The organism is Candidatus Pantoea communis, from assembly GCF_011752685.1.
GTDB classification, from domain to species: Bacteria; Pseudomonadota; Gammaproteobacteria; order Enterobacterales; family Enterobacteriaceae; genus Pantoea; species Pantoea communis.
Window position 1 is genome coordinate 1 of record NZ_VWXC01000001.1, and the last position, 57,671, is coordinate 57,671.

At 53.4% G+C, this 57,671-nt stretch carries 53 protein-coding genes and 1 pseudogene (1 of these 54 running past the window's edge); 33 read left to right on the forward strand and 21 right to left on the reverse strand.

Translation table 11 applies throughout. The features are described 5' to 3' along the window. Positions 1–151: 151 nt before the first annotated feature. Both F3J37_RS00005 and F3J37_RS00010 read right to left on the reverse strand, forming a co-directional pair. Positions 152–448: a DUF1161 domain-containing protein gene (locus F3J37_RS00005; RefSeq protein WP_034823436.1), complete on the reverse strand. Its 297-nt coding sequence runs from the start codon at positions 446–448 to the stop codon at positions 152–154. 52 nt (positions 449–500) lie between these two features. Beyond that, positions 501–836 carry a DUF1283 family protein gene (locus F3J37_RS00010; protein WP_045833376.1) on the reverse strand — a complete coding sequence of 112 codons (336 nt, stop codon included), beginning with the start codon at positions 834–836 and terminating at the stop codon, positions 501–503. 130 nt (positions 837–966) lie between these two features. On the opposite strand from F3J37_RS00010, the gene F3J37_RS00015 reads away from it, so the two are divergent. Further along, positions 967–1,296 (forward strand): YnfA family protein, encoded by a 330-nt coding sequence (locus F3J37_RS00015; RefSeq protein WP_182058113.1) that lies wholly within the window; start codon positions 967–969, stop codon positions 1,294–1,296. Positions 1,297–1,330: 34 nt separating this feature from the next. Here the strand turns inward: F3J37_RS00015 and ydfG are convergent, their stop codons facing one another. The 4 genes from ydfG to F3J37_RS00035 all read right to left on the reverse strand — a co-directional run bounded on the left by ydfG (position 1,331) and on the right by F3J37_RS00035 (position 7,585). Further along, the gene (gene ydfG / locus F3J37_RS00020; RefSeq protein ID WP_166930971.1) at positions 1,331–2,077 is read right to left on the reverse strand and encodes a bifunctional NADP-dependent 3-hydroxy acid dehydrogenase/3-hydroxypropionate dehydrogenase YdfG; all 747 of its coding nucleotides are present in this window, start codon (positions 2,075–2,077) and stop codon (positions 1,331–1,333) included. A gap of 525 nt (positions 2,078–2,602) precedes the next feature. Continuing rightward, complete coding sequence (locus F3J37_RS00025) at positions 2,603–4,528, reverse strand: methyl-accepting chemotaxis protein (RefSeq protein ID WP_166930974.1); 1,926 nt, start codon at positions 4,526–4,528, stop codon at positions 2,603–2,605. Positions 4,529–4,782: 254 nt separating this feature from the next. Further along, positions 4,783–6,402, reverse strand: coding sequence for a methyl-accepting chemotaxis protein (locus F3J37_RS00030; protein ID WP_058960495.1), 1,620 nt, complete (start codon positions 6,400–6,402; stop codon positions 4,783–4,785). 118 nt (positions 6,403–6,520) lie between these two features. Further along, positions 6,521–7,585 (reverse strand): alpha/beta fold hydrolase, encoded by a 1,065-nt coding sequence (locus tag F3J37_RS00035; RefSeq protein WP_166930977.1) that lies wholly within the window; start codon positions 7,583–7,585, stop codon positions 6,521–6,523. Between the two features lie 606 nt (positions 7,586–8,191). Between F3J37_RS00035 and guaD the strand changes: the two genes are divergently transcribed. The 5 genes from guaD to dcp all read left to right on the forward strand — a co-directional run bounded on the left by guaD (position 8,192) and on the right by dcp (position 16,209). Then, positions 8,192–9,520 (forward strand): guanine deaminase, encoded by a 1,329-nt coding sequence (gene guaD / locus F3J37_RS00040; RefSeq protein ID WP_166930980.1) that lies wholly within the window; start codon positions 8,192–8,194, stop codon positions 9,518–9,520. After that, a complete protein-coding gene (xdhA, locus tag F3J37_RS00045; protein ID WP_166930982.1) occupies positions 9,517–10,959 on the forward strand; it encodes a xanthine dehydrogenase small subunit in 1,443 nt (480 codons plus the stop codon). Before guaD ends, xdhA begins: the two co-directional genes overlap by 4 nt. Continuing rightward, positions 10,949–13,315, forward strand: coding sequence for a xanthine dehydrogenase molybdopterin binding subunit (gene xdhB / locus F3J37_RS00050; RefSeq protein WP_166930985.1), 2,367 nt, complete (start codon positions 10,949–10,951; stop codon positions 13,313–13,315). Before xdhA ends, xdhB begins: the two co-directional genes overlap by 11 nt. After that, positions 13,302–14,084, forward strand: a complete 783-nt coding sequence (gene xdhC, locus F3J37_RS00055; protein WP_166930988.1) for a xanthine dehydrogenase accessory protein XdhC — start codon at positions 13,302–13,304, stop codon at positions 14,082–14,084. The genes xdhB and xdhC overlap by 14 nt, the downstream gene beginning before the upstream one ends. A 73-nt stretch (positions 14,085–14,157) precedes the next feature. Beyond that, positions 14,158–16,209: a peptidyl-dipeptidase Dcp gene (gene dcp, locus F3J37_RS00060; RefSeq protein ID WP_166930991.1), complete on the forward strand. Its 2,052-nt coding sequence runs from the start codon at positions 14,158–14,160 to the stop codon at positions 16,207–16,209. Positions 16,210–16,274: 65 nt separating this feature from the next. On the opposite strand, the gene hpxO is transcribed toward dcp, so the two are convergent. Then, positions 16,275–17,432, reverse strand: coding sequence for an FAD-dependent urate hydroxylase HpxO (gene hpxO / locus F3J37_RS00065; protein ID WP_166930993.1), 1,158 nt, complete (start codon positions 17,430–17,432; stop codon positions 16,275–16,277). 250 nt (positions 17,433–17,682) lie between these two features. Between hpxO and F3J37_RS00070 the strand changes: the two genes are divergently transcribed. Beyond that, positions 17,683–17,922, forward strand: coding sequence for a hypothetical protein (locus F3J37_RS00070; protein ID WP_166930995.1), 240 nt, complete (start codon positions 17,683–17,685; stop codon positions 17,920–17,922). A 75-nt stretch (positions 17,923–17,997) separates the two neighbouring features. Beyond that, positions 17,998–19,248 (forward strand): acid phosphatase, encoded by a 1,251-nt coding sequence (locus tag F3J37_RS00075; protein ID WP_166930998.1) that lies wholly within the window; start codon positions 17,998–18,000, stop codon positions 19,246–19,248. A 189-nt stretch (positions 19,249–19,437) separates the two neighbouring features. Here the strand turns inward: F3J37_RS00075 and F3J37_RS00080 are convergent, their stop codons facing one another. The 4 genes from F3J37_RS00080 to F3J37_RS00095 form a co-directional block, all read right to left on the reverse strand. Beyond that, on the reverse strand, positions 19,438–19,767 hold the full coding sequence (locus F3J37_RS00080; RefSeq protein WP_166931000.1) for a DHCW motif cupin fold protein: 330 nt from the start codon (positions 19,765–19,767) through the stop codon (positions 19,438–19,440). Positions 19,768–19,834: 67 nt separating this feature from the next. Further along, on the reverse strand, positions 19,835–21,322 hold the full coding sequence (locus tag F3J37_RS00085) for an FGGY-family carbohydrate kinase (protein WP_166931003.1): 1,488 nt from the start codon (positions 21,320–21,322) through the stop codon (positions 19,835–19,837). A 60-nt stretch (positions 21,323–21,382) separates the two neighbouring features. Next, positions 21,383–22,222 (reverse strand): class I fructose-bisphosphate aldolase, encoded by an 840-nt coding sequence (locus F3J37_RS00090; RefSeq protein WP_097117109.1) that lies wholly within the window; start codon positions 22,220–22,222, stop codon positions 21,383–21,385. Continuing rightward, positions 22,206–23,960: a glycerol-3-phosphate dehydrogenase/oxidase gene (locus tag F3J37_RS00095; protein WP_166931005.1), complete on the reverse strand. Its 1,755-nt coding sequence runs from the start codon at positions 23,958–23,960 to the stop codon at positions 22,206–22,208. The genes F3J37_RS00090 and F3J37_RS00095 overlap by 17 nt, the downstream gene beginning before the upstream one ends. Before the next feature lie 284 nt (positions 23,961–24,244). Between F3J37_RS00095 and ampC the strand changes: the two genes are divergently transcribed. Further along, positions 24,245–25,369 (forward strand): class C beta-lactamase, encoded by a 1,125-nt coding sequence (gene ampC, locus F3J37_RS00100; RefSeq protein WP_166931008.1) that lies wholly within the window; start codon positions 24,245–24,247, stop codon positions 25,367–25,369. 43 nt (positions 25,370–25,412) lie between these two features. On the opposite strand, the gene F3J37_RS00105 is transcribed toward ampC, so the two are convergent. Beyond that, positions 25,413–26,045, reverse strand: coding sequence for a LysE family translocator (locus tag F3J37_RS00105; protein ID WP_166931010.1), 633 nt, complete (start codon positions 26,043–26,045; stop codon positions 25,413–25,415). Between the two features lie 133 nt (positions 26,046–26,178). Here F3J37_RS00105 and F3J37_RS00110 point away from each other — a divergent pair, with 133 nt between their 5' ends. Continuing rightward, positions 26,179–26,478, forward strand: coding sequence for a putative quinol monooxygenase (locus F3J37_RS00110; RefSeq protein WP_166931013.1), 300 nt, complete (start codon positions 26,179–26,181; stop codon positions 26,476–26,478). 82 nt (positions 26,479–26,560) lie between these two features. Further along, positions 26,561–26,956 (forward strand): VOC family protein, encoded by a 396-nt coding sequence (locus F3J37_RS00115; RefSeq protein WP_038646949.1) that lies wholly within the window; start codon positions 26,561–26,563, stop codon positions 26,954–26,956. 19 nt (positions 26,957–26,975) lie between these two features. Here the strand turns inward: F3J37_RS00115 and F3J37_RS00120 are convergent, their stop codons facing one another. Together F3J37_RS00120 and F3J37_RS00125 are read right to left on the reverse strand one after the other, a co-directional pair. Continuing rightward, positions 26,976–27,455 carry a hypothetical protein gene (locus F3J37_RS00120; protein WP_166931016.1) on the reverse strand — a complete coding sequence of 160 codons (480 nt, stop codon included), beginning with the start codon at positions 27,453–27,455 and terminating at the stop codon, positions 26,976–26,978. Then, positions 27,452–28,243, reverse strand: a complete 792-nt coding sequence (locus F3J37_RS00125) for a winged helix-turn-helix domain-containing protein (RefSeq protein WP_240154052.1) — start codon at positions 28,241–28,243, stop codon at positions 27,452–27,454. The genes F3J37_RS00120 and F3J37_RS00125 overlap by 4 nt, the downstream gene beginning before the upstream one ends. Positions 28,244–28,533: 290 nt before the next feature. Between F3J37_RS00125 and F3J37_RS00130 the strand changes: the two genes are divergently transcribed. The 5 genes from F3J37_RS00130 to F3J37_RS00150 all read left to right on the forward strand — a co-directional run bounded on the left by F3J37_RS00130 (position 28,534) and on the right by F3J37_RS00150 (position 32,371). Further along, positions 28,534–29,211: a LuxR C-terminal-related transcriptional regulator gene (locus tag F3J37_RS00130; RefSeq protein ID WP_166931022.1), complete on the forward strand. Its 678-nt coding sequence runs from the start codon at positions 28,534–28,536 to the stop codon at positions 29,209–29,211. A 236-nt stretch (positions 29,212–29,447) separates the two neighbouring features. After that, positions 29,448–30,710, forward strand: a complete 1,263-nt coding sequence (locus F3J37_RS00135) for a DUF1479 domain-containing protein (protein WP_166931025.1) — start codon at positions 29,448–29,450, stop codon at positions 30,708–30,710. A 42-nt stretch (positions 30,711–30,752) separates the two neighbouring features. Further along, entirely contained in the window at positions 30,753–31,493 is a 741-nt protein-coding gene (locus F3J37_RS00140; protein ID WP_034823463.1) for a DeoR/GlpR family DNA-binding transcription regulator, read from the forward strand. Between the two features lie 63 nt (positions 31,494–31,556). Further along, positions 31,557–31,820, forward strand: a complete 264-nt coding sequence (locus F3J37_RS00145) for a hypothetical protein (RefSeq protein ID WP_166931029.1) — start codon at positions 31,557–31,559, stop codon at positions 31,818–31,820. Between the two features lie 11 nt (positions 31,821–31,831). Continuing rightward, positions 31,832–32,371, forward strand: a complete 540-nt coding sequence (locus F3J37_RS00150) for a GNAT family N-acetyltransferase (protein WP_166931031.1) — start codon at positions 31,832–31,834, stop codon at positions 32,369–32,371. Here the strand turns inward: F3J37_RS00150 and F3J37_RS00155 are convergent. Genes F3J37_RS00155 through F3J37_RS00170 form a run of 4 tightly spaced genes read right to left on the reverse strand, consistent with a single transcriptional unit; the run spans position 32,368 to position 37,409 of the window. Continuing rightward, positions 32,368–33,324 carry a sugar-binding transcriptional regulator gene (locus tag F3J37_RS00155; RefSeq protein WP_097117121.1) on the reverse strand — a complete coding sequence of 319 codons (957 nt, stop codon included), beginning with the start codon at positions 33,322–33,324 and terminating at the stop codon, positions 32,368–32,370. The genes F3J37_RS00150 and F3J37_RS00155 overlap by 4 nt on opposite strands. Before the next feature lie 23 nt (positions 33,325–33,347). After that, positions 33,348–34,286 (reverse strand): sugar phosphate isomerase/epimerase family protein, encoded by a 939-nt coding sequence (locus tag F3J37_RS00160; RefSeq protein ID WP_166931034.1) that lies wholly within the window; start codon positions 34,284–34,286, stop codon positions 33,348–33,350. 2 nt (positions 34,287–34,288) lie between these two features. Then, a complete protein-coding gene (locus F3J37_RS00165; protein WP_166931037.1) occupies positions 34,289–35,815 on the reverse strand; it encodes a glycerol-3-phosphate dehydrogenase in 1,527 nt (508 codons plus the stop codon). A 10-nt stretch (positions 35,816–35,825) separates the two neighbouring features. Beyond that, on the reverse strand, positions 35,826–37,409 hold the full coding sequence (locus F3J37_RS00170) for an FGGY-family carbohydrate kinase (RefSeq protein ID WP_205298843.1): 1,584 nt from the start codon (positions 37,407–37,409) through the stop codon (positions 35,826–35,828). A gap of 379 nt (positions 37,410–37,788) precedes the next feature. Between F3J37_RS00170 and F3J37_RS00175 the strand changes: the two genes are divergently transcribed. The 8 genes and pseudogenes from F3J37_RS00175 to F3J37_RS00210 all read left to right on the forward strand — a co-directional run bounded on the left by F3J37_RS00175 (position 37,789) and on the right by F3J37_RS00210 (position 45,317). After that, positions 37,789–38,442: a DUF2291 domain-containing protein gene (locus tag F3J37_RS00175; protein WP_160832933.1), complete on the forward strand. Its 654-nt coding sequence runs from the start codon at positions 37,789–37,791 to the stop codon at positions 38,440–38,442. Further along, a complete protein-coding gene (locus tag F3J37_RS00180) occupies positions 38,439–39,977 on the forward strand; it encodes a sugar ABC transporter ATP-binding protein (protein WP_058960532.1) in 1,539 nt (512 codons plus the stop codon). The genes F3J37_RS00175 and F3J37_RS00180 overlap by 4 nt, the downstream gene beginning before the upstream one ends. Positions 39,978–39,999: 22 nt before the next feature. Beyond that, positions 40,000–41,055 carry an ABC transporter permease gene (locus F3J37_RS00185; protein ID WP_205298831.1) on the forward strand — a complete coding sequence of 352 codons (1,056 nt, stop codon included), beginning with the start codon at positions 40,000–40,002 and terminating at the stop codon, positions 41,053–41,055. Positions 41,056–41,124: 69 nt separating this feature from the next. Beyond that, entirely contained in the window at positions 41,125–42,072 is a 948-nt protein-coding gene (locus F3J37_RS00190; protein ID WP_034823484.1) for a D-ribose ABC transporter substrate-binding protein, read from the forward strand. Between the two features lie 164 nt (positions 42,073–42,236). After that, positions 42,237–43,103 carry a DeoR/GlpR family DNA-binding transcription regulator gene (locus F3J37_RS00195; RefSeq protein WP_166931043.1) on the forward strand — a complete coding sequence of 289 codons (867 nt, stop codon included), beginning with the start codon at positions 42,237–42,239 and terminating at the stop codon, positions 43,101–43,103. Positions 43,104–43,324: 221 nt separating this feature from the next. Then, a pseudogene (locus tag F3J37_RS00200) lies at positions 43,325–44,097 on the forward strand (catalase). Continuing rightward, the gene (locus F3J37_RS00205) at positions 44,097–44,648 is read left to right on the forward strand and encodes a cytochrome b (RefSeq protein ID WP_166931046.1); all 552 of its coding nucleotides are present in this window, start codon (positions 44,097–44,099) and stop codon (positions 44,646–44,648) included. The pseudogene F3J37_RS00200 and the gene F3J37_RS00205 overlap by 1 nt, the downstream one beginning before the upstream one ends. Before the next feature lie 78 nt (positions 44,649–44,726). Continuing rightward, complete coding sequence (locus tag F3J37_RS00210) at positions 44,727–45,317, forward strand: TetR/AcrR family transcriptional regulator (protein WP_166931049.1); 591 nt, start codon at positions 44,727–44,729, stop codon at positions 45,315–45,317. 15 nt (positions 45,318–45,332) lie between these two features. Here F3J37_RS00210 and F3J37_RS00215 read toward each other — a convergent pair whose 3' ends face one another. Beyond that, positions 45,333–45,533 (reverse strand): hypothetical protein, encoded by a 201-nt coding sequence (locus F3J37_RS00215; protein ID WP_166931052.1) that lies wholly within the window; start codon positions 45,531–45,533, stop codon positions 45,333–45,335. Positions 45,534–45,851: 318 nt separating this feature from the next. On the opposite strand from F3J37_RS00215, the gene F3J37_RS00220 reads away from it, so the two are divergent. After that, positions 45,852–46,061: a YMGG-like glycine zipper-containing protein gene (locus F3J37_RS00220; protein ID WP_034823502.1), complete on the forward strand. Its 210-nt coding sequence runs from the start codon at positions 45,852–45,854 to the stop codon at positions 46,059–46,061. A 79-nt stretch (positions 46,062–46,140) separates the two neighbouring features. Here F3J37_RS00220 and F3J37_RS00225 read toward each other — a convergent pair whose 3' ends face one another. Further along, positions 46,141–47,511, reverse strand: coding sequence for an amidohydrolase (locus tag F3J37_RS00225; RefSeq protein WP_166931055.1), 1,371 nt, complete (start codon positions 47,509–47,511; stop codon positions 46,141–46,143). A gap of 1,025 nt (positions 47,512–48,536) precedes the next feature. On the opposite strand from F3J37_RS00225, the gene F3J37_RS00230 reads away from it, so the two are divergent. The 6 genes from F3J37_RS00230 to F3J37_RS00255 all read left to right on the forward strand — a co-directional run bounded on the left by F3J37_RS00230 (position 48,537) and on the right by F3J37_RS00255 (position 56,141). Continuing rightward, entirely contained in the window at positions 48,537–49,979 is a 1,443-nt protein-coding gene (locus F3J37_RS00230) for a cytochrome ubiquinol oxidase subunit I (protein WP_166931058.1), read from the forward strand. A gap of 15 nt (positions 49,980–49,994) precedes the next feature. Then, positions 49,995–51,044: a cytochrome d ubiquinol oxidase subunit II gene (locus F3J37_RS00235; protein WP_166931061.1), complete on the forward strand. Its 1,050-nt coding sequence runs from the start codon at positions 49,995–49,997 to the stop codon at positions 51,042–51,044. Between the two features lie 6 nt (positions 51,045–51,050). After that, entirely contained in the window at positions 51,051–52,811 is a 1,761-nt protein-coding gene (cydD, locus tag F3J37_RS00240) for a thiol reductant ABC exporter subunit CydD (RefSeq protein ID WP_240154038.1), read from the forward strand. Continuing rightward, positions 52,808–54,454 carry a thiol reductant ABC exporter subunit CydC gene (cydC, locus tag F3J37_RS00245; RefSeq protein ID WP_166931064.1) on the forward strand — a complete coding sequence of 549 codons (1,647 nt, stop codon included), beginning with the start codon at positions 52,808–52,810 and terminating at the stop codon, positions 54,452–54,454. Before cydD ends, cydC begins: the two co-directional genes overlap by 4 nt. Positions 54,455–54,564: 110 nt before the next feature. Continuing rightward, on the forward strand, positions 54,565–54,735 hold the full coding sequence (locus F3J37_RS00250; RefSeq protein WP_072050617.1) for a YlcI/YnfO family protein: 171 nt from the start codon (positions 54,565–54,567) through the stop codon (positions 54,733–54,735). A gap of 746 nt (positions 54,736–55,481) precedes the next feature. Continuing rightward, positions 55,482–56,141: a DUF1345 domain-containing protein gene (locus F3J37_RS00255; protein ID WP_166931067.1), complete on the forward strand. Its 660-nt coding sequence runs from the start codon at positions 55,482–55,484 to the stop codon at positions 56,139–56,141. A gap of 3 nt (positions 56,142–56,144) precedes the next feature. On the opposite strand, the gene F3J37_RS00260 is transcribed toward F3J37_RS00255, so the two are convergent. Beyond that, the gene (locus tag F3J37_RS00260; protein ID WP_166931070.1) at positions 56,145–56,453 is read right to left on the reverse strand and encodes a hypothetical protein; all 309 of its coding nucleotides are present in this window, start codon (positions 56,451–56,453) and stop codon (positions 56,145–56,147) included. 109 nt (positions 56,454–56,562) lie between these two features. Between F3J37_RS00260 and F3J37_RS00265 the strand changes: the two genes are divergently transcribed. Together F3J37_RS00265 and F3J37_RS00270 are read left to right on the forward strand one after the other, a co-directional pair. Continuing rightward, positions 56,563–56,838: a VF530 family protein gene (locus tag F3J37_RS00265; RefSeq protein WP_166931073.1), complete on the forward strand. Its 276-nt coding sequence runs from the start codon at positions 56,563–56,565 to the stop codon at positions 56,836–56,838. 209 nt (positions 56,839–57,047) lie between these two features. Next, positions 57,048–57,671 carry the 5' end (the start) of a purine-cytosine permease family protein gene (locus F3J37_RS00270; RefSeq protein ID WP_166931076.1) on the forward strand. 807 nt of this gene lie beyond the right edge of the window, so 624 of the gene's 1,431 nt are visible here — the first part of the coding sequence; its start codon is at positions 57,048–57,050; its stop codon lies beyond the right edge, outside the window.

Here is a 57,671-nt window from a genome sequence, read left to right on the forward strand (position 1 = left end):
CTTATGAACGATATCGAGAGCCTGACTGAGAAGCATAAAAAAATCCGTAATCCCTGAGAGATTACGGATTCTTGCAGAACTGCCGGATCGTTCAACCGATCATTTTTGTCTTAACTGATCGGCATTACGGCCATCAGCCGCCCTTTCAGTATTACTGCGCGGGAGCATCCTGTGAACTGCCTGCGCTTGCCGGGACATTGCTTTCACTGTCTCGACCGTTTTTCTTGTACACAATTTTCTGGCTGTCATTTTCGCAGTGACCCACTACCTGGCCGCCCGCTTGATCGGCCTGATCGTTAGGCACGATATCCAGCGTAAAGTCCGATTCGGCCACGCCATTACTGACGATCTTCTTACTGATATCCGCTTTAACGGTTTCACAGGAAGCCTGCGCCAGCATCGGCAACGCCAGCATTGCCATCAACATCACTGCATTACGTTTTTTCATCACACTCTCCTTGGTTCTGAATTCCCTGGAAAACTATAGCAGCAACAGCGAATTAAGGGGCGACCGTACGGCCGGTACGACGATCAAGGCAGCGCAGAGTGTTCGGTTCCCAATACGCATTGACGTTATAGCTCTTCTCGCAGCTATCACGGGTGTCGAAAGCTTTATCGGTTTTATCGAACTCTTTCTCGACGCGCGTGTTGACCTTATTGCGCAGATTCTTCGTGTCGTTCCACTGTTCTTTGCTTTGGCGCGCGGCTTCGTTGCTGGAAGCACTGTTGCCGTTCTCAATGATCAGGCGGTCAGTTTGGGCCGATGCCAGCGGTGCAGTCAGCAGCGCGCCGCAGGTTAACGTCACAGTCAGCAGGAGAGAAAACAGGTTTTTCATTGTGATTTCCTTTAGTTAACACCAGCACAGCCAGAAACCCGGCTGTCACAACCATGAGGGCTAGTATATCATCGCTGCAACTTTGCTCACCAGCGGTGAGCCTTTTGTTTAGGCGAGAGAGAGATTTTCTATGCTGGTGAAAACCACTTTACTGTTTTTTTTGACTGCGATTGCCGAAATTGTCGGCTGTTTTCTGCCGTGGCTGTGGCTGAAGAAGGGAATGAGCGCGTGGCTATTGTTACCTGCAGCGGCAAGTCTGGCGCTGTTTGTCTGGCTTCTGACCCTCCATCCAGCGGCAAGCGGCCGGGTATACGCGGCTTACGGGGGTGTCTATGTGGTGACAGCGCTGATTTGGCTGCGCGTGGTGGATGGCGTCAAGCTCAGTACATGGGATTGGATTGGCGCGCTTGTAGCGTTTAGCGGCATGTTGATTATTGTCGCCGGTTGGGGCCGGGCGTAAGCGATGGGCGCAAACTGTGCGCCCGTGACAATATTCAGCCTTTATGCACTTTCAGACCCGCAAGCGTCTGGGAGACCGGCATGATTTCCAGCGTATTGATATTGACGTGTTTAGGCAGTGTCGTGACCCAATACACCGCTTCAGTGACATCTTCCGCTGTCAGCGCGGTGGTGCCTTCGTAAACGGCATCCGCACGCCCATCATCGCCTTTGAAGCGCACATTAGAAAACTCGGTGCCACCCACTAATCCCGGCTCGATATCGGTGACGCGCAGCGCGGTACCGTGCAAATCGGTACGCAGATTGAGGCTGAACTGGCGCACGAATGCTTTGGTCGCGCCATATACGTTGCCGCCCTGATAAGGCCAGCTGCCCGCGATGGAGCCGATGTTTACGATGTGACCGACATTGCGCTCCACCATGGCGGGCAGCACGGCACGCGTCATATACACCAAACCTTTGTTATTGGTGTCGATCATGTTTTCCCAGTCTTCAATATTGGCTTTGTGCGCGGGCTCGATCCCTAATGCCAGACCGGCATTATTCACCAGCACGTCGATTTGACGCCACTCTGCGGGCAGCGCAGCGATAGCTTCATCGATAGCGGCGCGATTACGCACATCCAACTGAACGGTATAAAGGTTGGCACCCAACTCCTCTTTCAGCTCTTTCAGACGCTCTGCGCGGCGTCCGCTGGCAATCACTTTATGACCATTAGCGATGAAGCGACGGGTGATGCTTTCACCAAAACCGGCGGTGGCGCCAGTGACAAAAATAATCATCTCACTGTTCCTTAAACAATTGTACGTCAATGTTAACCAATTGATTTTAAATTTAAAAACCAACAATGAAACTCTACGAATTATGGGCGGGGGAAGCGAGATCATTTTGTGAGTGCCTGGTTGAGCAAATTTACCCGGCTGTACTCAGCTCTCCAATCCATAAACCGTATACATCATAAACCATCTATGCAGGCTCATGGTCTTTGTGCGTTGCGATAAATGTGGGATTAGCCGCTGTGGAGGGCATTTAACCTGCGCAACAATCTGGCTTTGAGGAGGGCGGAGGCACGGGCACAGCGCTGCGTAACGTGGGTCAATTCATGCTAACAGGTTGCATGCTTTGGTTGATTCAAGACATGCTGCTTTTATGACTCACCGAGCCTGACGTGTGCTATCTGGCTGGCGGTGAGAGGTATTCAATTCATAACCGGATTCGGCCTGCTGTTTGCTCAGCGTTGCGAACGAAAGCGAACCTGGCATCGCGGTTTATCACCACGATACCAGGCGCCTGTTTAGCTCAGTGAATCAGAAAGAACTCCAGTTATCCTCTGGGGAGTTTCCCGCTGTAGCCAGCGCTGTACGCGATTTTAGCGGAGAGAGAACCGGCTTTTTGACGTGACTTTCTGATTTCGGTGTCATGGCATCAGCGCTCTCCATCAATTTAAACGTGCTGACCAGTTCTGCCATTACGGCGGCCTGCTCGGACATGGACTGGGCTGCACTGGCTGACTCTTCAACCAACGCCGCATTCTGCTGCGTGGTGGTGTCAATTTGCCCCATCGCGATATTGATTTGACCAATACCATCGCTTTGTTCGCGGCTGGCATGGGCAATTTCTTCAATCAGCTGCGTCATATTGTGGATATCAGACACAATACTGGTCATTCCCTGATCGGCTTTCACAACCAGCTCCCTGCCTGACGTCACGCGTGCAACCGTGTCATCAATCAGTGTTTTGATCTCGCGCGCGGCACCCGCGCTGCGCTGCGCCAGACTACGCACTTCACTGGCAACCACCGCGAAGCCTCTTCCTGATTCTCCCGCTCGCGCAGCCTCAACAGCGGCATTCAGTGCCAAAATATTGGTCTGGAAAGCAATGCCATCAATCACCTTAATAATTTCGGACATTTTCTGCGAATCGTTCGAGATTTCCTGTATGCGTGTCGAAACATCGTTCATTACAGCACCGTTGTCTCTGACCGCGGAGGCCACGCCACTGACAAACTGGCGCGCCTGCTCAGTATTACTGGCGGTATTGCTCAGCGTTGAAGTCAGCTCTTCTAACGTGGCGGCCGTTTCCTCCAGGCTTGCTGCCTGTTCATCGGTACGAGAGGCCAGATCATTGTTGCCACCGCTGATTTCACTGGAAGCAAGCGCGATGTTGTTGGCACCTTCACGCACGCGGAGCAGCACGCCCGAGAGTTTTTCAACAAAGCGGTTGAATGCCGCTGATATCTGCGCCAGCTCATCTCCGCCACGCACTTCCAGGCGACGCGTCAGATCACCTTCCCCTGAAGCAACGTCTTCCAGGGCGTCGCGTAAAATGGCGAGGCGACGCAACTGCTGGTTGAACACCAGCCCGGCAATCAGCGCGGTAATAATCAGACTCACCAGGGTGATGAGGATGCTTTCCCGCTGTAATGTCGTCAGCGATGCCGTCACTTCATCACGATCAACGGCGATCACCAGTGACCACGGCGTCCCTTTTACCGGAGAGGCGTAAACGAACTGCTGTTCACCGCCGATGATCAGTTCAGCATGCCCACCCTGACTGGCCAGATTTTGGATAACTTTGAGGTCGAGTGAAGGTGACAACTCAGTGACCGGCTTGAGAATAAGGTCTGACTTCGGCGCGGCAATCAATTTACCGCTGCTGTCCACCAGGAATGCAAAGCTCTTCTCCAGTGGATGAATCGCATTCACCGTATTGGAGACGGTATCCAGGTGCAGATCGCTGCCGATCACACCCAATGTTTTTCCGTTATCGACAATCGGCTGAGCAAAAGTAATGGTCAGCTTGCCGGTTGAGGCATCAACATAAGGGTCCAGCAACACCGGATGGCCAGCTTTTACCGTTTCCAGATACCACGGACGCTGGCTGCCATCATAGGTGGCTGGCATAGGATGGACGAACACATGGGAATGAGGCTCAGGATAGACGATATAGGCATCATCAAACTCGCCAGCTTCGATCGCCGCACGCAGAAAAGGGACCGCATCGTCATGACGACCAAAAGCCGTTTTGATCGAACCGGTGATACGTTGTTTCTCTGCCGCCCAGCCAGCCAGTTCCGCCGCATGAACGCGGGAGAGTTGGCCAATGTGCTCATCAATGCTTTCAAGTGTCTTTCCACGCACGGTGGTGTAGGTAAAAGTGGCAAGTGCGATAAGGGATACTGCCGTGATGACCACGCTGATAGCGATTAAACGCGAGCGTATTGTTTTAAACATGTTTGACCTTCCACCCAACTGGATCACATTAGAGGTTTGTTTTTTCCAGAATGCGTCCTGCGTCACTGAAAATACGGAATACGTATTCAGTTATCGGTAACCCCATCTAAAACTGTAGGGAAACGATTGCGCGGTGGAAGAGTATTCAGTCACTAAAAAGGGGAAGGGAGTTAGCGTGCCCGTCATCCTGATAATGAGAGACGGGCACACTTTCCTTAACGAAGCGAGCGCTCGAATGCACTCGCTGATACCGCTTAATTTAACGCGACGAGGGACAGCTGATGCGAGTCGGTATAACGGTCAGTGGCCAATGGCATCGCATCCTCATCAACCTGAAACTGCGTCACCGACTGCTGCAAATTCACCACCTGCTGTTGCAGTGAGCTGGCAGCGGTAGCCACTTCAGCCACCAGTGAGGCATTCTGTTGTGTTACGCCATCCATCTGCTGGATAGCGATATTGATCTGCGAGATGCCGCGCGTCTGTTCGCCGGATGCCAGCATCACTTCATCCATGATATCGACCACTTTTTTCACATCGAGCATCACTTCATTCATGGTGACGCCAGCATCTTTAACCAGTCCTGAACCCTGCTCAATATTGCTGAGCGAGTCATTGATCATCAGGCCAATTTCCTTCGCGGCGGTGGCGCTGCGCTGAGCCAGCACTCGAACTTCCGAAGCGACCACCGCAAAACCGCGTCCCGCTTCTCCTGCACGCGCGGCTTCAACTGCTGCGTTCAAGGCCAGCAGGTTAGTCTGGAAGGCAATGCCGTCAATCACACCGACGATGTCGCCGATTTTTGCCGAGCTTTTCTCAATAGAACTCATGGTGGTGACCACTTCAGACACCACTGTTGCACCACGCGAAGCAGAATCTGAAGCCTTCTGCGACAATGCGTTAGCTTTGCGCGTGTTGTCCTCATTGTTTTTCACTGTCGCCATAATCTGCTCCATGCTGGATGCCGTCTCATCCAGTGAGGCCGCCTGTTGCTCAGTCCGGCTGGAGAGGTCGATGTTGCCCGTCGCGATTTCTTCAACGCCGGAGCCGATCGCATCGGTGCCACTGCGGACCATCAGCACCATGTTTGCCAGGCCATCGCGCATACGCTGTACCGCGGCAAACAATTGCGCAATTTCATTTTTACCGGAGATATCGATGCGCGCACGTAAGTCACCTTCGGCGATGCGATCAAACACGTTGATCACATGATTGAGAGGCTTAACGATAAGATTGGTCATCACCGACCAGGCCAGCGCGGCCAACACCAGCGCACAGGCGATACAAAAGTACAGCGTAAACGCCATATGCTGAACCCGGTCGCTGGAGTCACTGTAGGCAACATCAATACTTTTAATTTTAAAGGCCACCAGCGCTTTAGAGGCTTTATCAAAGGCACCGTATAACGCCGTTGATTTCCCTGCACGCTGGCGGTATTCATCCAGTTTGCCTGCTTCGAGCGCGGCAAAAGCCGGATCGATAAACTCTTTCATCAGCGCATCGCGTGTGGTGGCCATTTCAGCCGCAATTGGCTTCTCTGCTGAGGATTGTGGATATTTCAGATATTCCTGCCATTTCGCACTGGCGTTATCTATTTTACCTCTGGCGCGCTCAAGCGCGACTTTGGCTTTTTCGGCATCGCCACTGCCGACCAGTGATTCATATAAACGCAAATCCAGTCGTCCACGTAATAAAAGTTCTGAGCTTTCATTGAGCGCCACCAGGCCCGGTAAAACTTCGGTATCAACGGTGGCAAAGGATTTATTGCCAGACTGTACGGCAAATAACCCTAAAATACCGACGAACAGCAATAATGCTGTTAATGAAAAAACCATGATGCTGAGGGCGGTGCGGATCTTTATTCTATGAAACATAACTATTCCCTGAGAACGTTTAATTGAAAAAGATGAAGGCGTAGTAACAATGATTTTTTTATTAAAAGGGGAAGTCATGAGTGTGACTTCCCGTCAACAGGCGGATTTAACCCAAATACTAAGGCTTAGCGGTCTCGGCTAAGAAGGTCTGCAGTTTTTTATTATAAAACTTTGCTTGCATCATAGTGCCATGACCGCTGGTTTCAGCACTGGCCGGAATGAGCAGTAACTCCGCTTTCTTTATCTTGGGCAATTCACTCTGCAAAATGCCGGTTTCAACCGGATTACGTTCATCATCTGCTGAATTAATGATCAGCATGGGTGCGGTAATACGGTTCAACCCAGGCATGGCATTATAATTTGCCGACGAACCCCAGATATAAATGAAATCGTTGGCATCCGCGGTAACAGGCGCAGCAAGACGTGCATCCACCAGTTTGTCTGCCAGCGCGCGCGTCGGAGCTTTATGTTGATAAGCGAGCGTACCGCCGGTGGTGGCAATACTGAACATGATATTGGCGGTTTTAAGCGTAGGGGGTTGCTGTTGATAGTTGCCTTCAGCCCAGGCAGGATCGCCTTTGATCGATTCAATCAGCATGCGGCGAAGCATCCAGTTGCGTCCGGATAACTCATTCGGCTGCGACGCCATCGGGACCAGTGCATCCATCATGCCGGGATATTTTTCACCCCACAGCCACGTCTGCATCCCGCCCATGGAATAGCCCATCACCAGGCGTAAATGCGAAATGCCCAAACCTTCTTTAATCAGCCGATATTGTGCTGTCACCATATCGTCGTAATCGTAATGCGGGAAGGCCATTCTCAAGCCATCAGAAGGTTTGGATGATTTTCCTGAACCAATGCCTTCCGGGATGATAATAAAATACTTGCTGGCATCCAGCGCCTGTCCCGGGCCAAATAACTCCCCGGCAAATCCCGGTGCCAGTAAGGCACTCAGAGGTTGATTGGTTCCGTGCAGTAATAATACCGCTGGTTTATTCTTATCACCTAAAGTAATGTAGTGAATGCGCACATCTTTTAATTTTTCACCGCTATTAAAGCTAAATCCTTTTGCGGTCCAGTCAGCTTCTGTCGGCGTGGGTAATGAACTGGCTGCGTGCGTTAAGGGTGATACAGTTAACAGAATGGCACTGGCCACTCCTGATATCATGCGATTAAACATAAACGTCGCTCTTAAGTGATGATATTCCCTGGAAGGCTGATATTAGTTTTAATAGAGATAAATCCCAATTAATATCAACGGGATTCAAGGAAAAGCAGACAATAATCTTCTTTTTTGAGTTTTAACGAGACGATTTTTATGCGGTTTTTCTTATGCTAATACATCCGCATGCCATGATGATGTTTAACATTTCTGTATTAATTCTCTTATTTCATCTGTCTCATCGTATTCCCTCTCATTTGTTTTCACTATCAGCGCTTATTAGCACACCCAAATCCTTCCTCTGCCACACCGAAATCTTACTGAAGTAAAATCTGTGCACTACAAGCGTGCGGCGCTGCACTTAAATGGCGCGCAGTTCGTGTTGTCATTACGCTTGTTTCCGCAGACATCTCATATCTGACACGCTTTTTATCCCCATGCAATCGGTTGCTAAAACAAGCAACCGATTGCGCATTCGATTGCGGTTCCAAAGGGACATGAAATTGATTGAGGTGTAGATAAGTTATTGATAGATAGTAATATTTTTATAAATCGTCATTGGCATAGCGTTTGCAATAAACCTTGAAGGCAACTCATTGCACTTTTACTTATCAAGGAACCGTTATGCCTTACGCCTCTGAAACGCTACTGCGCGCCAGCTTTTTTGATTTCACCGCACTGGCTTCCCAGCCCGATGATATCGCTGCGCATGCGCGCTACCTCGAAGACGGCTTGCTGACGTTGCGCGCGGGTAAGGTGGTGTCACTTGAAAGCTGGGAGATTGCAGAAGGGCGTGTTGATACCGCCACGGTGATTGACCTGCGCGGCAAGCTGATCGTGCCGGGCTTTGTGGATACACATATTCACTATCCGCAAACGGAGATGATTGGCGCATTTGGCGAACAGTTGCTGGAGTGGCTAAACCAATATACTTTTCCGGTTGAGAGCCAATATCACTGCCCGGATCATGCTGCGCAGATGTCAGCCTTCTTCCTGCAACAGCTGTTGTCTAACGGCACTACCACGGCGCTGGTGTTTGGCACGGTGCACAAACAATCGGTCGATGCGCTGTTTCATGCCGCGCAACAGCTGGATATGCGTCTGATTGCCGGAAAGGTGATGATGGACCGCAACGCCCCCGCGTATCTGACAGAAACGCCGGAAGAGAGCTATCATGATTCACGTGAACTGATTGAACGCTGGCATCAGCGTGGTCGTCTGAGCTATGCCTTGACGCCACGTTTCGCGCCCACCTCCTCGCCAGAACTGCTGGAGAAAGTCCGTCAACTGCGCAGCGAGTTCCCGGATACCTGGCTGCACACCCATCTGAGCGAAAATCAGCAGGAGATCGCGTGGGTCAAATCGCTGTTCCCGGAGCGGGAGGGCTATCTCGATGTTTACCACCATCATCAGCTCACCGGAAAGCGCAGCGTCTTTGCACACTGTCTGCATCTGGAAGAGAACGAATGGCAATGCCTGCACGACACCGATTCCTCTATCGCATTTTGTCCGACGTCGAACCTGTTTCTTGGCAGTGGCCTGTTCAATATTAAACGCTGTTGGCAGCAGGGCGTGCGCATGGGCATCGGCACCGATGTCGGCGCAGGCACCACCTTTAATATGCTGCAAACGCTGGGTGAAGCGTACAAAGTTGGGCAGTTGCAGCAGTACAAACTCAGCGCCTGCGAAGCCTTTTACCACGCGACGCTGGGCGGCGCGCATGCACTGGACATCGACGATAAAATTGGCAATTTCAATCCCGGTAAAGAAGCGGATTTCGTGGTGATCGACCCGGCGGTTTCGCCGCTGCAAAAGCTGCGTAGCGGTAATAGCAAAGATATCTGGGAACGCTTATTTGTGATGATGACGCTGGGAGACGACCGCAACATTGCGCAAACCTGGGTCAGCGGCAAACCGGTGTGGCAGCGCGATCGAGAAGAGGCAACGGTATGATCCAGTTTCTGCTGAATAATCGGCTGGTCACCGAAACGGCCTTAGACCCGAATCTGACCGTGCTTAACTACCTGCGTAGCCATCAACAGCGGCGGGGAACCAAAGAGGGCTGCGCATCAGGTGACTGCGGTGCCTGTACGGTGACGCTGGGAAAAGTGGTGGCGGGGCGAATGCAGTATCAGGCCATCAACAGTTGCCTGACGCTGGTTAGCAGCCTGCAAGGCAAACAGCTGATCACCGTGGAAGATTTGAAACAGGGCCGTGAACTGCACAGCGTGCAGCAGGCGATGGTGGATTGCCACGGCTCGCAATGCGGCTACTGTACGCCGGGCTTTGTCATGTCGCTGTTCACTTTGCAGAAAAATACACAGGGCTGGAATCGGCAGCAGGCTGAACAAGCGCTGGCAGGCAATCTGTGTCGCTGCACGGGCTACCGGCCAATTATGGCCGCTGCACAGCAAGCTTGTGAGCAATCCGCAGAAGATAATTTTACGGCGGATGAGTCGGCACTGGTTCAGCGCTTACAGGCGTTGGATAACCGGGAAGTACAAATTCTCGAAGCCAACGGCAGTCGCTGTTTCGTCCCTAAAACCTTGGCACAATTGGCGACGCTGTATCAGCAGTATCCTGAAGCGCAACTGTTGGCCGGCGGCACCGATCTCACTTTGCAAATTACCCAGCAGTATCAACGTTTACCGCTGTTAATCGCGTTGGAGCAGGTTGAGGCGTTAAGCGTCTGTTCTGAAGATGATCGAGAGATTCACCTGGGTGCCGCTACGCCGCTTCATTATTGCTACCATTTCCTGGCGGCGAGAATTCCTGCCTTCAGTGCCACACTGGAGCGCTTTGCATCATTACAGATCCGCAATCAGGGTACGCTCGGCGGCAATATCGGTAATGCTTCACCGATCGGTGATTGTGCGCCCATGTTGCTGGCACTCGATGCGCGATTGGTGTTGCAGCAGGGAGAAAGCCTTCGTGAAGTGCCGCTTGATCAGTTCTTCACTGGCTACAGGCAAACCGTGTTGCAGCCAGGGGAATTCATTCACTCAATAGTGATACCGAAAGTGACGGTGTCACCTGATTTCGTGGCATGGAAAGTGGCAAAACGTCTGGATGATGATATTTCGGCGGTGTTTATCGCCATCAACATTCAGCTTAAAGATGGCGTAGTGGCGCAGGCACGACTGGCATTTGGCGGCATGGCCGCAACGCCTAAACGGGCAACCGCAGCCGAGGCCGCGCTTAATGGTCAGCCACTGAATCAAGCTTCCATTGAGCAAGCCTGCGCGGCGCTCAGCCAGGATTTCCAGCCGTTAAGTGATTTCCGCGCCAGCGCCGACTACCGCTTGCAGGTCGCACGCAATCTGCTGCGTCGTTACTACGCGCAAACCTGTGGTGAACTGACCCTTACCGAGGTGGCGCGCTATGTCTCATAACCGACCCGAACTCAGCGAAACGCTGTTAAAAAGCCAGTTTGCCAGCGAAATGAAAACCGGCGTGGGCCGCAGTCAGAAGCATGAAAGCGCCGATAAACACGTCACGGGCGAGGCGATCTACATTGATGACCGGCCGGATTTGCCTGGCCTGCTGCATCTTTGCCCGCGTCTCAGTGAACATGCGCATGCACGTATTACACATATCGATGTGCAGCCTTGCTATGCCGTGCCCGGCGTGGTGTCCGTGCTAACCTGGCGCGATGTGCCGGGCCTGAATGATGTCGGCCCGTTAGAACCGGGCGATCCGTTACTGGCAATGGATACCGTGGAGTATCTCGGGCAGATTGTGATTGCGGTGGCAGCGGACTCACCCGAAGCCGCGCGCGCCGGTGCTGCCGCCGCCATCATCGAATATCAGCCACTGCCGGCGATCCTGGATGTGCGTGAAGCCCTGGAACAGCGTCACTTTGTGCAGCAGCCGCACGTCCATCAACGGGGTAATGCTGAAGCGGCACTGGCGCGTGCGCCGCATCGTATTCAGGGTGAATTTCATATAGGCGGTCAGGAGCACTTCTATCTGGAAACCCAGACCGCGTTGGTGATTCCAGGTGAAGACGACAGCCTGCAGGTTTTCTCATCGACGCAGAACCCGACGGAAGTGCAGAAGCTGGTGGCCGAAGTGATGGACATCACCATGAACAAAGTCACCATTGATATGCGCCGGATGGGCGGCGGTTTTGGCGGTAAAGAGACGCAGGCTGCGGGTGTGGCCTGCTTGTGTGCGATTGCCGCGCGCCAGACGCGGCATCCGGTAAAAATGCGTCTGGCGCGACGCGATGATATGCGTATCACCGGTAAGCGCCATCCCTTCTTTGTGCGTTACGATGTGGGCTTTGATGAGGAAGGTCGTTTCTGTGGTGTCAAAATCGATTTGGCGGGAAACTGCGGGTATTCCCTCGATCTGAGCGGATCAATTGTTGATCGTGCGATGTTCCACGCCGATAACGCCTATTACCTCGGCGATGCGCTGATCACCGGTTATCGCTGCCGCACGCACATGGCGTCTAACACTGCCTATCGCGGTTTTGGCGGGCCTCAGGGCATGGTGGCGATTGAGCAGATCATGGATCACATTGCCCGCGAGCGCGGACTGGATCCGCTCGAACTGCGCAAGCGCAACTATTACGGCAAGCAGGATCGCAACATCACCCATTACCATCAGCACGTGGAGGATAATCTGCTGATGGAGATAACGGAGCAGCTGGAAGCCAGTAGCGATTACGCCACGCGTCGCGCGGACATCACAGCGTTTAACGCCAGTCATCGTTATATGAAACGCGGTCTGGCCTTAACGCCGGTGAAGTTTGGCATCTCCTTTACCTCCAGCTTCCTCAATCAGGCCGGTGCCTTAATTTTGATCTACACCGATGGCACGGTGCAGCTCAATCACGGTGGCACCGAAATGGGTCAGGGACTGAATACCAAGGTGGCGCAGATTGTCGCGGAAGTGCTGCAAATCGATATCAGCCAGATTCAGGTCACGGCAACTGATACAGGCAAAGTGCCGAACACCTCACCCACGGCGGCCTCCAGCGGGGCCGATCTTAACGGCAAAGCGGCGCAGAATGCCGCGCAGATATTGCGCGATCGCATGACGGAAATGCTGTGTCAGCAGCATCACTGCACGGTCGACGCCATCTCCTTTAGCAATGGCATTGTGCGCGTTGGCGAGTTGCACTTTACCTTTGCGCAGGTGGCGCAGCAGGCGTGGCTGAATCAGGTGCCGTTATCCGCCACCGGATTTTACAAAGTGCCCGGCATCCATTACGACCGCAATGCCGGACGCGGCAAACCCTTCTATTACTTCGCCTATGGCGCGGCGTGCTGCGAAGTGCTGGTGGATACCTTAACCGGTGAATATCGTTTGCTGCGCGCGGATATCCTGCATGACGTTGGCGCCTCGCTCAATCCGGCGCTGGATATTGGGCAAGTGGAGGGCGGTTTCGTGCAGGGCATGGGCTGGTTAACCTGCGAAGAGCTGGTATGGAACGAACAGGGCAAGCTGCTGACAGACGGCCCGGCGAGTTACAAAATCCCCGCCATCAGCGATGTCCCACATGATTTGCGCGTCACGCTGGTAGAGAACCGTAAAAATCCGCAGGACACGGTATTCCATTCGAAAGCCGTGGGTGAGCCGCCGTTTATGCTGGGCATTGCGGTGTGGTGTGCGTTACAGGATGCCGCAGCCAGCGTGGGTAACTACCGCCGCCATCCGCAACTGGATGCACCCGCCACGCCGGAGCGCGTTTTCTGGGGCGTTCAGCGCCTCTCAGGAGCGGATGATGATTTATCATGACTGGATCGCCGTACTGCACAGTTTGCGCGAGAAACGTGAGAGCTGCGTTTTAGTCACCGTGCTGAGCCAGCGCGGATCGGTCCCGCGCGATCGCGGCAGTAAAATGGTGGTCAGCGCCAGCGACACCTATCTCACCATCGGCGGCGGTCATCTGGAATATCAGTGCATTGCGCTGGCGCGCGACATGCTGGAGCAGCGTTGTCTGGAGCCGCGCAGCGAAGAGTTTGCGCTGGCCGCGCGCCTTGGTCAGTGCTGCGGCGGGCATGCCACGCTGCTGTTTGAACCGCTGATGCAGCAGCAACCTGAAATCCAGTTGTACGGCGCAGGCCACGTCGGTCAGGCACTGGTAAACCTGCTGGCAACGTTACCCTGTCACATTACCTGGGTTGATAGCCGCGCCGCCCAGTTTCGCCATGTGCCACCGGGTGTCACGGTGCGTCAGGTAGAGGACCCGATCGATTGCGTCAAAGAGGCCGCGCCCGACAGCTACTTCATTGTGATGACCCACGACCATCCGCTCGATTTGGCGCTAAGCGAAGCCATTTTGCGGCGCGGTGATTTTCGCTATGCCGGCGTTATTGGTTCGGCTACCAAAGCGCAGCGCTTTCGCTATCGGCTGGAAGGCAAAGGGATCGCTGCGGATGCAGTGGCGCGGCTGCGCTGTCCGCTCGGCCTGCCGGATGTGAAAGGCAAACTGCCAGCGGAAATCGCCGTGGCGGTAGCGGGTGAAATCATCAGTGTGTATCAGCGCCAGCAGAGCGGTTGTTGAGTGACGTTGAAACTGCCAGGATAGAAGCATCCCGCCGCACCGGTTGCGGCGTTGCTGATTATCAGGAGCGATAATGACTTCACGAGCCAATCCGTTTTTCACCGTCAGTGCATTGCCCTATCAAACTCCGCCTTTTGACCTGATTCAGGAAGCCGATTTTCTTCCGGCGCTTGAAGCGGGTATTGAAGAGAAGCGTCAGGAAATTGCCGCCATCGCCACTAATCCTGAACCGGCTACTTTTGCCAACACCTATGAAGCACTTGAGCGCAGCGGGCAGTTGTTAAACCGCGTCAATCAGGTATTTGGTGCCATGACGTCAGCCAACACCAGTGATGTATTGCAGGAAGTAGACGAGCTAATCACGCCTAAACTCACGGCGCTAAATGATGAAATCCATCTCAACAGCCAGCTGTTTGCCCGTCTCGATAACGTTTACCAGCATCGCGGCTCTGCCTGTCCGGATGCGGAATCGATGCGTTTGGTGGAAGTGACCTGGCAGCATTTCCAGCTGGCTGGGGCCAGCCTGAGCGACGCAGATAAAGAGCGGCTGCGTGCCTGCAATCAGGAACTCGCCACGTTGAGTACCCGTTTTGGCAATAAGCTGCTGGCGGCGACCAAAGCGGGCGCGTATACGGTGAGCAGCGCAGCGGCGCTGGCGGGATTGAGTGACGAAGAGTTAGCGCATGCTAAAGCCGCAGCGGAGGCGCGTGGATTGCACGGCGAATGGCTGCTGCCGTTACAGAACACCACGCAACAGCCTGCGTTGCAGTCACTGGAAGTGCGCGCCACGCGTGAGGCGCTGTTCAACCAGGCGCTCACACGCAGTGAACAGGGCGATGACAACGACACACGCGCGATTGTGTTACGCATGGCACAGCTGCGCGCAGAGCAGGCTAAGCTGCTCGGTTTCAATACTTACGCCGAGTGGAGTATGCAGGACCAGATGGCGAAAACGCCGGATGCTGCCTTTGCGTTTATGCGAAATATCGTCCCGGCGGCGCGGGCACGCGCTGAGCGAGAAGCGTCAGACATCCAGCAGATCATTGAACAACAGCACCACACTTTCCCGCTGCGCGCCTGGGACTGGAATTTCTATGCTGAACAAGTGAGAAAAGCCAAATACGCCCTGGATGAGAGCCAAATCCGCCCGTACTTTGAGCTGAATAATGTATTGGAAAAAGGCGTGTTCTGGTCCGCCAGCCAGCTGTTTGGCATCCGCTTCCAGCAGCGTCACGATCTGCCGGTGTATCATCCGGACGTCAACGTTTATGAAATCTTTGATGCTGATGATACGCCTTTAGCGCTGTTCTATACCGACCTCTATAAGCGTGATAACAAAAGCGGCGGCGCCTGGATGAGCAACTTTGTTGACCAGACCACGCTGCTGGGCACCAAGCCGGTGATCTACAACGTCTGCAACTACACCAAACCGCAGGCGGGACAACCCGCGTTGCTCAGCTGGGATGAGGTGATCACGCTGTTCCACGAATTCGGTCATGCGCTACACGGTTTATTTGCCACCCAACGTTATCCAAGCCTGTCCGGTACCGCTACGCCACGCGATTTCGTCGAGTTCCCTTCGCAGATTAACGAGCACTGGGCCAGCGATGAAAAGGTGTTTGCCAACTATGCCCGTCATTATCAGAGCGGTGAGGCGATGCCCGTGGAACTGCGCGAGAAGATGGTGCGCGCATCTAAGTTCAACAAGGGCTACGACATGACCGAACTGCTGGCGGCGGCTTTGCTGGATCTGCAATGGCATTCGCTGACCACGCAGGACAACCCGCAGGATGTCAGTCACTTTGAATTACAGGCGCTGGCGGCAGAGAACATCGCGTTAACCACGGTACCGCCGCGTTATCGCTCCACCTATTTCCGTCATATCTGGGGCGGAGGCTATGCAGCTGGTTATTACGCCTATATCTGGACGCAGATGTTGGCCGATGATGGTTATCAGGCCTTTGTTGAACGTGGTGGGTTGAGTCGTGAGAATGGCCAGCAATTCCGCGATCATATTCTTTCACGCGGTAACAGCAGCGATCTGCAACATCTGTGGCTGGCATGGCGTGGAAAAGCACCGGAGATTGGTCCGATGCTGAAGAATCGCGGTTTAGAAGAGGCGTGATAAGTAGGGCGCACGGCGTGAAGTGAACCCCTGTATGGAGTCACTCCCGGCGGTGCGCCCTGGCATTAACCCAACGGGCCACCTTCAATGGTGTCGCACATACCGGCCAGCACTCGCTCGCCGGTTTCGTTTTTCAAATCGGCGTACCACGCAGCGGTGATTTCGGCATCTTTGGCATGCGTCACGTCGCAGCGTTTACGTGCTTTCAACACCAAATCTTTGGTGCGTTCCACGCGGCGCGCCTCGTAGCGCTGCAATCCATCTTCGATACCCAGCGAATGCGAGGCCAGCGTCTGCGCCAGCACCACCGCATCTTCCATCGCGGCGCATCCGCCCTGGCCGATATCTGGCGTGGTGCTGTGGGCGGCATCGCCGAGCAACGCCACACGACCTTTGACGAAACGGCTAAAGGGTTCGATGTCGTGAATTTCAACCCGATTGGTGGTATCGGGGTTGATACTGTCGATCAGGCGCTGCACCGGATCGGCCCAGTCGCTGAAGTAATTCTTCAGATCCTGGCGCAGAGTGGAACGATCTTCGGCTAAGCCTATAGGCAAAGGCACGTCGAAGAAGAAGTAAAAACGATTGCCGCTCACCGGCATCAGGGAGACGCGCTTACCCTCACCAACAAAGGTTGTCCACTGATCGGCTGGGGCGATGCTTTCATCTATGGTCACTAAGCCGTTCCAGTTAACGTAACCGGCGTAACGTCGTTCTACATTTTCACCTAGCACATAGTGGCGGATCACGGAATGCGTACCGTCGGCGGCGATCAGGAAATCGCCTTCAGCCTGACTACCATCATCAAACCAGGCGGTGACGCCGGCGGTGCTTTGCTCGACGTGGGTCACGCGTTTACCGAACTGAATGCGTGAGCGACCATAGGTATCGATCAGCATCGCCTGTAACTCGGCGCGAGCGACCGGATAAGGGTATTCGCCCACCTGCTGCACCAGAGGTGACAGGCTGAAGCGGGTCAGGGTGCTGCCACTGTGCGCATCGTTATAGGCCATAAACGCCATATTGCCGCCCAGCGCCTGCAGTTGCTGTTTCATGCCAAGCGCGTTTAGGCATTTGACGCCGTTGGGCCAGATCGAGATCGCCGCACCGACTGGCTTCATCTCTTTGACCGCTTCAAAAACGGCCGTATCGAATCCTGCTTTCTCCAGCGCAATCGCCGCGCTCATGCCGCCAATGCCCGCTCCAATCACAATCGCTTTCATCACTGTCTCCTTTGTCTACCTGATTACCCCTGCAACTTTCGTACCATTCGTTTTATCTCAAGGGAATTTAATTAAGTCATTGATTGTTAATGGCTGTGTGCAGCTGAGCTATTCACGCACCGCACCGATTTTGAGCAACCATTTGCACGGCGATGGGGCGGCGGAACCCGATCGTGAATCAAATGTTCCAGCATGGCATTTGGCAGAGAAGAGGCCATACTGTTTAGAGCCTTTTCGCGAGGAATTTCCCATGAAGTGGATAATGGTGTTGATGATGCTGTTCAGTGCGGGTGCTATGGCGCAAACCCAGTGGCAACCGCAAAGAAAAGCGCCCGTGGTGCAACTGACGCCGGTGGCGGCCAAATGCGATCTCTCGTCCTGCCAGCAAAACTGTTATGTACAGCAATCGCAATGCAAAAATGACAACGGCGGCGGCTGTGGATCGCTCGCACAAATTTGCGTACAAAACTGTTCGAACGAGTGCCGATAAATGAAATAAATCTGTCATAACAGGGTGCTAGCGTGTTTCCCCGGCAAGGTAATATTCTGATAACAGGGGAAAATAATGAAAACCCGCTATACACTGATTGCAACGGTTTTACTGCTCGCTCAACAGGCCCATGCGACAACACTGCCGCAGGCGGCCGCACTGGCTGCACAAACGTCTACCGGTTCAACCCCAGGCTATACGCAGCTGGAGCAACAGTCGTTGCAGGCTCAGCGCACCTGGCTGCAAGGCGACAGTGCGTCACTGAAACGTGAGCAACTGGAAAAAGCCAAACAGACCAGCACGCAGGCAGACAAAGCCTGGCTGAAAAGCAGTGGCTATGATTTCAACGTGAAGCAAAATCAGCAGGCTGGCATCGCGCTGTTATCAGGTTTCAGCACACTGCCAGACAGCGTATTGACGTCTAACCGCGCCACCGTGACTGATATCAACCTGAATGCCACGCAGAACGTGCGTCATCAGGCGTTGCAGGATGCGGAAGCGATCGGCTCGCTGTATTTCCTGTCTGACGCCATGGGTCCGCGTCTTGGTAAAGCCTTCATCGCGGCTTATGACAAAGGCGAACTGAGCAAAGCCGCAGCGCTGATTAAGGCCAGTGAAGTCAGCACCAGCGCTGCCAAAAAACACTTTAACTATCCGCGCCCGTTCCTGCATGAAGGCAATACCATCCATCTGGTACCCGATGATGTGGTGGTGAAAGACAATGTGCGCTATACCGCGGACGGCGGATCGTTCCCCAGCGGGCACACCAATACCGGTTATACCGATGCGCTGCTGATGGCCGAAATGGTGCCGGAACGCTTTGAGGCACTGGTCACCCGTGGTGCGCGTTATGGATATTCGCGTCTGGTGTTAGGCGTGCACTATCCGCTGGACGTGATGGGTTCACGTATGGTGGCAGAGCGCAACGTGGCGACTTACCTCAACGATGCACGCTATCAGGTGCTGTTCAAAGAGGCGCGCGATCAACTGCGTGCCGCGCTGGAGAAGGAGTGTGGTACTTCACTGGCTGAATGCGCACGCACAACCGGCAAGGACGACCCTTACCGCGCGCCGGATATGAAGCAGTTCTATCGTTTCACGATGAGTTACAATCTGCCAAAAGCCAATGTGAAAAATACGCCGATTCAGGTGCCGCAGGGCGCGGAGATTCTGCTGAAAACCGCGCTGCCTAAACTGTCTGATGCGCAGATTCGTCTACTGATGGTGAAAACCGCCTTGCCAAACGGTTATCCGCTGTCGGGCAATGCCGAGCAATCCTTCTGGCAACGCGTCGATCTGACCGCCGCTTACGCTATGGCGAAGTAATACTGAGGCGGGCACTGTTCGTGAACGGCAGCGCCCGCGTTTTACAGGGAGATATCGAAGGATTTAATTAAATAACAGTTGATTGCATAACAGATGTCACGACCGCAAATGGCTGGTTCGAAAGGCGTCATCGTATTTGCAGGGCAACATTCCCGGCACTTTTTCAAACAGTGCATAGCCCTTCAAACGTCAATCGACAATAAATAACTTTGCACCCTGTGCAGTGGAAGAGCGGTGCGCCTCGGCATTATCGGCAACCTGATAGCTCACACCCGGGGTCAGGGTAAAAGTGCGGCCATCTTTCAGTTCGGTGATCATTTCGCCTTCCAGACACAGCAATATATGACCTTTGCTACACCAGTGATCGGCGAGATAGCCCGGTGAATACTCCACCATGCGCACGCGAATATCGCCAAAACGCTGAGTACGCCACAGCGCAAAACCGCTGTCACCCGGATGTTTTTCAGTTTCGAGGGTGCTCCAGTCGGTAATGCCAAACGGTAGTTGATTGATCTGCACGACGCTATCCTTAATGAAATCGACAAGAGCACAACATTACCGTCTGGCAAAATAATAACCAGCAAATTCAACCCACTTCACGCCACATTTCGCTCATCGCCAACTCCAGTCTTTTGAACACCCGATAACGTGCATCATGAAACGCAAAGCGTTCCGGGCGCGGTTGCAACTCGCCAGGATTAATTTGTACCGCTTGCTGTGCCGCTGCAGCCAGATCGGGCCAGACACCTACGCCGACGCCCGCACAAAGCGCCGCACCCAGCGCGCCAGTCTCTTTGCACTCAGCCACGCAAATCGGAACGCCCAACACATCAGCAAACATTTGCGGCCAGATGCAGCTGCGCGCCGCGCCACCAGAAAGGGTCGCGTGGGTAAACGGAATCCCTGCTGCGCGCAAGCGATCAATGTGTGCGCGATGGGCAAATGTCACGCCTTCAAACAGCGCAAACAGCATATCTGCGCGCGTATGCCAGCCGCTCAAGCCATAAAACCCCGCTTTTGCGGGTTCAGATTTACGACCGGAATAGAGGTAAGGATGATAGAGCGGCAACTGCGGGTTGGGTTCAACATGGGCCACGGTATCACTGCTGTGCGCCGCGCCGTTGCCAGCGCGTCCATCATCAAACTCACGCAGGAACCAGTCGAGATTGGCGGCCGAGGTGGCGCTGGCTTCAATCGCCATAAAGCGATCATTTTCAATAATTGAATTCATAAACACGGGCCGCTGGTAATCCGGTTTATCGACCACCACCTGATTGATGCTCCAGGTTCCTGCGACGATAGAAGCCTCACCGGTTTTCACCACGCCAGAACCAATGGCGCTGGCCACCACATCAAAAATGCCGGCCACCACCGGAATGCCTGACGGTAACCCGGTGAGTTGCGCGGCGCGCGCGGTGACGTGTCCGACCACCGCACAAGACTCGCGCAGAGGCGGCAGCAGGTTAAGCGCCTCTTCAATGCCATACAGCGCCATCAACTCGTGGCTGTAATTGCGCTGTCGATAATCGATTAATCCGGCTCCGGCGGCATCGGAAACCTCAGCGCTGATAGCCCCGCAGAGGAAATGGGCGATGACATCTTTAGCACACAACAAATGGCCGATCTGCGCCCAGCGATCGGGCTGATGCTGTTTAATCCAGCTGATCAGCACGGGCGTGGCGGCGGGCCAGGGCTTCTGCAGCGAAAGTTGATAGATGGCTTTATCGTTACCGCTGGCTTCCAGGGCCTGCACGGTATCGATGGCACGATGGTCAATGGATTGAATGCCGAACAACGGCTGCTGCTGCTTATCAAGTGCATACAGACCGTTACCGTGACCCGCCGCGCCCACGGCAATAACCTCATTCGCCGCGCTGCCCGCCTGTTGCAGGCAGCGCGTGACGGCCACGCTGACCCCGTGCCAGATATCTTCTACCGGACGTTCCGCATAACCTTCTTGCGGCTGGAAGGTTTCTCCCGCACATTCGGCAACCGACAGTACGCGGCCACTGAGATCGAACAGTACCGCTTTGATCATGGTGTTTCCGGCATCTATGCCGAGAAGTTGACTCATATCCGACTCCGATTCACAGACGAAGACGGCGCACCGCTTAAGCGCCGGTGCAGGTAAAACTCAACCCTGCTGATAAATGTCTAATGCGTCCGGGCCGCTAGCGCCCTGATGGATAATTGCCATCAGCGCTTTCACCACGCGTGATGGGTTATCGTGTTGGTACACGTTACGGCCATACACCATGCCGCTGGCGCCTTGCGCCATTAACGCCGCGCTTTTGGCCAGCACCGGTGCCAGTTCGCCTTTGCCGCCACCGCGCACCAGCGTCGGACAGCGCGCCGCTTCCACCACGCGGTGAAAATCTTCCACCTTCTCCGTGGGGTCGGCTTTAATGATGTCGGCGCCGAGTTCACGCGCCAGACGCACCAGCGGCACGATTTTCTCGACATCACCGATCGAACCATACGCCGCGCCTTGTCCTGCCGGCGCCATCACCAGAGGTTCAATCATCAGCGGCATGGCGTAGCGATCGCACGCCTGACGCAGACGGCCGATGTTCTCCACGCACATGCGGAAGATGCCGGGTTCATCGGGGATCAGATAGAGATTCACTACCACCGCAGCCGCATCCATCTGCAACGCGGCGAGGATTGGCTCATCCGGGTTGTGCAACACCGCCCACATTTCGCGATGGCGCGCCGCGTTATAGGCGTTGCCGACATCCGTGCGCATCACCAGCGCCGGTTTTCGTCCCGCGACCTGCTGCAACAGATCGGCCTGGCCGTAATTCACCTGAATGGCATCCGGCTGCGCGGCGATCAGGTTCTCCATCACACCTTCGATGTTCTCTAACCCAATCAGAAAGTCGGGCTCATTCGCAATACCGTGGTCGATAGCCACATCAAGGCACTTACCGTGTTGAAACAGACGATTCATGCGGACTTTATTGCTGACTAACATGGCGTGTTTCCTCCTGGAAAAGAGTGGGGTTGAGATCGGTCAGGCCGTGCTGTCGCGCCAGACTGGCGCAACTGCTTTGCAGATAGTGTTGCAGTTGAGTGGCGTTCCAGCCGCGCAGGTCAGCCATCAGTTGAGCAATTTCGGCCACCAGTGAGGGCGTCAATTCGCCGCAAATCGCCAGCGACGTGCGGCGGACCAGCAGGTCTTCAAGTTGTTGAACCTGCTCATGCTCAATAAGGTAACGAAGTTCCAGCGCGCTATACCCCGCATGATGCTGCAGCGGCTGCTCCCCCTGTTGCTGGATCAATTGCAGGATTGGCAGGGCGCGGCTGCCATAACGGCGGACTAACTGCGATACGCGGGACAAGGGCAGTGAATACTGCTGTGCGAGTTGGGCAAGCCACGCGGTTTGCCCGGAAGGTGCAGGGAAGTCGCGTCCACCGCCGATGGGCAGATCGCCGCTCGACACACGGCGCTTTTCTCCGTTCAGACGCAATACTCGATCCGCGGCTTCTTCACCAAACTGACGAAAGGTGGTCCATTTGCCGCCGACCAGGCATAGCAAGCTGTAAGCATGTGCGGCATCAGGCGGCAGCAGCACCAGCGAGTGATTGCGGGAGATTTGCCCGTTAACTTTGGCGTTGCTGGCCGGAAGCGGACGCACACCGCAAAAGGTGTAGAGAATCGACGATTCCGGCACCACAACGTCAGGAAAAACAAAGCGCAGCGACTCAAGAATGTAGGCTTTTTCCTCCTCTTCACACACCACGCTATCGGGATCGTCCACGCGGATATCCGTGGAACCGAGCAGCACTTTGCCAAACCACGGAAACATAATGCAGACGCGGCCTTCCTGGTTTTCGAAATAGACCATTTCCCCATCGAGCATCTGTAACAGTTTGGGGTGATCAATGATCAAATGCGAACCCTTGGTCCCGCCAATCAGTTTGGTGAAATGTTCCGTGGGCGCCAGACGCTGATTGAGCTGATCTATCCACGCGCCGCCGGCATTCACCAATACATGCGGCTGCAGAGTAAAGTGCTCACCGCTGAGTGCATCCTGTAACGTAACGGATTCGCCATCGGCGCTCACCAGTTGCAAATAATTCAGCGCCAGTGCCTCCGGACAAGCACGCTCGGCATCTTCAATCAATTCATAACCCAGTCGTTCCGGTGCACTGATCCAGGCATCGTAGTAGCTGGCGCTGTATTTCACCCAGGGGGCAAATCCTGGCCAGCGGTCGCGCGTGGCTGCCTCACCGCGCACCTGATGTTTGGGCATCGATCCGTACTGCCTGGTGTAGACATCGTAGAGACTGAGGCCAGTTTTGATCAGCAGAGCGCCGCGGCGTGTGGGTTTGTCGCTCAGACGCAAAAAACGCCGCGTGGCATTGAGCAGTCCGCCGCCAAGGTTGTCGATCGGGACGGTGGTACGCAGCGGAAAAACATAGTGCGCCGCGTTTTTCAGTAGCCGGTCACGCTCCATCACCGACTCTTTGACCAGCGTAAACTCGCCGGTTTCCAGATAGCGCAGTCCGCCGTGGATCATACGAGAAAGCGCACCGCTGGCCGCCTGGCACCAGTCACCTTTTTCCACCAGAACCGCCGGAATACCCTGCAATGCCAGTTCGCGAAAGGTGCTGATGCCGTTGATGCCGCCACCGACAATCAGCACTGGTGTCGTGGTGCGTTGGCGTAAAGCGCTGAGTCGCTGCTCGCGTGTTGCATTATTCTCCATGGATTTCTCCCCGGCTCTTGGCCATTTCGAGTACGCCTGCTGCGGTGGATTAGTCTGATAACGCTTAAACGAGAGAGGGTTACCGCTCGAATCTCATTGGATGCAAAGCGCATTGTTAGATTTAAATCGTTGACGTAAAAAGGAGGTATCGTTAATGAGATTTTCAATAGTTGTGATTGCACTCACAAAGACGGGCTAAGGGTGAGGAAGTAAAACTTTCTGCAATAGGGTTGAAATTAGTTTCGTGTCAAAATAATGACTTAACTAAAATTTAAGGGATTAACATGAATTTCTCTAAGATCGTCGGTGCGATTGGTATGCTCGCAAGCACCAGCGTCCTCGCACAAACCTCTTCACCTGACGCCATCATCAAACCGTTGATGCAGCAATATCAAATCCCTGGCATGGCGGTGGCTATTCTGCACGATGGCAAAACCGAGTTTTACAACTACGGTGTGGCATCCAAAGAGACTCAACAGCCGATTACTGCGCAGACCTTGTTTGAAATCGGGTCACTCAGCAAAACGTTTACCGCTACCTTAGCGAGCTATGCGGCTCAGCAGAAAAAACTGCAGTTTAGTGACAAAGCCAGTACATGGTTGCCCGAACTGAAGGGCAGTGCGTTTGATCAGGTGTCACTGCTAAACCTTGCTACTCACACCACAGGCACGCCGCTGTTTGTGCCGGACGATGTCACCAATCAGCAGCAGTTGATGAACTGGTACAAAAACTGGCAGCCGCCGGCTCAGCCGGGCACTCAGCGTGTCTACTCCAATCTGGGGATTGGTATGCTCGGCATGATTGCCGCCAAAAGCTTGCATCAGCCGTTTATCAGCGCGATGGAGCAGCAACTGTTACCCGCGATGGGCATGAAGCACACTTATATTCAGGTGCCTCAGTCAGAGATGGGCCAATATGCGCAAGGTTACAATAAACAAGACAAGCCGGTACGTGTGACGCCAGGCCCGTTGGATGCTGAATCGTATGGGTTGAAATCGACATCCGCTGATCTGATTCGCTGGCTGGCGATTCAACTGGATGAACAGAAGGTCGCGACGGAGTGGCAGCAGGCGATCGCCACCACGCATCAGGGCTACTACAAAACCGAGGCGTTTACGCAGGCGATGATGTGGGAATACTATCCGTTGCCTGTCTCATCAAAGCAGTTGGTGGAAGGCAACAGCGGTCAGCGCATCATGAAAGGGATGTCGGCCACGTTGATCACGCCACCGCAGGCTGCGCCACAACAGGCGTGGTATAACAAAACCGGTTCGACCAATGGTTTCTCAACCTACGCGGTGTTTATTCCGTCACAGAAGATTGCGGTGATTATGCTGGCGAATAAATGGTTCCCGAATGACGATCGCGTCATCGCGGCGGACAAAATCATTCAGATGTTGGCTCACTAACGGATTGTTGGGCGCGCCCCGACGCGCCCAATTAAATCGCAACTTACTTTCGTGCATCCAATGCGAGTTTGACGGCCATGCCCGCCAGCACCGTGCCCATCAGCCAGCGCTGCAAACACTGCCAGCTGGGGCGCGTCATTAAAAATGTCGACACCTGGCCAGCGGTAGTAATAAAAATCGCATTGACCGTCAGGCTAATCACAATTTGGGTGACGCCCAATATCAGCGACTGCATCAGCACACTACCGTGATGCGGGCTAATAAACTGCGGTAATAGCGACAGAAACATCATGGCGATTTTTGGGTTCGCGAGGTTGGTGAGGAAACCCATGGTGAACAGTTTACGCGGATTGTCGGCAGGGAGATCGCGCACGGCAAATGGCGAGCGGCCGCCAGGCTTGAGTGCCTGCCACGCAAGATACAGCAAATAGAGTGCGCCACTGAAACGCAGTGCATCATAGGCCCATGGAACGGCAAGCAACCACGCGGTGATACCCAGCGCCGCACACAGCATATAAAACACAAACCCTAACGCCACGCCGCCGAGGGAAATATAACCCGCCCGCTTGCCCTGACACAGCGAACGCGAAACCAGGTAGATCATATTGGGGCCGGGCGTAAGCACCAATCCCAACGCCACCAATGCAAAGGCTAACCAACTCGACAGTTCTGGCATGCAACACTCCTTGCGTTATTTTCGCGATTATGGCGCGAACCAGGCATATCAGGCAACGCACGTTTTCAGACTGACAACAGGAATAAGCTGCGTTACTTTGGCTCGGCTTATTTCATTTAAAAGGGAGATAAAAATGACTGTTCCTGTTGTGGCATTGCTAACGGCAAAACCGGGTTGCGAAGATAAAGCTGAGCAATTATTTCGTGGTGTGATTGAAGAGACGCTGCAAGAAGAAGGGTGTATTACCTATCAGCTAAACATTGATAGCAAAAATCCGCGCCGCTTTGTCTGGACCGAAGAGTGGGCGAGCCAGGAATTATTGGATAAGCACCTGAATGCCCCGCATATCGTTAAATTGTTCACGGATCTTGAACCACTGTTAGAACACGCGGAAGTGGTGGCATTACGCAAAGTCGCGGGTGGCAATGCGTGATAAGGAATAAGCAGACTTCGGTCTGCTTTTTATTTGTTGATATCCAGATGAGATTTCGCGTCAGAATATAAAGGAAACCAAAATGAGAACACAAAAGCGTTGCATGGGTTACGTCGCTATTGTGGTCGATGATTATGACCGCGCGATTGAATACTATACGCAAAAACTGGGATTTCATTTAATCGAAGATACCCCACAGCCGGGCAAGCGCTGGGTGGTGGTCAATCCCAATCCGCAGAGCGATTGTAACTTGCTGCTGGCGCAGGCATCGAATGAGCGCCAGCAAGGGTTTATCGGTAATCAATGCGGCGGCCGGGTGTTCCTGTTTTTACAGACGGACGACTTCTGGCGTGATTACCAGCAAATGAAAGCCAATGGCGTCACTTTCTGTGAAGAACCCCGCGAAGAAGAGTATGGCACGGTTGTGGTTTTCGAGGATTTGTACGGCAACCGTTGGGATCTTTACCAGAACAAATGATCGACCGGTCTGACTCGCCTCAAAATCCAGGTTTCATACACCGGTTAAGCGGCCGATAATGGAAGCCTGAAATGACCTGGTTTCCCACTTTAAACAGGTAGATGCGGGCGGTGAAATTCTCGTCCGCCAGCGGATCAATATATTTCCCGATAGCGGGATCCTGCGTATCAGGACCCGCAATACGAAAAGATTTGCGAGTGGAAACCGATACGGAATCAGGATGGTAGTCATAATCAAGATTCACGGTGCGATCAACATTAATCCTGCTTTCAAGCCCCTGCGGCGACATAAATGCCAGATAAGCATTTAAATGACCTTCACGACTACCGCTCAAAATATCCCAGTAGCCATGACTTACTACGGTCCGGTCAGGTTCATCATAGATGATATAGGTCTCGGCCCGGCAATCACCAGAAAATGGCCGTACAAAATAGGGCAGCGAAAACCAACCCAGCAACAATGCCAACAGGCAACATGCCGCGGAAACAGCCATTCTCATGGATGATTTCTCCCGATAACTGCAAATGTCTGGCAAGAGGTTGTCGCCAGTTCAATTTCGCCTTTGCACACAAAGAAATTAATCGCGTTGCCACGATCGGCATTAATGTAGATTCTGCTGTGCGGCGTAATGGAAACCTGCATTTTGTTAAGCCAGTAACTCACGCGTCTTGCCGAGTCATATTTGTCATTTTCCACGTATTGCGAAAACAGAAAGCTGTGCCCATCAAGCAGAAGTGGTTCGCCATACCGCAATGGGTGGATAAGTTGTTGGCCACGAATCACAGTGCCCACGATAAAAAAAAGGCAGCAAAGCAGCAGCGTAAGTACCCTGAATTTTATCTTTGTCGGTTTATTCTTAAGCGCTGATTTCGATGTGTCAGAAACAGAGATCGCTGATGTTTCTTGCTTTTGATTCAAACCATCCTGGCGTTTCGGTAACGAATAATTTTGTGAGTCTGAAACCAGAGTGATGCAACCGGGTTTTAAGCGATATCCCATGTATCCCAGTGTTTCAAGAATTTCGCCTTCTACTTCCAGTGAGGCGAGTGATTTCCGGATGCGAAAAAGGGTTTGTCGTACAGTATTATCTGAGACCACAGCACCATGGTTTCTCCAGCAAGCGTCATGTAATGCTTCTTTGGAAACGATATTACCTTCATGCTCACACAGGTACGTCAGGCATATTTTACTTTGCCTGCTAAGAATAATCTCTTTATCTTCCAGCCTGATCAGACCGGTATCGGTAAAAAAAATAATGGTCACTTCAGCCTGATCCCCACGGCGCATCTTCAACGCACACTTTTCATGCGGCTGATTATAACACGGTCTGACAAAAGGGCATGCTGATGATGACAATCAGGTAGGTAACAGCTTTGTCACAAGGTTATCTATATGATTAATATGTGAATTATCTCCATGCTGGTGACTTTTAAGTGACATTTACGCCAGTATGTTGAAAGCCTTCAATCTAGCCAATAATATCCGCATCGGATTAATCGCATGGCATCGGCTAATATCGTTCAGATGAATCTGTAATAATTGCATATTGGCGTGATCACAATTGAGGAACATCAACAATGCATAGCGTCATTAAAATAACGACAAGCAAAATCAAAAATAAAAATATCGCTATTATGACACCCAGCGCGATCACCTATTATGGTATTCGCGCCATGTTGACAACATTGAATGCTGTGACGGTGACTCACCATCCCATCCAAACCCATGATGAACAGATCAACATCATTGATAGAGATTTGGATCTGATTATTATCGATACTGAGGTTGGCAATGCAGATGTTATTTCTATGCTGATAAAATCTTACTTGCCCACAGCATCAGTGATAATTTTAACCCGCGCATCGGATGTCAGGCTATTACAAAAATATAAAAAATCAGGTGTGCAAGCCATATTAAACAGGAAATGCAATCAGCGCGAGGTTGAAGATGCGGTGACGGCAGTACTTGAACATCGAGTCTGGGGATTTGAAGTCAAACCCACTGCACCGCAAAAGGGTTCATCTTTACGACAGGTATTCTCATCAAGGATGTATGAAGAAGCGATGCTTTCACTCAGTACCACGGAAAGAACGATCATCCGCTCCATTTATCGCGGTCGTACCGTAACGGATATTGCTGTTGCCAAAGATAAAAGTATTAAAACCATTAGCAGCCAAAAACAGTCTGCAATGCGCAAACTCAATGTAAAAAATCTGGCTGAACTCCATCAGCGGTATCACGCCTGGCTGGAATAGTACCTGCCAGGCCATTTCCTTCCCACATACCACCGTCTTTTTCCTCTTGATTTCCCGACATTTTTCCTCATTTCCCGGCACCGGAGAGCCACTCCGGTGCACCTTCGGTTGGACGTTGTTCTTAATTTTTTTGTGATGGGTTTCTTAAAATCGTGCGCTGAAGTTAGGTGAAATGCCGACAGATTGTTATGAATGAAGCTAACTTAAGTTTCATTCGAAACAATCGGAGCGACAAAATGAATACATCCTTTACCTCTTTACAACAACCTGAAGATGCAAAGCAGCATATCCGCTTGATGAAACAGGTGCTCAGAGCGCAAATCGGCGATGTTGAGGGCCTGTTTGAGCAGGTCAGAAGTAAAATCCTCAGCGAAATTGCTGTAGCTCGTGAGGAAGAAGCGCGAAACGGCACGGCATGGCCACAGGTACGTTGGGATGACATTGCCGCAGGGCGCATTTCCGATGAAGTGAAGGATCACATTCGTCGTCGCGGCTGTGTGGTGGTGAAACAGACCTTTACGCGCGAGCAGGCGTTGGGCTGGGATGCGTCGATGCTGGAATACCTTGATAAAAATGATTTCGATGAAGTCTATAAAGGGCCGGGTGACAACTTCTTTGGCAGCCTCGATGCCTCACGCCCTGAAATCTATCCGATCTACTGGAGCGAAGCACAGATGTCGGCGCGTCAGAGCGACGCCATGGCACAAACCCAATCCTTCCTGAATCGCCTGTGGACCTTCGAATCCAACGGAACGCGCTGGTTTGACCCTGATGTCAGCATTATCTATCCGGATCGTATTCGCCGTCGTTTACCGGGCACCACATCAAAAGGGCTGGGCGCGCACACGGATTCCGGGGCGCTGGAACGCTGGTTACTGCCAGCTTACCAACAGGTGTTCAGCAAAATCTTTAATAACCAATTTGATCAATATGATCCCTGGGATGCGGCACATCGCACAGAAGTGAATGAATATCAGGCTGGCACCACCACCAAATGTTCAGTCTTCCGCACTTTCCAGGGGTGGACTGCGCTGTCAGACATGCAATTGGGTCAGGGCTTGTTGCATGTGGTGCCGGTTCCGGAAGCGATGGCGTATCTGTTGCTGCGTCCGCTGCTGAAAGATGTACCAGAGGATGAACTCTGCGGTGTTGCACCGGGCAAAGTATTGCCCATCTCAGAGCAGTGGCATCCTGAACTCATCAAGGGACTGTGTTCCATTCCAGCAATGGAAGCGGGTGATTCTGTCTGGTGGCACTGTGATGTCATCCATTCGGTTGCACCGGTTGAGGATCAGCAAGGTTGGGGCAATGTGATGTACATTCCGGCTGCACCCCTGTGCGAGAAGAATGCCGCTTACGCCACTCAGGTTGCTGAGGCGCTGGCAACCGGTGCCTCACCGGGTGATTTCCCGAAAGAGGACTATGAAGCCAGCTGGCGCGATCGATTCACTTTGGACGCGTTAAACAGCAACGGTCGTCGCAGTCTCGGCTTAGAGTAAGTTTCTGGTAAGCTGGATAAAATTTTAATTAAAGCAGGCACTATGAACGCACGTCATCAGCACATTATCCAACTGGTCAGCGAACGCGGCAGCGTCAGCGTCAGTGAACTGGCGCAAACCACCGGCGTTTCCGAGGTGACGGTGCGTCAGGATCTGAATGTTCTGGAAAAGGGTGGCTTTCTGCGTCGCGTGCACGGGTCAGCCGTGGCGCCAGAAAGCGATGATGTCGGTGCACGCATGCAAACGCGTTTTGCTGTCAAAAAACGTCTGGCGGAGTACGCCGCCTCGCTGGTTAACGCAGGTGAAACGGTGTTTATTGAAGGCGGCAGCACCAACGCTTTGCTGGCACGCGAGCTGAGCGAACGCGGTGATATCACGATTATCACCGTCAGCCATTACATCGCGGGATTACTGCGAGAACAGGGCGGTGATGTGATCATTCTTGGCGGGCTGTTCCAGAAGAGCAGTGAGTCGGTAGTCGGGCCGCTGACGCGATTGTGCATCCAGCACCTCAACTTCCATAAAGCCTTTATCGGTATCGACGGCTGGGATGCCATCACCGGTTTTACCGGTCGTGATATGCTGCGCTGCGACGTGGTCAACGCCATCATGGAAAAGCAGACGCACACTGTGGCGCTCACCGATTCATCAAAGTTTGGTCAGATACATCCCTTCGCTCTGGCACCGACCGTGCCCTTTAAGCAGGTGATTACAGATAGCCAACTGTCGCCGGTGTATCAGGAAATATTGCGCCAGCAGCCAATGGAGTTAACGCTGATTTAGCGGGTAAAGAGGCTAACCTGTCGGAGGAATGATGTATAACACTTACTATGGTACGCAGCGATGATGGCAGAAACTGAGGCCATCAACCTTGCCCGCGACTACGCCGAGCTGCATCGCACGGGCTGGAGTGAGAGCGATGTGCGGATTCAGCCGATTGAGCGTGAGGGCAAACAGTGTCTTGTAGTGCATTCTGCGACGGCGGATTTGAATGGACGGCACTGGATGGGATTTGAAACCACTACACCGCTTAAGTTCTATATTGATACGGATTCTGGCCAATGCTTCGGCCATGAGTATGGAAATCGTGGTCTGATTGCCGGTCGCTAATGAAGGATTCAATGTTCCCTAACATCACCTCCAAAAGACTGCACTATCGCCAGTTAGTTGCCGATGACTGGCGATTCTTTCTCTCGCTGCAACAGGATGAGCGTGTGATGCGCTATGTGGCCGATCCGCAGCCTGAAGAAGAGATTCGACGTGACAGGTTCGAGATAAGATTGCCCCACTGGCAGAAAGGCAGTGCCCATTGGCTGTGTCTGGTGATGATGGAACAGGGGCAATCAGCGCCGTTAGGCGTCACCGGATTTATCGATCGCGGTGACGGCGTGGCGGAAGTCGGTTTTTTGCTGGCAGCAGAAGCTCAGGGCAAGGGATTTGGTGCGGAATCACTTCACGATATTGCGCGTTATGCGCTGAATGAACTGGGCTTTCGCAAGCTGATTGCCACTGTGACCGCAGGAAATGAAGCCTCACGCAGGACACTATTAAAAGTGGGATTCCAGCAGGAGGGCACCTTGCGGAAAAGCTATCATCTCGCGGGTGAGTGGCGCGACGATTGGGTATTTGGATTATTCGCGGACGAATGGAGGCCACTCTAACCTGCGATTAACGCCTGTGCCGTTAATTCATCGGTAATTAATCCCGTCACCAAACCGCTGGCCAACACCGCGCGGATCGCGTCGACTTTGCTTAATCCCCCCACCAGCGCCACAATCTCGGCGCGGTGGGCAAGCTCTAGATCCACCGAGAGCGTACGCGCTGTCAGGCTGTTGTGAATCATCTGCCCACTGGCGTCAAAGAAATGACCGAGCAGCTCACCGACAGCGCCAGAAGCCGAGATATCATTGATCTCAGCTTCATCAATCATACCGGCTTCAACCAATTGCGCGGCCGGTTCCACAGTACCGATTCCCACCAGTTTCACCTCACTCTGTGCGGCCATGGCAAACACTTCGCTGACGCCGCGCTGTTTAAGCAGCACGTCGCGGTCTTCCTGAGTATTGGCGAAGAACGGCACCGGCATCATATACGCCTGCGCACCGGTCTTTTCGGCAATGCGATGCATAACATCGTGGGGATTGAGCGCATAGTTGCGCGTCAAACAGCCCAGCAGCGAAACGAAGCGCATATGCGGGGCGTCAATGCGCGAGAGTTGGTGAATAGCGGCGGAAAGGGTGCGGCCGTGTCCCAGCCCCAGGGTGATCGCAGGCTGCGACGTGAGGAGATTGCGCAGATAATCCGCGCCCGCCATACCCAGCGTTCGCACTGGCAATCCCTCTTCACCAAGGTCAGGCGCAACGTGGCAAAAACGCAGTCCGTGCTTTTCGCGCAGCTGATCTTCCAGCGCCACGCACGCCATGATATCGCCATCAATCGACACCTTCACCGCACCCTCCGCGACCATCTTGGCAATCATGCGATGGGTTTTGACAGACGGTAATCCCAGACGTTTGGCGACTTCAGCCTGGGTCAGGCCGCCCACGTAGTGCAGCCAGGCGGCACGCAGGGCTAAAGAGTCATCGCGTTCAGCGGGAGTAGGAGCCGGTTTCATGTTTCATTTCCTGATCAATAGGCTTAGGAAGCCAGATGCAAATCCTGCACGCCCGTATCAATGTGCGATGCCCAAAACGAAACGCTTTCCGCGATATCCGCCACCACCTGGCGGTCAGTGGGTTCACGCTCTTTAAAACTCAGTTCGAGGCAAATTTCGTTATCCTGCGCGCCACCGCGCGCCAGCGCGTCCAGTAGCGGCTGGGGCTGAATACGGCCGCCCGCATTGTACTGCAATGTGAAGGGTCTGTGGCCGCCTTTGTCCATCATGCTTTGTTTTATATGAATAATCGGCGAGTAGCGCGGCACCGCTTCAGCCCACGCGTAAGGGTCGTAATCACGCGGGTCGATTGAAGTGACATCGCCGTGATCGATATCCGCCATCATCCACATCGGCAGGGCAAAGGACTCACTGCTCAAACGCTGCTGCAGTGCGAGGCAAGCCGGAATGGTCTCACCAAACTCGCGTCCGATGCTCATCGGTTCCCAAAACAGGTATTTCAATCCGGCGGATTGCGCATGTTCCGCCACCTCGGCCCAGCAGTCTATCGCGATATCGATCAAGGCATCCCGCCGCGCCGCATCGTTGAAATCCTGCTGGGTGAAAATGGCGAACTGCGATCCAACTGCCTCGCCCCCCAGTTCTGCGGTGATATCGGCGAAGGTTTTGAACCAGTCAACGTAGTAGCGCCGCACGTCAGCGTCCGGATGACCAAAATGATTGAGGCGGCCATAGGGACCAGTCATACCCGATGTCACGCGCACCCCGGTTTCCCGCAACGCCTTCTGCATCTGGCGCGACATGCGGTTGATGGTGGCGGCTGGCCAGCCAGGATTGATAAATTCATGGGTTAACTGCAGATCGCGGATACGAATCTGTTGTGCCACGGTGTGAATCAGATCCTGCGGATCGGCAAAACGATTCACCAGTGGGTTGGTATTGAGAGAAAGCGTTAAGGGCATGATTACGCCTCCTTACGCAGCGGCACGGCCGCAGCATAGGTCGCGTCAAACCATTGGCTAAAGGCCTGCTGCTGAACTTCGGTCAGATGCAACTTGTGCTTAGTGCGACGCCACAGCACATCCTCCACCTGCTGCGCCCACTCATTTTCTACCAGGTAGCGCACTTCGGCTTCATACAACTGTGCGCCGAAATGGCGGCCCAGATCGTTTATCTCACGGGCGTGACCCAGCACTTTCTCAATGCGCGTGCCATACAGGCGCGCATAGTGTTTGCGTAGCGGCGCTGGTAACCATGGCCAGCGCGTTTTCACTTGCTCAAGGAAGCTCTCAAAATCGCCATTTGCCATATCACCGCCCGGCAAAGTGGCCTCGCGTGTCCAGTCTTCACCCATATCAGGGAAGAAGGGCGCAAGCTTCTGGATAGCGTGTTCTGCCAGCTTGCGGAAAGTGGTGATTTTGCCACCAAACACATGCAGCAGCGGGGCGTTTTGCTGATCGTCGAGATCGAACACGTAGTCACGCGTCACGGCAGTAGGGTTACCTTTGCCATCGTCAAACAGCGGACGCACACCCGAGAATCGGGTAATCACATCGCTGGCGCGCAGTTTTACTTTGAAGTAGCGATTCACCACATCGATAAGGTACTGCTGCTCGCTGTCATCGGCGGTCACCGCTTCCGCTTTGCCCTGCCACGGAATATCGGTGGTGCCGATCAGGGCTTTATCGCCTTCATAAGGGTTGATGAAAATGACGCGTTTATCAGTATTTTGCACCAGATACGCCTGCTGGCCTTCCCAGAATTTCGGCACGATGATGTGTGAACCTTTAACCAGCCGCACGCTTCGGTTGCTTTTGGTCTGGGTGACCTGATTTACGATATCCAGTACCCACGGGCCGGCCGCATTCACCAGCACTTTGGCATAAACCGTGCGCTGAGTACCGCTGGCCTCATCCTGAATTGTGACTTCCCACTTGCCGCTGATACGTTTGGCCGACACACAGCGGGTACGCGGCAGAATCGTGGCGCCGCGTTCCGCAGCATCCACGGCATTCAGTGCGACCAGGCGTGCATCATCGACCCAGCAATCGGAGTACTCGAAGCCTTTGCTGTAGCTATCGAGGATTGGGGCGCCTTCGGGATCGCGCATCAGATCAAGCGATCGCGTGCCGGGCAGCTTTTTGCGCCCGCCTAAATTGTCATAGAGGAACAGCCCCAAACGCACCAGCCACGCCGGACGATCGGTCGGGCTATGCGGCAACACAAAGCGCATCGGCCAGATAATATGCGGTGCGGCATTCAGCAACACTTCTCGCTCGATCAGCGCCTCGCGTACCAGTCGGAATTCATAATATTCGAGATATCGCAGCCCGCCGTGCACCAGTTTGCCCGAGCGCGAGGAGGTACCCTGTGCCAGGTCATCTTTTTCACACATCATCACGGACAAGCCACGCCCGGCCGCATCACGTGCGATGCCCGCGCCATTGATGCCACCGCCAATGACAAACAGATCCAGCGTATTTTCACTCATGGTGTACTCCTTAAAACTTATTCAGTGCATGCCAGGCGGCAGGGAGATCGCTGCGGATCTGCTGATAATGGGGAAACAGTTGGTTATAGCGCTGCGACAGTTCAGCGGAGGGCGGTTCAGGCGCATCCAGCAACGGGCGCACCCAGGTTTCCACGCACTGCGCCATGGAGGGATAGGCGCCAATCGCCACCGCTGCCATCATCGCGGCGCCCGCTGCACCGGCTTCATCACGCTGGCTGATACGCACCGGTGCGCCAATGCAGGCAGAGAGGATCTGCCGCAACGGCTGAGAACGTACCGCGCCGCCGGTAAGACGAATTTCACCCGGCAAAGTACTGCCCATCGCCTGATAACAATCACGCGCGGCCATGCCGATGCCTTCAATCACGCCGCGCACCAGGTCGGCAAAATTGTGCTGATAGTTAAGTCCGGTGAAGCTGGCGCGCGCGTCGGCGTTGACGAACGGCCCGCGTTCACCGGCAATTGAGATGTAGGGATGGAACAGCAGGGTGCCGGGTTCGGCTTTGTTGAGCCACTGGTCGATATGCGCCACTAGCCGCGCATGATCAATTTCACAGCCAAAACTGCTCAGCAACTCACTGGCCACATTCAACAGCCAGTCGAGATTGAGGGTAGACGCCATATTGGTTTGCACCTGCGTCACATAGCCCGGCCAGGGCAGCGGAATCACATAGCCAGTTTGCGCTGGATTCAACCACACCTCATCAATGGTCACACTGCGCAGATGCACCCCGGTAGAGCCGACAATTGAGCAGGCGGTATGGGCTTCGCCGGTATGCACGCCTGCGCCCAGCGCGGTCATTGCCATATCCACGTAACCCAGCGAAATCGGTGTACCCGCGCGCAGGCCGGTGAGCGCAGCGGCCTCTGCTGTTAACGGATGAGTGATTTGCGTGCCATCGATAATTTCCGGCAGCAGATGACGTCGATGTTCCAGTCCCAGCGCCGCGATGACGTTGTCGTCATAACGCTGGGTGCGGAAGTTACCAAAAGTGAAGCTGGCCTCGGAAGGATCGGTGGCACGAATGCCAGTGAGATTTAGGTAAAGCCAATCTTTGCAATGCAGCGCCACTTCACTCTTTTCCAGCAGCTGCGGAAAGTGCTGGTCCATATGCGCCATCTGTGAACCCTGCTGGCAGGTATTCAGCCCGGTACCCGTGGCCTTAAAACGCTCTGCTGCAAGGGCGTGCTGGTTTAGGGCATCAACGGTGTGTGCCGCACGCGCATCCAGCCAAATCCAGGCATCCTCTACCGGCTGATTATTGGCGCCCACCAGCCAGGTGCCATCCCCTTGTGCGGTGACGGCCACGGCCACCACGCGGGAAGAGAGATTTTCCACACGCTCGCCCAGTTTCCGTATCGCGTCCACGGCATCTTGCCAGGTCTGCGACATGGATTGCTGCGCGGCACCACCTTCGCTACGGTAATAGCGGTTACGCACGGAGGCGCACGCCAGCTGTGTGCCTTCCAGATCAAACGCCACCGCTTTCACCACGGAGGTGCCGGAATCCAGACCCAGAATGATATCGCTGTTACCCACGTACACCTCCGAAGGGAAGAAAAGTTGACCCATCACGTCGTGTTAATTCCCTGTGATGAATTTGCTAAATAATGTCTTACACCACTTCTCATGGAGATAACATATCTCATGTATTATTTTTCGATAAAATGAATAAATTTCACTTCAGTTAGCGAGTTTGATCACGAAAATGGCAGTAGTACACGACAATATGAAATGAGATATCACATGAAGAAGGCTTGTATGGCGTGCTTTTATTAGCGATGAAGGCGTTAAGGTGTGAATTTAGCGATCCAGATCGCGCTCCTGAAAAATTCGTGAACCCCCTGTTGACAATTTAGTCACATCAGCACAATCCTCATCACAAGAGTTATCACATTTATAACATTTAATGCGGCGATTATCGCAGCAGATAACAGTGAGAGGTCACGTTATGTCCGATGTCTCAATGCTGGCACAGCAGCTCTCCCGCAAGCGCATCCGCCGCTACAGCATCATCGGTGTTGTGGTGGTTGCGGTGATTGCCGCCATGGCCATTGACACCAAAGTGGTGAAAATCGGTTCCGAGCAAGATGTGCAAGAGCAAGGTTTCTCGCCGGATAGCTACGGGGAGAAAACCTTCCCCGGTATTCAGCAGGATGTGGAAGCGCGTGCGGTGGATGCCAAAACCCTCGCCGATGCGCTGAAAGCCAATCAACAGGAAGCGGTACAGAAATACGGTGTGGGTTCGCCGCTCCCGGTGATCCCCGTCAAGCTGGAAGGCGTGGTGCAACCTGGTCAAATGGGCATTTTCCCACTGAAAGTGGCCGGTTTACCGGAAGGAAATGTGATTCGCCTGCAAACGGGCCCGGCCATTACCGGCACCGATTTACGTGATGCCAGCGGAAAAATCCAGTTCGGCGATTTTACCAACCAGATTGAGTATCAAAACGCCGGTTCGGCGATCAATCGCGCCATGAAAGCCAAAGTACTGGATAAGTTGGATCGCGATGCGCTGCCCGGGAAAACCGTGCAGGTGGTCGGGGTGTTCCGTTTGCTCGCGCCGAATAACTGGATGGTGACGCCAGTCAGTCTGGAGGTGAAATGAAACCATTCAATGTTAACCCGGCGCTACTGAAAGGCGAAGTGATCCTTGAAGCACGCAACATCAGCAAGATCTATGGATCGACCCATGCACTCAAAGGCGTGAATTTTGAGATCCGTCGCGGTGAAGTCACCACGTTGTTTGGTGAAAACGGCGCAGGTAAATCCACGCTAATGAAAATTTTGTCGGGCGTCATTACGCCAACATCCGGGGAAATTCTCTATAACGGCGAAGAGAAAGTGTTTCGCTCCGCCACTGAAGCACGCGATTGCGGCATCTCGATTATCCATCAGGAGCTGAATCTCGCTCCCAACATGAACGTGCGCGACAACATCTTTATGGGGCGCGAAATCATGAAGCCGGGTGGGGTGGACTACGCGGAAGAAGCCCGCATAACCGCCCATCTGATGGCGGCGCTGGAGGAGGAAATTGACCCGCTGACGCCGGTGGAAAACCTGCGTCTGGGCCAACAACAGATTGTCGAAATCGCCCGTGCATTGTCGGTGAATTCACAGATTCTGATCATGGATGAACCGACATCGGCGCTCAGTGCTGCGGAAGTCGCGGTGCTGTTCCAGGTGATCCGCGATCTCACCAGTCAGGGTGTAGCCATTGTATACATCTCACATCATCTCGAAGAGGCACTGGAGATCACCGATCGCGCCGTGGTGCTGCGTGATGGCGTAATGACCGCGTACGCGAAACGCGATGAGATCGATCTCGAATGGATCGTGCGCAATATGGTAGGCGATCACTTTGACCTGGGGTCGCCGCCGCAAGGTTATGAGTTTGGTGACCAGGCGTTGACCGTGCAAGACCTGACGGTGAAAAGCAAAACCGGGATTCGGCTGGTGGATAACCTCTCGCTGTCAGTGAAAGCCGGTGAAATTGTCTGCATCTATGGCCTGATGGGCGCGGGGCGCACCGAACTGCTGGAGTGTATCGCCGGGCGTATTCATCAAAGCCAGGGCCGCGTTCTTTTGCAGGATACCGATGTCAGCGGCTTAACCATTCAACAACGTATTCAAATCGGCCTTGCGTTGGTGCCCGAAGATCGGCAACGCGACGGTTTGGTGCAAACCATGTCAGTGGGCGAAAACCTGTCGCTCGCCAGTATCAGCGAATTTGTGCGCGGTTTGGTGCTGTCACCGCGACGTGAAAAGCAGCTGGTGACGGACAGTATTCGCAACGTCACGGTGAAAACCGCTGGCGGCGAGGCGGCCATCGGATCGCTCTCCGGTGGCAATCAACAAAAAGTGGTGATCGGCAAAATGCTGGCCACCCGTCCCAAAGTGATTCTGCTGGATGAACCCAGCCGCGGCATTGATATCGGTGCCAAAGCGGAAGTGTTTCGTCTGCTGGCGGAAAACGCCAAAAAGGGGCTGGCGGTGGTGTATACCACCTCGGAAGTGGGCGAATGCCTGAGTATTGCGCATCGCATTGTGGTGATGAGCAAAGGGCGCATTAACGCCATTTTCGATTCCAGCGTGAGTAAAGAACGCATTATGGCCGCTTCAGGCGAGTCTCTGGTGGCATGACATGAAAAACGGAGCAAACGGTATGACAGACAGAACACACACGCTGGATTCGCCACCCGTCGCGAGTAAAAAGAAAACCGATAAAAGTCTCAATCTGGCGCGATTGCTGCTGGAAGGGCGTGCGTTTATTGCGTTGCTGGTGATTATTATCACCTTTTCCTTGCTCTCGCCTAACTACTTTACCGGCGCCAATTTCCTGACCATGGCTTCGCATGTGGCGATTTTTGGCTTACCCGCCATTGGCATGTTGCTGGTGATCCTCAATGGCGGTATTGACTTATCCGTTGGTTCAACGCTGGGTCTGGCTGGCGTGATGGCCGGCTTTATGATGCAGGGGATTAACCTCGACGCGCCAGGTGTCGTGCTGTATCTGCCCGTGTGGGCGGTGGCGATATTGACGCTGGTGATTGGCGCGCTGGTGGGATTGGTGAATGGCGTGCTGATTGCCTGGTTCCGCGTTCCGGCGTTTGTTGCCACGCTCGGCACCATGTATGTGGCACGCGGTATCGCATTGCTGATCACCAATGGTCTGACCTACAACAAACTCTCTGGAAGTGATGCGCTGGGCAACACCGGCTTTGACTGGCTCGGCTTCAATCGCATCTTCAACATCCCGGTCGGTGTGCTGGTGCTGGGTGTGGTAGCACTGGCCTGTGGTTTCCTGCTGAGTCGTTCGGCGTTTGGCCGCTGGCTCTATGCCTCGGGTGGTAACGAGCGCGCCGCCGATCTCTCCGGCGTACCGGTGAAACGTATCAAAATCAGCGTTTATGTGTTGTCGGGTATCTGTGCCGCGATGGCGGGGCTGGTGCTCTCTTCCCAGCTCACCTCCGCTGGCCCAACAGCGGGTACCACCTATGAACTGACCGCGATTGCTGCGGTGGTGATTGGCGGAGCGGCCCTCACCGGTGGTCGCGGTAATGTGCGCGGCACGCTGCTGGGGGCTTTTGTAATCGGTTTTCTCTCTGATGGCTTAGTGATTATCGGCGTTTCTGCCTACTGGCAGACGGTGTTCACTGGCGCCGTGATTGTGCTGGCGGTATTGCTCAACACCCTGCAATACGGCAAACGCAGTCGCTAACTCACGCGCGCTGCCATACAGCGCGCGGTTATCCGTAAAACCTGTACCCTAAATAATAACGGAGCACCTATGTTCACAAAACGTTTGTTTATTGCTGCCGCAGCGATGGCGATCACCACCTTCGCTGCACCGACCTGGGCGGATAACGGGTTGATGACCATCATCGTCAACGATCCATCCAACCCTTACTGGCTGACAGAAGGTCAGGTCGCGCAAAAAGCCGCTGAAAAACTTGGCTACAGCGCAAAAGTCAGCGCGCACAAAGGTGATACCAACACCGAAAGCCAGCTGATTGATACGGCGATCACCAACAAATCCAAGGCGATTATTCTTGATCCGGCTAACGCCGATGGTTCTGTCGGTTCAGTGAAAAAAGCCATCGCGGCGAATATCCCGGTGTTTATCATCAACGCCGAGCTGAATCAGAGCGGATTGGCCAAAGCGCAGTTGGTTTCTAACAATGCGCAGGGCGCGGCGGTGGGCGCGATGGAGTGGGTGAAACAGGTAGGCGATACCGCCAACTATGTTGAATTAGTGGGCCCGCCATCCGATAACAACGCGGCAACGCGTGCCAATGGTTTTGATACCGTGTTGTCACAGTACCCGACGCTGAAGAAAGTGGGTCAGGAAGTCGCCAACTGGGACCGTACCCAGGGCTTCAACAAGATGCAGTCACTGCTGCAGGCTAACCCGAACATCAAAGGCGTGATCAGCGGCAACGATGAAATGGCGCTGGGGGCGATTGCCGCACTGAAAGAAGCCGGTAAGCTTAACCAGATCAAAGTGGGTGGTTTTGATGGCTCGCCGGATGCCGTTGATGCCGTAAAAGCCGGTACGCTGGCGTATACCGTGATGCAGCCCGTGGCGCAGTTCGCGCAGAAAGCGGTAGAGCAGGCTGACAGCTTCCTGAAAACCGGTAAAACCGGCGCAGCATCGGAAAAACAGCTGTTTGACTGCATTTTGATCACCAAAGAGAACGCGGGCAATTTCGTATCACCGTTTGTATTGAAGCAGTAATGCATGACGTGCGGCTTTCGGGCCGCATACTGCTCAGCGGACGCACTCCGGTGCGTCGCTGTAACCCTTCTCGTGAGTCCAAACACCACACCATTTGCAAAAGGCGCGTTTCCGCGTTGTAATCACCTGGAACCCGCATTTCTGCATCACTTTCTGGACGAAATATGGCGCACAACCCGCAGGACTCTTCTCTCAACGTCTTCATGGCCGAACCCTTACCCAGCGACAGTCGTCAGGCGCGGCAGTTGGCGCGACGCCAGTTGATCGCGGAAGCCGTGATGGCAGAAGGCGCTATTCGCATTGAAGATATTACCGACCGTTTCGGCATCAGTCTGATGACCGCGCACCGTGATATTGATGAGATGGTCGAACGCGGATTGCTGCATAAATCGCGCGGGGTGGTCTCCGCCACGCCAACCAGCCTGGTCGAGTCCAGCGATATCTACCGCGCGACGCGTCAACTGGAAGAGAAGCAAGCCATCGCTGAGGTGGCGGCCACTTACCTGGAGCCAGGACAGGCGATCTTCCTCGATGATTCCACCACGGTATTGCAGATGGCGCGCTTGTTACACGCGCGCGCCCCGTTAACGGTGATCACCAACTCACTGACGCTGATGAATGAGTTGCGCAACGGGCGCGATATCACGCTGATGGGATTAGGCGGTCAGTTTTATCACTGGTGCAATGCGTTTATGGGCCGCATGACGCGAGATGAAATTGCCAGTCTGCGCGCCGATGTGTTCTTCGTCAGTATGTCAGCGATCATTGATGACACGGTGTTTCATCAGTCAGCGGAAACCGTCGAAACCAAACGAGCGATGTTTGATGCTGCACAGAAACGTATTTTGATGATGGATAACACCAAATTTGAACGCCGGGCGCTGCATCGTTTTGCCCATCTCAGCGAGTTTGATGTGGTGATTGTCAACCAGGGTACGCCGGTGCCCGTGCTGCGACGGATGCAGGATCTGGGTGTGAACGTCGTGGTTGCGCCGATGAAGATCCACACGACCACACGCGAAGAAGTCTGATAATCCCTGCGAATTTATTCCCTCAGATAACCTGAGGCACTCACTGTCGGCTGCGACAGTGGTGCATCGGCCTGTACAAATGCGTTTGACAACACTATCTACCTACTAGTAGATTGTCGGCTCTACCACCGTGAACGAAGACGGTGCAATTGATTGCCACGCGCTAATCATTCAGCTCGGGTAACTGCCTTGCCTTAATTTATGCCATGTTGAGCGAATCTATGAACAAGCCTTCTCTTACGACCGGCCAGACACTCACCCGTCTGGCCGCTATTGCAGTGGTACCATTGATCGTCATCGCGTTATTTCTCTGGGCTGGCGGCTGGTTAACACCGGATAAGTTGACCTCCGATAAGCTCATTACCGTGCTACAAAAATCAGGCGGGGAGCATCCCGGCTACCGACGCAATCATGCCAAAGGTGTGTGCATCAACGGCAGCTTTGCCGCTAACGGCAATGCCAGCGCGCTGTCGCGTGCCGGGCTGTTTGCGCCGGGCGAAACCCCGGTGATTGGACGCTTTGCCATTGCCGGTGGCAATCCAAACGCTCCAGATTATGCCGTGCCGGTGCGCAGCATGGCGTTAGCGTTTTATCAAAAAGATGGCCAGCAATGGCGCACCGGGATGAATGCCATGCCGATATTTCCGGTGAATAGCGTAGAAGGGTTTTACGACCTGCAAATCGCCACGCTGCCCGATGCCAAAACAAAGGGCCGCTACAGTGGGATCTGATCATCACTGTCGCAGACGCGCAGGATAAAAGCAGCGATGCCTCAATTGCCTGGCCAGCGGACCGACAGACCATCAATGCAGGAACCCTGACTATCAACCAAACCACGCCACAGCAGCAGGGCGCCTGTAACGACATCAATTACGATCCGCTGATTCTGCCCGAGGGCATCACCGCTTCAGACGATCCGATCCTCAATGCACGTTCATCGGCTTATGCCAAATCCTACAACGCCCGTACTCGTGAACAGGCAGGAGCACACTGATGAAACACACAGAGACTTTCCATCCGGCGTTGCGCGCCATTCACTGGCTGATGGCTGCCGCTATTATGACCATGCTGTTTATCGGCGTGGCCATGGTCGCCACCGTCTCGTCACTGCACAGCTTGCTAGTGGCGATCCATAAGCCGTTGGGCTTAATGATATTGCTGTTGGTGGTGGTGCGATTGTGGCTACGTTTTACCACCGCCAAACCCGCGCTGCCGTCCACGCTATCAAACGGGCAAAAAGCGCTGGCGCATCTTTCACATTGGGCGCTGTACGCCATGATGCTGGCCCAGCCACTGATTGGCTGGGCGATGCTGTCGGCGGCAGGCTATCCGGTGAATCTGGGTAGCAGTCTGCTGCTGCCACCGATTACGCCGATCAGTAATGACCTGTATGCCTGGTTGCGTCCGCTGCATACCTGGGTTGCTTTAGCGTTGTTCGTCACGGTGATGCTGCATCTTGCCGCCGCGTTGTTCCATGCGCTGATTCTGCGTGATGGCGTATTCAGAAGTATGACCGGTCGTCGTAAGCGTCCTGAAGCGCCTTGACATCCCGGCTGCAGGTCAGTAAGTTCAGTGCCAATTTACTGATTTGCAGCCATTTCATCTTTGCTGCCGGAGCCCTGCATGACCGTCGAACGTTCGCCGAAAGCCACTGAAATCATTAACCACACCCGTGCGCTGCTCACCTCTGGCGGATATAAAAGCTTTAGCTATGCCGATTTGGCAGAACGCGTGCAAATTCGTAAAGCCAGCATCCATCATCATTTTCCGGGCAAAGCCGATCTGGTGCTGGCGGTGGTCAGTGATTATCGTCAGGAAGCGCGAGCCGGCATGGCCGCGACCAGTGAGCATTTCAGTGATGATCCGCTGGCTGAGCTAAACGGTTATGTGAACTTCTGGGCGACCTGCATTAAGGAAAACAGCTCGCCGTTCTGTATCTGCGTGATGCTGGCAGTGGAGCTGCCGACCTTACCGGAAGAGGTGGCGGCTGAAGTCACCGGGCATTTCGCCGATCTGTCCACGTGGCTGGCCGGTGTGTTGCAGAAGGGGGAAAAGCGCGGGGTGTTTATTCTGCGTGAAGGGGCGGAAATGGAGGCCAAATCGCTGATGGCAACGGTGCATGGTGCCATGATAGCCGCGCGCGCGTTTAATAACCCCGAACTGTTCTTACCCATGATTAAACCGGTGCTTAACAGTCTGGTTATTTCCGTTTAATGGCTTTGCGGCCATTTATCTTCGCGACTCTTTCATCAGCAACAGAATCACTTTATCCACCAGATAGGGTGCCTGCTTATTTAATTCAGGATCGTTGTGTAATTGCGCAGCAATGTTCAACGCAAAGTCGCGGACCTTCTGTTTATCCGTTTGCGTTGATTCACAATCTGAAGGACGGCAGTCAGGATATGGGTTAGGAAAATGAATCACACTCACAATGCCCCCTGAAATCGTTGCTAAGGTCAGCCGAATAAATATTAATCTACTAGTTGGTAGGCTGGCAGTCAAGGGATGGATTAACAGTAAAGCACAGCAGGTTTAAACCTCCGTGAGAGGCCGACCAGAGGCGTTGCGCGCGCTTTCTCACCGCTTCGCCAGTACCGCCTGAAAATAGGAATTTTTACCTTTCACCGTTTCGCAAATCCTCTTAAATTAGCGCCGACAAGCAGTGCAAGTCGCCAACGATTTGGTGTCTTAACAACAATCAAATTAAAAACAATTGCATTCCATTTTTTAATGGTAATGAGGATTTCGATGCTTTTAAAACGCAGCTGCAGTATCGCCATTGTCGCTTTAGTCTGTTTATCAGTTACCGCTTGTGGCATGTCGCATCGTGGTCGTAATACGGCAATTGGTGCGGGTGTTGGTGCTGTGGGTGGCGCGGTATTAACCGGCGGCAGTACCTTTGGTACGCTGGGTGGTGCGGCCATCGGTGGTTTAATTGGTCATGAAGTGAGTCGTTGATTCATCCTGCTGATCTATTTCGTCGCGCACTCATTGCGCGACGAAATAATAACTTTTATACCCTCGTTTTATTCCCCGATTAGATTTTCTTTAACTGGCCAAATACCTGTTTGCCGTTATGGAAGGTTGCTATCACGGGTGCAACATGCGCCACCGCTTCAGCAGAACAACTCGCCGCCACTAACATCATCGTTGCGCTATCCTGCGCCTTCGGCCACTGTTGTTCACCCTGGCTATTCAGCGGCAGCACTTCATTGGTGGCGATACCCAATGCGCGACTCAATGAGAACTCATCCGGGCCACGATACAACTGCGCATAGACGTTGGCTTTCTCCAGCATGCTGCCGCTGCCAAAAGGTTGCCAGTGGTCGGCAATGGTATCGGTGCCCGACCATACCGGGACGCCCGCCGCACGCAGTTGCGGCAATGGCATGATCACGCGCCCAATCGGCACGGTTGTCGCGATGCTGAACTGCTGCGCTTTGAGTTCCTCGATCATCGCATCCAGTTCACTCCCCGATAACGTGCCCAGCGCAAACGCATGGCTGATGGTGACTTTGCCTTTTAGCTGCGGATTCTCACGCACCGTTTTCAGCATATAGCGTATCGCGGCTACGCCGTGCGGCTCGGTTTCGTGCAGGTGGATATCCACTGGCGCAGCAAAATCGAGTGCAATGCTGAACATCGTATCCAGCGACTTCTCCATCGCGCCATCAACGTTGGTCGGATCCAGACCACCGACAAAGTTGGCACCCATTTTCATCGCTTCACGCATCATGCCTTCGACCCTGGACCGCAACAGTCCATGCTGCGGGAAGGCGACAATCTTCGCGGTAAAGTCCTGACGGTGATTTTCAATCGCCTGTTGCAAGTGCGCCAGCCCATCCAGTTTGCTGATCGGATCGATATTGCAATGGCTGCGCGCTTCGGTGCTGCCTTTGGACTGCAGCAAGCCGATCAGCTTCTCGGCACGCATTTCGGAGGTCGGTACGATCTCAGGAAGAATCTGCTCCTCCTGATGGATCATATCGATGACGCTTTTACGCGGCAGCGGGGCGCGCCAGCCATCCCCATAAAAGGTTTTATCAAGATGGATATGCATGTCGCGCGTTGCAGGCAACAGAATATGGCCCGCCGCATCCCAGGCGGGAAGGGTGCTGCTGAAACCTGCCGCGTGGATTCCCGCGATAGTCGCGCCGTTCACTTCGATATCGTACAAACCGGTGCGTGTCGCGGTGATCACGTCGTGGTGACGTACAAAGGCTTCTTCCAGCCGCACATTGCGTAATAGATAGTGACTAACGTCGATCTGCATCAGGTTTTCAGGGGGGCAGGCAGCGGCCGCAGCGGTACGGCTACTTAATCCGGCACCGAGCAGCGTACCGGCCGCCGTGAGTTTGATGCCAGCGGAAAGAAAGTCTCGGCGGTTGCCGGAAGTCATGAGGCTCATCGGTTATTTTCTCCTTGTAGGGGAGATTTACCCTAGAGGAGCGATCAGCGCTGTGCTGTGATTTTTTCCACTGATAACTATCGAGAAATGTAATGTGCCGACTACTGTCGGCATTCTTCATTCGCTCTGCAAAATCTTCGTTTCCACGCGTGACTGCGTGCTCCCACTCACACTGCCTGGCCAGACTCCTTATTTGCCTTAAATAAATGTCGCCTGATTCATTATTAATGTGACAAGTGTGCGCACGGTGTGTCTTTAATGTTACGAGTCAGTATATTTAATAGCGAGGTTTTTAAAGATTTAATGGCGCAGGAATTAAGTGTTCTGAAAGTGACAATTGTTTTTGGTTTGTTAAATTAAATCACCCTGGCTGTTATTAAAATACAATAACTCAATGCTTGTTAAAATTCCGTATTATTGATGTTGAGCGTATGTCTACGGTAACTGTAACCCTGCTAAATAATAAGATAATCGCATCATTACGGGCTGCACACCGATTCTTTCACTCTTCAGTGCATCATAATTAACGCTCAAAACCACGCTAAAACCTTGAATTAAGTTGATTAAAATCAAGGATTCCTCATAAATTAACCCTCGAGTTACATTTAATTCACATGAAAATCATTCATTTATACAGCGGATTTTTTCTTTTTGTTACAAGTTACCCCTTTAATTTGGATGCCTTTGTGTAGACGAAAATATAGAATAATTTACAGAAAAAATTCTTATTACGAGCCGTGTCGATACCTACGCCTGCAAGTGTTATCGACAGACATTTCGTTAACAATCATGATTTATTTTCCCGTTCTTTCCCCGGAACGAACGCCGAAGTGAATATCCTATTTCCCAGACGTCACCTGTCTGGAAATTAAACTGTGGTTGTTGCTCGTAGTTAAGAGAAAGACGACAGTGCGGCACCGATTTCAACTTGTTATGCACGAGCTTGCTTCATCTCACTTCATAACATGTGCAACGGCGCTGGATTGCCGTTAACTCATTCGGTCACTCAAAAAAAGAAGATAGTCATGCTAAGTAACGATCTTACATCGCTGATCACGCGTATTGACTTCGCGCTAATTTCATCCATTCACATCATTTTTCCCCCGCTAACCATTGGACTGGCTGCACTGTTGTTCATCTCTGAACTGATGTGGGTCAGGAAGCAAGATGAGCAGTGGTATCGCCTGTGTCGCTTCTTTGAAAAGCTGTTTATCGTTAACTTCGGTGCTGGCGTGGCAACCGGTGTCACCATGGAAATGGCCTTTGGTATTCTTTATGGTCGCTTCTCGCAGGCTGCCGGGCCGTTCTTTGGTCAGGTGCTCGGCTATGAGACCATCACCGCCTTTATGTATGAAGCCGGCTTTATCGGACTGATGATTTTTGGCTGGGGCAAAATCAGTAAAGGGATGCATTTGTTTGCGACCTTTAACGTGGCGCTCTCTTCTACACTTTCTGCGATGTGGATCCTGGTGGCTAACTCCTGGATGCAAACGCCAACCGGTGTTGAACTGCATAACGGTATCTTCATCGTGACCGACTGGCTGGCCGCGCTGTTTAATCCGAATGCGCGCAGTGCCTTCCCGCACATGCTGCTGGCGAGCTTCGAGCTCTCGCTCTGCTTCGTGGTGGCAACCTGCGCCTGGTACGTTTTCAAGCAACGCCATGTTGATTTGTTCCTGAAGCCGCTGAAGTACTCGCTGATGGCGCTGGCCGTGGTTGCTGCCGTTCAGATCTATATGGGTGACGTGCTGGGTGAAGCCACGCTGGAACATAAACCGGCGGCGCTGGCAGCGATGGAAGGGCACTACGATACCTATGATTCTGCGGGTAACGTCAACAGTGCCTGGCACATCCTGGGTTGGCCAAACAAAGAAGGCACGGGCCTCGCATGGTCTATCGACATTCCGCACGGTTTAAGCCTGATTGAAACCAAAACCTGGAACGGTACGGTAACGGGCCTGAACAGCTTCCCGAAAGATCAGCAACCGCCTGTGGTGTTGCCGTTCTACGCTTTCCGCGCCATGTCAGGTGCTGCGGGTGCCATGCTGCTGGTGAGCCTCTGGGGCGTCTGGCTGATTGCACGTCGTCGCATGACCACTGAACTGGCTCCGCGCAATAAGCTGTTCCTGGCGCTGGCCGTTATTATGGTGATCCTGCCTTATATCGCAGTGATTGCGGGCTGGTGGACGCGCGAAATTGGCCGTCAGCCGTGGATCGTTTATGGCCTGATGCGCACCGAAGACGGTATGAGTCCAATGACCCTGGGTCTGGCAATCTTCTGGCTGGTGGGCTTTGCCATCTTTGAAACCGCTGTGGTGGCAGGCACCATCTGGTTCCTCGCTAAAGTGGTACGTATGGGACCTGATTTAACCAGCAAAATACCGGGCGAAGGGCATGAGCATTTGGGTCACCTTGAAATGCCTGCCAGTGGTCATGCTGACCATCCTGAATATATCCGTCCGGTTTGATGGGAGAAGAAATCCATGGACATGCTTAATTCGACTCAGCACTTCCTGATCATCGCCTGGTGGTTAGCATTTGGTATCAGCGTTCTTTTATATATCGCGCTGGATGGCGCCGACCTGGGGGCGGGGATCTTCTCGCTCTTCGTCCGCGACCATGATGAACGTGGCGCCATTATGTCGGCAATGGCCGGCACCTGGGATGCCAACGAAACCTGGCTGATCGTCGCCGGTGGTATTATGTTCGGCACCTTCCCGTTTGTGTACGGTTCGGCATTTAGCTACCTGATGGTGCCAATGGCGCTGGTGTTGTGGGGCATTATGTCCCGCGCGGTGGCACTGGAGTTTCGTCATCTGGCCTCGCCATTCTGGCAGAAGTTTTCTGACGGCATCTTCGGTGTCGCCAGTCTCGCGGTGACTTTCTTTGGTGGGATGAGCGTTGGTGCGTTGCTGCAAGGTTTCCAGATGGATTCGCCAGCTCAAGGGGTTCCAACCTATGTGGGCGGCGCATTTAGCTTCATCTCAGCTTTCTCCATCTGGACCGGTGTGGCTTCTTGTGTCGCCATGACGCTGGCTGGCGTATTGTTCGTACGCGCTCGCTTCGAGAAAAATGAACCGATTCGTCAGGATGCTGCACGCTGGACCGCCGTGATCTTCTGGTTGGCCATCGCTGCCGTGGTGATTACCTGGGTGTGGAGTGCGGTGATCTTCGACTGGGCACGTGCGAAATGGTTTGGTCCGCATTTCTGGATCTGGGGGCTGTTTGGCTTGATCGCACTGGTGTGTATTGATCAGGTGCGTCGTGACACCCTGAAGGACAAAGATTTTGCAGCGGTGATGTGGTTCAATGGCGCGGCATTTATTCTGGGCTTCGGTATGTTACTGACCATGTTCCCATGGATCGTGCCAGGCACCTGGACCATCTGGGCGGGCGCCAGTCCACAGGTTTCTCTGATTACCTTCACCATGACCATGGGCGGTTTTGTTCCGGTGATGCTGATGTACAACTGGTATCAGATCTGGGTATTCCGCGGCCGTATCTCTAAGCTGGTTGGTCACGGGGGTCACTAAGACATCATGTCTGCTAGTTCCCCTCCAAGTGGAATGGCAGCCCGCCTGGCGGAGCGTTGGCTTTCGAGCCTGCGTCGCCAGGCGGGCGGTTTATTTTCACTGTCCATCAGTATGGCGGCGCTCAATGCCATACTGATGATTGCACAGTGTTGGCTGTTAGCCTGGCTAATCAGCAACGCCGTCCTCGGCGGTAAAACCTTCACCACGCTATTGCCTTATCTCTTATTGCTGCCGGTTGTGATGTTGCTGCGCACGGGTATCGATATCCTGCGTCAGGGTTTTGCGTTTGAAGCCTCCGCACGTATCCGTCAGGGATTGCGCGGGATGTTGTTAGACCGCATCGCCACTCTGGGTCCCGCCTGGAGCCAGCATCAACGTACGGGCAGTATCGCCAGCTCACTTGGTGAGGGCGTCGAAGCTATCGAAGCTTATTTTTCCGGTTTTCTTCCGCAAAAAATCATCATCGGCATTGTGCCGCTTGCCATTCTGGTGGCGCTTTTTCCTTTTGACTGGGTTTCCGGCTTGATCATGTTGATCACCGCGCCGCTGGTGCCGTTGTTCATGATCGTGGTAGGAAAGGGCGCGGAGAAAATGAGCCTGAAGCAGTGGCACAAACTCAGCCTGATGAGTGCGCACTTCTTTGATGTGATTGCTGGCCTGACAACGTTACGCCAGACCAATGCAGCGCGTCGGCAAGCGAACATTATCGCGGCGATCTCGGACAGCTATCGCCAGACCACCATGAAGGTGTTGCGACTGGCATTCCTTTCATCATTGGTGCTGGAATTTTTTGCCACCATCAGCACCGCGATGGTCGCGGTGTATGTCGGATTCCGTCTGTTCTATGGCGAGATGGGATTTCTGCCGGGGCTGTTTGCCTTGTTGCTGGCACCGGAATTTTTCCGCCCGCTGCGCGATTTGGGCACGCACTATCATGCCCGAATGGATGCGATTGGCGCGACGGAAGGCTTAATGGCGATCCTCAATGCTGAAGCGCCGGAAACGTCACAGGGTAATGACGTGCTCCCGGCGAAACCGCGTGAAATCAGTCTGGAAGGCGTGAGCTATCAGTATGAAGAGGGCGGCGGTGTCACCGATGTTTCCTTTACTTTGCGCAGCGGGGAAACACTGGCGATCGTCGGCACCAGCGGTGCCGGTAAAACCACCTTATCGCGAATGCTTCTGGGCTTTATCGCGCCCAACTCAGGACGCATCGTCATTGATGGCAAGGACCTTTCTTCATTAGATCTTCCTGCATGGCAGCAACAGATTGGTTGGCTGCCGCAGCGGCCCACTCTGTTTGCCGGTTCGATTGCGGAAAATATCCTGTTGTCGCGTTCAGGTATCAGCCAGGCCGAGATTGAAGCAGCAGCACAGTTGGCTCAGGCTAACACGTTTATCCAGTTACTGCCGGCGCAGTATGATTATCGTTTGGGCGACGGTGGAAAAGGACTGTCCGGTGGGCAGATCCAGCGTATTGCGATGGCACGTGCTGTATTGAGTGCGCCAGCCGTAGTGGTTCTCGATGAACCCACGGTGGCGCTGGATCGCCAGACGGCAAAGCAGATGATTGCCGCCTTGGGTGATGCATTACCGAACAGTGCACGCTTAATCATCACCCACGATACGGAAATCGCTGCCACAGCTGACCGAATCATCGTGCTGGAAAAAGGGCGGGTGGTTGAAGCAGGGACGCCGCAAGCATTGCGCGATCAGGCTGGCGTCTTCGCCGAACTCGAGCGCCTGCAAACAGGAGATCTCGCATGAATGATCTTTGCCATCTCTTGCGCCTGGCGCGTCCATGGCGTTTCCGCATGGCGGTGGGGATTTTGCTCTCTGTGATTGTGATTCTCTCCAACGTGGCGCTGCTCGCCTTATCAGGCTGGTTTATTACGTCCATGGCGCTGGCGGGCGTAGGCTCACTGGTACTGGAGTTTTTCACTCCGGCTGCAGCGATTCGTGGGCTCGCGGTATTGCGTACCTTCGCGCGTTATCTGGAAAGATTGGTGACGCACGATGCAACTTTGCGCTTGTTGTCGGTTTTACGTGTCTGGTTCTATCAGCAGTTAGCCCATCTTGCGCCTGCGCGACTGCAGGATTTTCGCGATGGGGATGTGCTGGCGCGTTTTCGCGCTGATATAGATAGCCTCGACAATTTCTATCTGCGTATTTTGACGCCGGCCATTGCAGGGCTGATCTCGTCGCTCATCATTTTGGCAGGAATTTGCTGGTTCTCACCTTCAGTGGCCTTGATTGATGCGGTGGTGCTGATACTTGCGGGCGTGGTCGTGCCGTGGATTGTGGCCTCACTGACGCAAGCCTGTGGCAACCAGATCGCTACCGTGCGCTCATCCGTTCAGGCCGCATCCACCGATTTAGTGCGTGGATTAGCAGAGTTACAGATGGTCGGAGCCGTTAGTCATCAAACCGATCATCTGCGCCAGCTTTCTCAGCAACTGATCAGCGCACAGCGTCGGCAAGCCTGGATCAGCGCCAGCGGCGGGGCGATCTGTGCCTTAATGGGACAGCTCGGGTTATTTTTCGCCTTTATCCTGTTATTTAACACTGACCATGCAACCGGCATTTCTGCCAGTGAAATCGTGATGTTGCTGTTCACCATACTGGCGAGTACTGAAGCGGTGGCCGGGCTGCCCGCTGCCTTTGCTGCCCTTGGCACTACGCGCGCAGCGGCACGCCGTCTGTTCTCCATGACGGAGCTGACACCGGCGATTGTCCTGCCTGAAAACAGCCCGATACCGGAAAGCAGCGAGTTGTCATTTTCGGCCGTGACAATGCGTTACACGCCTGATGCGCCTAAGGTACTGGATAAGCTGAGCTTTACCGTGCCGGCCGGCCATTGTCTGGCGATTTTAGGTCCCAGCGGAGCAGGAAAAACCACCGTACTGAATCTGGTGCAAGGATTCTGGGAAACGACAGCAGGGGATGTGTCTATCGGCGGTCGTCCGGTCAGGGCGCTTTCTGAAGATACACTGCGTCAGATGATCTCGGTGGTTGGCCAGAAAACCTATCTCTTCAACGCATCGATTCGAGACAACCTGCGCCTGGTTGCACCGGATGCAGATGACGAGGCTTTATGGGATGCACTGGCGCGCGCCGCTTTAGACGACGAAGTCCGCGCATTTCCTCTGGGGCTCGACACCCTGGTGGGAGAGTTAGGAGGGCGTCTGTCTGGTGGTCAGGCCCGCAGGATTGGGATTGCCCGCGCGTATCTTTCCCATGCGCCAATCGTGTTGCTGGACGAGCCCACCGAAGGGCTAGACGCAGTAAATACCGAATTAGTACTTAACTGCTTGAAAGAACTCATTAAGGGTAAAACCACGCTGCTGGTGACCCATCAGATCCAACCACTTTCCCTCGCGGACAGTCGGTTACTGCTCGATAAACAATAACAAGAGCAGGGATCTGTTTTTTGGTTTATTTACATCTGCTTAGGGGCAATCTGAGCAGATGCTTAATCAATACAAAAATAAACTTGTGAGACAACTGACCAGGGATCACCATGGATAAAATGACAAACTCCAAAACCCGACGAAAACATATTCGTTTCCCACATCTGCTGATTGATCAAATCGAAGAGAGTATGAAGAGCGAAAACATTCAAAACTTCTCAGCCTGGGTTGTCGAAGCCTGTCGTCTGAAAGCGCGGGAAGCCGGCAACGGAAAGAAGTAATTCATCATTTCCCGTCGGTGGCAGGTCATTATCGCTGACGTGTTGCGGACGGGAAACCTCATCTGATTTGACGCTTCAAATTTTCATTTCAGGCCTGTGTCCGATGCAAGAAACCGTCTCCAACTCAACAAAACGCACGCATTTCCCAGGAGGTCACTTTAACTTAGCCAGATAATAAAAGTACGGGTAATGTATATTATGTTAAATAAGCTATCGGATTGCGCACTCCAGACTGCACTGGGCTATCTCCTACTAATATTTGATTGCATTGCTGTAAATTTCCAGCGCCCCATGCTGACGTAAACGACTTCCGTTTCTCACTTGTCATCGAAACCTCCACTCTGCTCAGCCGTTCACATCGTAAATGGCTCAACATGGGCCATGCCGCTTAACTCATGAAAACTGCTCGCTCGTATGAGACAAGTACACATAAAAGCACCCTTTATGTGTTCTTCAGGTAGACTTATTGTCACTCTCATCCTGATAGGCGTGGCTAAATTATCAATACCCCCTTCATTAATCGTTTGAAATGCCGCCAAATTAAGGCGTCGCTACGCCAATCTTTGGCAATAATCCCTCACACAAAATCTCAGAATTCACGTAGCGACGTCAGAGAATGCAGCGTTCAGCCAGTGTCCTAAGCCGACAATCATTCAAATCCCGATATGATTCTTAACCGCTATCTCAGGCGTTTTTCCTGCCATCAACTACAGTTAACTGATTCAAACCCCAGCAAAAAAAACATCATGCCCTTTTCGCTCACCACACATCTGTTCGCGCGGCTACGTCTGTTGATATCGATTGTTGCCGGGGTCGTCTGCTATTTCTTACTGCCTGCAAAACTGGGAGAACTGCAACGCGTGCTGATTGGCTGGAATGTGCTGGCGTGGCTTTATCTGTGGTTTATCTGGTTTCGCATGCTGCGTACCGATGCTGGCGAGATCAAACGTATCGCTCAGATGCAAGATCAGAGCGCTGCGTTAGTTTTGGGTATGGTCATTGTGGCCTGCATGATCAGCATCGTGGCAATCATGAGCGAACTGCCGGCGCTCAAACATCTCACCGGCACACCACGCGTGTTACATCTGCTGCTGACGGCCATGACATTGATTGTCTCATGGGCATTACTGCCAAGTTCGTTTGCCATGCATTATGCGCATCAACACTATTTGCATCGCAGTCAAAATGCCACGCCCCTGATATTCCCGGAAAAACCGGACGAACCGGCATACTGGGATTTTCTCTATTTCTCATTCACCATCGCGGTTGCATCACAGACCGCTGATGTGGCAACGGGCACCACCGAAATGCGCAAGCTGGCGCTGCTGCAATCGGTGATCTCGTTTATTTTCAATCTGGCCATTCTGGGATTGTCGGTGAATGTGGGCGCCGGATTGCTGAGTTAACGCTTAACGACGCCCTTTATTAATTGAGGCAGACCAGTTGAAGTCACTGACTTCGCTGGCAGATTGCGCTTCAGGTTTCTTGCGGCGCGCAGGTGTTTTCTTTGCTTTGTCCGCTTTGGCTTTTTCTTTGGCTAGCTTGCTGGTCATGACTTGTTGACGTGCGTCTGCGGTATACTCTTTTTCTTTTTTCGCATCAGGCTCTTTACCGCTGCGCTGACGATGTTTTTCCATTAACCCTTTGAAGATTTCATCCACTTCACTTCGCTCAGCTTCATTGAAGTGGTCGATTGAAATCATTTTCTTATCGCTCATCGCGTTATTTCCTCAGTAAATGGCTAAGCTCAAGTCTACACCATTGCTGCCGGCACGGCTTTCTTGTAATCTTGCGCGCCAATCATCCGCCTGCAAATTAGGACGTAATATGACCCCTCACTCTTCTAAAGATCCCCTGCACGGCGTGACGCTGGAAATGATTGTTAATGCATTAGTGGCGCGTTATGGCTGGGTTGAACTGAGTAAACTCATCAATATTAACTGCTTTAAAAACGACCCCAGCGTAAAATCCAGCCTCAAATTCCTGCGTCGCACTCCATGGGCGCGTGCTGAAGTGGAAGCGCTGTACCTGGATTCTCTGGATGAACCCGACACACAAAATTCAGCTGACAGCAATTTTAATCCCTGGACCCAGGGCCACTGATAATCACAGCGGCTTACCCTCTCTTCACCCTTTCCTTTTGATGACAACCTTGCCAGCGTCATCACATTTTCCAATGACAGGCTGCCTTGTAACTTCTTTTCTCGCGTGACAATATCGATACATGTATATACATGTATCGCCTATTGCAAACACAACTGATAAACAAAAATAACATAACGCACTGCGTTCATTGTTTCAGCGAGGAAACTATGTCAGCCGAATCACCTGCAGCCGATTATTCAGGCAGAGAAAACCAGCGCCTGTCTGAAACCCGCTCCATCGATTACATTCCGCTCCGCGAACGCCATGGCCACCCTTTTAGCCAGTTCACACTCTGGTTCGGCGGTAATCTGCAAATCACCGCCATTGTCACCGGTGCGCTCGCCGTGGTGCTGGGCGGCGATGTGGTGTGGTCGCTTGTGGGCCTGTTAGTGGGCCAGATTATTGGTGCCGCCATCATGTCGTTGCATGCCATTCAGGGCCCACGTCTTGGCTTACCGCAGATGATCACCAGTCGCATGCAGTTTGGCGTGTTTGGTGCGGTGATCCCGCTGCTGCTGGTATGCATTATGTATGTTGGATTTTCGGCAAGTGGCACCGTGCTGGCCGGTCAGGCACTGGCAAAGCTGATTAATGTGAGCAACGCGACGGGTATGATCCTGTTTAGCGCCATCATTGTGGTGATTGCGGTGCTCGGATACCGGGTAATTCACAAGCTGGGAAAAGTGGCGAGTGTGATCGGTGTGCTGGCCTTCGCTTATCTGTTCATCACCCTGCTTTCCACGCATGATTTGTCCGCCGTATGGCAAAATCAGCACTTCACCATTGCCAAT

Coding starts and splice junctions, on each gene's coding strand:
- F3J37_RS00005 (WP_034823436.1), bottom strand. CDS start 448: ATGAAAAAACGTAATGCAGTGATGTTGATGGCAATGCTGGCGTTGCCG.
- F3J37_RS00010 (WP_045833376.1), bottom strand. CDS start 836: ATGAAAAACCTGTTTTCTCTCCTGCTGACTGTGACGTTAACCTGCGGC.
- F3J37_RS00015 (WP_182058113.1), top strand. CDS start 967: ATGCTGGTGAAAACCACTTTACTGTTTTTTTTGACTGCGATTGCCGAA.
- ydfG (WP_166930971.1), bottom strand. CDS start 2,077: ATGATTATTTTTGTCACTGGCGCCACCGCCGGTTTTGGTGAAAGCATC.
- F3J37_RS00025 (WP_166930974.1), bottom strand. CDS start 4,528: ATGTTTAAAACAATACGCTCGCGTTTAATCGCTATCAGCGTGGTCATC.
- F3J37_RS00030 (WP_058960495.1), bottom strand. CDS start 6,402: ATGTTTCATAGAATAAAGATCCGCACCGCCCTCAGCATCATGGTTTTT.
- F3J37_RS00035 (WP_166930977.1), bottom strand. CDS start 7,585: ATGTTTAATCGCATGATATCAGGAGTGGCCAGTGCCATTCTGTTAACT.
- guaD (WP_166930980.1), top strand. CDS start 8,192: ATGCCTTACGCCTCTGAAACGCTACTGCGCGCCAGCTTTTTTGATTTC.
- xdhA (WP_166930982.1), top strand. CDS start 9,517: ATGATCCAGTTTCTGCTGAATAATCGGCTGGTCACCGAAACGGCCTTA.
- xdhB (WP_166930985.1), top strand. CDS start 10,949: ATGTCTCATAACCGACCCGAACTCAGCGAAACGCTGTTAAAAAGCCAG.
- xdhC (WP_166930988.1), top strand. CDS start 13,302: ATGATTTATCATGACTGGATCGCCGTACTGCACAGTTTGCGCGAGAAA.
- dcp (WP_166930991.1), top strand. CDS start 14,158: ATGACTTCACGAGCCAATCCGTTTTTCACCGTCAGTGCATTGCCCTAT.
- hpxO (WP_166930993.1), bottom strand. CDS start 17,432: ATGAAAGCGATTGTGATTGGAGCGGGCATTGGCGGCATGAGCGCGGCG.
- F3J37_RS00070 (WP_166930995.1), top strand. CDS start 17,683: ATGAAGTGGATAATGGTGTTGATGATGCTGTTCAGTGCGGGTGCTATG.
- F3J37_RS00075 (WP_166930998.1), top strand. CDS start 17,998: ATGAAAACCCGCTATACACTGATTGCAACGGTTTTACTGCTCGCTCAA.
- F3J37_RS00085 (WP_166931003.1), bottom strand. CDS start 21,322: ATGAGTCAACTTCTCGGCATAGATGCCGGAAACACCATGATCAAAGCG.
- F3J37_RS00090 (WP_097117109.1), bottom strand. CDS start 22,222: ATGTTAGTCAGCAATAAAGTCCGCATGAATCGTCTGTTTCAACACGGT.
- F3J37_RS00095 (WP_166931005.1), bottom strand. CDS start 23,960: ATGGAGAATAATGCAACACGCGAGCAGCGACTCAGCGCTTTACGCCAA.
- ampC (WP_166931008.1), top strand. CDS start 24,245: ATGAATTTCTCTAAGATCGTCGGTGCGATTGGTATGCTCGCAAGCACC.
- F3J37_RS00105 (WP_166931010.1), bottom strand. CDS start 26,045: ATGCCAGAACTGTCGAGTTGGTTAGCCTTTGCATTGGTGGCGTTGGGA.
- F3J37_RS00110 (WP_166931013.1), top strand. CDS start 26,179: ATGACTGTTCCTGTTGTGGCATTGCTAACGGCAAAACCGGGTTGCGAA.
- F3J37_RS00115 (WP_038646949.1), top strand. CDS start 26,561: ATGAGAACACAAAAGCGTTGCATGGGTTACGTCGCTATTGTGGTCGAT.
- F3J37_RS00120 (WP_166931016.1), bottom strand. CDS start 27,455: ATGAGAATGGCTGTTTCCGCGGCATGTTGCCTGTTGGCATTGTTGCTG.
- F3J37_RS00125 (WP_240154052.1), bottom strand. CDS start 28,243: ATGCGCCGTGGGGATCAGGCTGAAGTGACCATTATTTTTTTTACCGAT.
- F3J37_RS00130 (WP_166931022.1), top strand. CDS start 28,534: ATGCATAGCGTCATTAAAATAACGACAAGCAAAATCAAAAATAAAAAT.
- F3J37_RS00135 (WP_166931025.1), top strand. CDS start 29,448: ATGAATACATCCTTTACCTCTTTACAACAACCTGAAGATGCAAAGCAG.
- F3J37_RS00140 (WP_034823463.1), top strand. CDS start 30,753: ATGAACGCACGTCATCAGCACATTATCCAACTGGTCAGCGAACGCGGC.
- F3J37_RS00145 (WP_166931029.1), top strand. CDS start 31,557: ATGGCAGAAACTGAGGCCATCAACCTTGCCCGCGACTACGCCGAGCTG.
- F3J37_RS00150 (WP_166931031.1), top strand. CDS start 31,832: ATGTTCCCTAACATCACCTCCAAAAGACTGCACTATCGCCAGTTAGTT.
- F3J37_RS00155 (WP_097117121.1), bottom strand. CDS start 33,324: ATGAAACCGGCTCCTACTCCCGCTGAACGCGATGACTCTTTAGCCCTG.
- F3J37_RS00160 (WP_166931034.1), bottom strand. CDS start 34,286: ATGCCCTTAACGCTTTCTCTCAATACCAACCCACTGGTGAATCGTTTT.
- F3J37_RS00165 (WP_166931037.1), bottom strand. CDS start 35,815: ATGAGTGAAAATACGCTGGATCTGTTTGTCATTGGCGGTGGCATCAAT.
- F3J37_RS00170 (WP_205298843.1), bottom strand. CDS start 37,409: ATGGGTCAACTTTTCTTCCCTTCGGAGGTGTACGTGGGTAACAGCGAT.
- F3J37_RS00175 (WP_160832933.1), top strand. CDS start 37,789: ATGTCCGATGTCTCAATGCTGGCACAGCAGCTCTCCCGCAAGCGCATC.
- F3J37_RS00180 (WP_058960532.1), top strand. CDS start 38,439: ATGAAACCATTCAATGTTAACCCGGCGCTACTGAAAGGCGAAGTGATC.
- F3J37_RS00185 (WP_205298831.1), top strand. CDS start 40,000: ATGACAGACAGAACACACACGCTGGATTCGCCACCCGTCGCGAGTAAA.
- F3J37_RS00190 (WP_034823484.1), top strand. CDS start 41,125: ATGTTCACAAAACGTTTGTTTATTGCTGCCGCAGCGATGGCGATCACC.
- F3J37_RS00195 (WP_166931043.1), top strand. CDS start 42,237: ATGGCGCACAACCCGCAGGACTCTTCTCTCAACGTCTTCATGGCCGAA.
- F3J37_RS00205 (WP_166931046.1), top strand. CDS start 44,097: ATGAAACACACAGAGACTTTCCATCCGGCGTTGCGCGCCATTCACTGG.
- F3J37_RS00210 (WP_166931049.1), top strand. CDS start 44,727: ATGACCGTCGAACGTTCGCCGAAAGCCACTGAAATCATTAACCACACC.
- F3J37_RS00220 (WP_034823502.1), top strand. CDS start 45,852: ATGCTTTTAAAACGCAGCTGCAGTATCGCCATTGTCGCTTTAGTCTGT.
- F3J37_RS00225 (WP_166931055.1), bottom strand. CDS start 47,511: ATGAGCCTCATGACTTCCGGCAACCGCCGAGACTTTCTTTCCGCTGGC.
- F3J37_RS00230 (WP_166931058.1), top strand. CDS start 48,537: ATGCTAAGTAACGATCTTACATCGCTGATCACGCGTATTGACTTCGCG.
- F3J37_RS00235 (WP_166931061.1), top strand. CDS start 49,995: ATGGACATGCTTAATTCGACTCAGCACTTCCTGATCATCGCCTGGTGG.
- cydD (WP_240154038.1), top strand. CDS start 51,051: ATGTCTGCTAGTTCCCCTCCAAGTGGAATGGCAGCCCGCCTGGCGGAG.
- cydC (WP_166931064.1), top strand. CDS start 52,808: ATGAATGATCTTTGCCATCTCTTGCGCCTGGCGCGTCCATGGCGTTTC.
- F3J37_RS00250 (WP_072050617.1), top strand. CDS start 54,565: ATGGATAAAATGACAAACTCCAAAACCCGACGAAAACATATTCGTTTC.
- F3J37_RS00255 (WP_166931067.1), top strand. CDS start 55,482: ATGCCCTTTTCGCTCACCACACATCTGTTCGCGCGGCTACGTCTGTTG.
- F3J37_RS00260 (WP_166931070.1), bottom strand. CDS start 56,453: ATGAGCGATAAGAAAATGATTTCAATCGACCACTTCAATGAAGCTGAG.
- F3J37_RS00265 (WP_166931073.1), top strand. CDS start 56,563: ATGACCCCTCACTCTTCTAAAGATCCCCTGCACGGCGTGACGCTGGAA.